Origin of the sequence: Kitasatospora sp. NPDC051164 (genome assembly GCF_044455625.1) — a bacterium.
In the GTDB taxonomy this organism is placed as follows: domain Bacteria; phylum Actinomycetota; class Actinomycetes; order Streptomycetales; family Streptomycetaceae; genus Kitasatospora.
In genome coordinates this window covers 177,515-234,651 of the sequence record NZ_JBITFB010000003.1, presented here as the reverse complement: position 1 = coordinate 234,651, position 57,137 = coordinate 177,515, and the positions used below count along the sequence as shown (strand labels likewise).

At 71.3% G+C, this 57,137-nt stretch carries 48 protein-coding genes and 1 riboswitch (1 of these 49 cut by a window edge); of the genes, 19 read left to right on the top strand and 29 right to left on the bottom strand.

Annotation, left to right across the window (positions count from 1 at the left end; genetic code table 11):
* Positions 1–108 precede the first annotated feature (108 nt).
* From mctP to ACIBEC_RS06010, 3 genes are all read right to left on the bottom strand, one after another.
* A complete protein-coding gene (gene mctP, locus ACIBEC_RS06020; RefSeq protein ID WP_360505705.1) occupies positions 109–1,719 on the bottom strand; it encodes a monocarboxylate uptake permease MctP in 1,611 nt (536 codons plus the stop codon).
* Entirely contained in the window at positions 1,716–1,979 is a 264-nt protein-coding gene (locus ACIBEC_RS06015; RefSeq protein ID WP_360505707.1) for a DUF3311 domain-containing protein, read from the bottom strand. The genes mctP and ACIBEC_RS06015 overlap by 4 nt, the downstream gene beginning before the upstream one ends.
* A 389-nt stretch (positions 1,980–2,368) precedes the next feature.
* Positions 2,369–3,160: a GntR family transcriptional regulator gene (locus ACIBEC_RS06010; protein WP_360505710.1), complete on the bottom strand. Its 792-nt coding sequence runs from the start codon at positions 3,158–3,160 to the stop codon at positions 2,369–2,371.
* 337 nt (positions 3,161–3,497) lie between these two features.
* On the opposite strand from ACIBEC_RS06010, the gene ACIBEC_RS06005 reads away from it, so the two are divergent.
* The 7 genes from ACIBEC_RS06005 to ACIBEC_RS05975 all read left to right on the top strand — a co-directional run bounded on the left by ACIBEC_RS06005 (position 3,498) and on the right by ACIBEC_RS05975 (position 13,398).
* A complete protein-coding gene (locus ACIBEC_RS06005) occupies positions 3,498–4,781 on the top strand; it encodes an extracellular solute-binding protein (RefSeq protein WP_360505712.1) in 1,284 nt (427 codons plus the stop codon).
* A 90-nt stretch (positions 4,782–4,871) separates the two neighbouring features.
* On the top strand, positions 4,872–5,900 hold the full coding sequence (locus ACIBEC_RS06000; protein ID WP_396287749.1) for a carbohydrate ABC transporter permease: 1,029 nt from the start codon (positions 4,872–4,874) through the stop codon (positions 5,898–5,900).
* A complete protein-coding gene (locus ACIBEC_RS05995) occupies positions 5,897–6,724 on the top strand; it encodes a carbohydrate ABC transporter permease (protein WP_360505718.1) in 828 nt (275 codons plus the stop codon). Before ACIBEC_RS06000 ends, ACIBEC_RS05995 begins: the two co-directional genes overlap by 4 nt.
* 6 nt (positions 6,725–6,730) lie before the next feature.
* The gene (locus tag ACIBEC_RS05990) at positions 6,731–8,284 is read left to right on the top strand and encodes a glycoside hydrolase family 3 protein (protein WP_360505721.1); all 1,554 of its coding nucleotides are present in this window, start codon (positions 6,731–6,733) and stop codon (positions 8,282–8,284) included.
* Between the two features lie 460 nt (positions 8,285–8,744).
* On the top strand, positions 8,745–10,022 hold the full coding sequence (locus ACIBEC_RS05985) for an extracellular solute-binding protein (RefSeq protein WP_396287771.1): 1,278 nt from the start codon (positions 8,745–8,747) through the stop codon (positions 10,020–10,022).
* A gap of 162 nt (positions 10,023–10,184) precedes the next feature.
* On the top strand, positions 10,185–11,270 hold the full coding sequence (locus ACIBEC_RS05980) for an SIS domain-containing protein (RefSeq protein ID WP_360505727.1): 1,086 nt from the start codon (positions 10,185–10,187) through the stop codon (positions 11,268–11,270).
* Positions 11,271–11,877: 607 nt separating this feature from the next.
* Positions 11,878–13,398 carry a PAS domain-containing sensor histidine kinase gene (locus tag ACIBEC_RS05975; protein WP_360505730.1) on the top strand — a complete coding sequence of 507 codons (1,521 nt, stop codon included), beginning with the start codon at positions 11,878–11,880 and terminating at the stop codon, positions 13,396–13,398.
* 515 nt (positions 13,399–13,913) lie between these two features.
* Here ACIBEC_RS05975 and ACIBEC_RS05970 read toward each other — a convergent pair.
* Together ACIBEC_RS05970 and ACIBEC_RS05965 are read right to left on the bottom strand one after the other, a co-directional pair.
* Positions 13,914–14,165 carry a WhiB family transcriptional regulator gene (locus tag ACIBEC_RS05970; RefSeq protein WP_014138019.1) on the bottom strand — a complete coding sequence of 84 codons (252 nt, stop codon included), beginning with the start codon at positions 14,163–14,165 and terminating at the stop codon, positions 13,914–13,916.
* A 365-nt stretch (positions 14,166–14,530) separates the two neighbouring features.
* Entirely contained in the window at positions 14,531–15,502 is a 972-nt protein-coding gene (locus ACIBEC_RS05965) for a diacylglycerol kinase family protein (protein ID WP_360505733.1), read from the bottom strand.
* 50 nt (positions 15,503–15,552) lie between these two features.
* On the opposite strand from ACIBEC_RS05965, the gene ACIBEC_RS05960 reads away from it, so the two are divergent.
* Complete coding sequence (locus ACIBEC_RS05960; RefSeq protein ID WP_360505736.1) at positions 15,553–15,981, top strand: hypothetical protein; 429 nt, start codon at positions 15,553–15,555, stop codon at positions 15,979–15,981.
* Positions 15,982–16,041: 60 nt separating this feature from the next.
* On the opposite strand, the gene ACIBEC_RS05955 is transcribed toward ACIBEC_RS05960, so the two are convergent.
* The 8 genes from ACIBEC_RS05955 to sodN form a co-directional block, all read right to left on the bottom strand.
* Positions 16,042–17,052 carry a SigB/SigF/SigG family RNA polymerase sigma factor gene (locus ACIBEC_RS05955; RefSeq protein WP_396287748.1) on the bottom strand — a complete coding sequence of 337 codons (1,011 nt, stop codon included), beginning with the start codon at positions 17,050–17,052 and terminating at the stop codon, positions 16,042–16,044.
* Between the two features lie 184 nt (positions 17,053–17,236).
* Complete coding sequence (locus tag ACIBEC_RS05950) at positions 17,237–17,647, bottom strand: anti-sigma regulatory factor (protein ID WP_360505742.1); 411 nt, start codon at positions 17,645–17,647, stop codon at positions 17,237–17,239.
* Between the two features lie 214 nt (positions 17,648–17,861).
* Positions 17,862–18,338, bottom strand: coding sequence for a GNAT family N-acetyltransferase (locus ACIBEC_RS05945; protein ID WP_360505745.1), 477 nt, complete (start codon positions 18,336–18,338; stop codon positions 17,862–17,864).
* A gap of 10 nt (positions 18,339–18,348) precedes the next feature.
* Positions 18,349–18,732: a nuclear transport factor 2 family protein gene (locus tag ACIBEC_RS05940; RefSeq protein WP_360505748.1), complete on the bottom strand. Its 384-nt coding sequence runs from the start codon at positions 18,730–18,732 to the stop codon at positions 18,349–18,351.
* Positions 18,733–18,843: 111 nt separating this feature from the next.
* Positions 18,844–19,836, bottom strand: coding sequence for an ABC transporter substrate-binding protein (locus tag ACIBEC_RS05935; RefSeq protein ID WP_360505751.1), 993 nt, complete (start codon positions 19,834–19,836; stop codon positions 18,844–18,846).
* A 70-nt stretch (positions 19,837–19,906) separates the two neighbouring features.
* Positions 19,907–20,701, bottom strand: coding sequence for an ABC transporter ATP-binding protein (locus tag ACIBEC_RS05930; protein WP_360505774.1), 795 nt, complete (start codon positions 20,699–20,701; stop codon positions 19,907–19,909).
* Between the two features lie 41 nt (positions 20,702–20,742).
* Positions 20,743–21,810: an iron ABC transporter permease gene (locus ACIBEC_RS05925; protein WP_360505754.1), complete on the bottom strand. Its 1,068-nt coding sequence runs from the start codon at positions 21,808–21,810 to the stop codon at positions 20,743–20,745.
* A gap of 108 nt (positions 21,811–21,918) precedes the next feature.
* Positions 21,919–22,054, bottom strand: a riboswitch (cobalamin riboswitch).
* 100 nt (positions 22,055–22,154) lie between these two features.
* Positions 22,155–22,550 (bottom strand): superoxide dismutase, Ni, encoded by a 396-nt coding sequence (gene sodN / locus ACIBEC_RS05920; RefSeq protein ID WP_218203467.1) that lies wholly within the window; start codon positions 22,548–22,550, stop codon positions 22,155–22,157.
* A gap of 257 nt (positions 22,551–22,807) precedes the next feature.
* Between sodN and sodX the strand changes: the two genes are divergently transcribed.
* Positions 22,808–23,170, top strand: a complete 363-nt coding sequence (gene sodX, locus ACIBEC_RS05915; RefSeq protein WP_396287770.1) for a nickel-type superoxide dismutase maturation protease — start codon at positions 22,808–22,810, stop codon at positions 23,168–23,170.
* A 42-nt stretch (positions 23,171–23,212) separates the two neighbouring features.
* Here the strand turns inward: sodX and ACIBEC_RS05910 are convergent, their stop codons facing one another.
* The 5 genes from ACIBEC_RS05910 to ACIBEC_RS05890 form a co-directional block, all read right to left on the bottom strand.
* Positions 23,213–23,800 carry a CGNR zinc finger domain-containing protein gene (locus ACIBEC_RS05910; protein WP_360505761.1) on the bottom strand — a complete coding sequence of 196 codons (588 nt, stop codon included), beginning with the start codon at positions 23,798–23,800 and terminating at the stop codon, positions 23,213–23,215.
* 112 nt (positions 23,801–23,912) lie between these two features.
* A complete protein-coding gene (locus ACIBEC_RS05905; protein ID WP_360510034.1) occupies positions 23,913–24,716 on the bottom strand; it encodes an amino acid ABC transporter ATP-binding protein in 804 nt (267 codons plus the stop codon).
* Positions 24,713–25,687 (bottom strand): amino acid ABC transporter permease, encoded by a 975-nt coding sequence (locus tag ACIBEC_RS05900; RefSeq protein ID WP_360510033.1) that lies wholly within the window; start codon positions 25,685–25,687, stop codon positions 24,713–24,715. The genes ACIBEC_RS05905 and ACIBEC_RS05900 overlap by 4 nt, the downstream gene beginning before the upstream one ends.
* 37 nt (positions 25,688–25,724) lie before the next feature.
* Complete coding sequence (locus tag ACIBEC_RS05895) at positions 25,725–26,651, bottom strand: ABC transporter substrate-binding protein (RefSeq protein WP_360510032.1); 927 nt, start codon at positions 26,649–26,651, stop codon at positions 25,725–25,727.
* 409 nt (positions 26,652–27,060) lie between these two features.
* Positions 27,061–27,987, bottom strand: coding sequence for an ABC transporter substrate-binding protein (locus ACIBEC_RS05890; protein WP_360510031.1), 927 nt, complete (start codon positions 27,985–27,987; stop codon positions 27,061–27,063).
* Between the two features lie 587 nt (positions 27,988–28,574).
* Here ACIBEC_RS05890 and ACIBEC_RS05885 point away from each other — a divergent pair.
* Both ACIBEC_RS05885 and ACIBEC_RS05880 read left to right on the top strand, forming a co-directional pair.
* Positions 28,575–29,768 (top strand): NADP-dependent malic enzyme, encoded by a 1,194-nt coding sequence (locus ACIBEC_RS05885; protein ID WP_360510030.1) that lies wholly within the window; start codon positions 28,575–28,577, stop codon positions 29,766–29,768.
* Between the two features lie 194 nt (positions 29,769–29,962).
* Positions 29,963–30,925: a zinc-binding dehydrogenase gene (locus ACIBEC_RS05880; RefSeq protein WP_360510029.1), complete on the top strand. Its 963-nt coding sequence runs from the start codon at positions 29,963–29,965 to the stop codon at positions 30,923–30,925.
* A gap of 69 nt (positions 30,926–30,994) precedes the next feature.
* On the opposite strand, the gene ACIBEC_RS05875 is transcribed toward ACIBEC_RS05880, so the two are convergent.
* The 7 genes from ACIBEC_RS05875 to ACIBEC_RS05845 form a co-directional block, all read right to left on the bottom strand.
* Positions 30,995–32,044 carry a PadR family transcriptional regulator gene (locus tag ACIBEC_RS05875; protein ID WP_360510028.1) on the bottom strand — a complete coding sequence of 350 codons (1,050 nt, stop codon included), beginning with the start codon at positions 32,042–32,044 and terminating at the stop codon, positions 30,995–30,997.
* 1 nt (position 32,045) lies between these two features.
* Positions 32,046–32,948 carry a DUF4097 family beta strand repeat-containing protein gene (locus ACIBEC_RS05870; protein ID WP_360510027.1) on the bottom strand — a complete coding sequence of 301 codons (903 nt, stop codon included), beginning with the start codon at positions 32,946–32,948 and terminating at the stop codon, positions 32,046–32,048.
* A 224-nt stretch (positions 32,949–33,172) separates the two neighbouring features.
* The gene (locus ACIBEC_RS05865) at positions 33,173–33,352 is read right to left on the bottom strand and encodes a DUF6104 family protein (RefSeq protein WP_360253909.1); all 180 of its coding nucleotides are present in this window, start codon (positions 33,350–33,352) and stop codon (positions 33,173–33,175) included.
* Positions 33,353–33,398: 46 nt separating this feature from the next.
* A complete protein-coding gene (locus ACIBEC_RS05860; protein ID WP_360510026.1) occupies positions 33,399–35,399 on the bottom strand; it encodes a protein kinase in 2,001 nt (666 codons plus the stop codon).
* A 268-nt stretch (positions 35,400–35,667) separates the two neighbouring features.
* Positions 35,668–39,405, bottom strand: coding sequence for a multifunctional oxoglutarate decarboxylase/oxoglutarate dehydrogenase thiamine pyrophosphate-binding subunit/dihydrolipoyllysine-residue succinyltransferase subunit (locus ACIBEC_RS05855; RefSeq protein WP_360498554.1), 3,738 nt, complete (start codon positions 39,403–39,405; stop codon positions 35,668–35,670).
* Between the two features lie 233 nt (positions 39,406–39,638).
* Positions 39,639–40,826, bottom strand: coding sequence for an ATP-binding protein (locus ACIBEC_RS05850; protein ID WP_360498556.1), 1,188 nt, complete (start codon positions 40,824–40,826; stop codon positions 39,639–39,641).
* Positions 40,827–40,920: 94 nt separating this feature from the next.
* Positions 40,921–41,655, bottom strand: a complete 735-nt coding sequence (locus ACIBEC_RS05845; RefSeq protein WP_360498557.1) for a response regulator transcription factor — start codon at positions 41,653–41,655, stop codon at positions 40,921–40,923.
* A 563-nt stretch (positions 41,656–42,218) separates the two neighbouring features.
* Here ACIBEC_RS05845 and ACIBEC_RS05840 point away from each other — a divergent pair.
* The 4 genes from ACIBEC_RS05840 to ACIBEC_RS05825 all read left to right on the top strand — a co-directional run bounded on the left by ACIBEC_RS05840 (position 42,219) and on the right by ACIBEC_RS05825 (position 47,603).
* Entirely contained in the window at positions 42,219–43,004 is a 786-nt protein-coding gene (locus tag ACIBEC_RS05840; protein WP_360498559.1) for a rhomboid-like protein, read from the top strand.
* A gap of 323 nt (positions 43,005–43,327) precedes the next feature.
* A complete protein-coding gene (gene lon / locus ACIBEC_RS05835) occupies positions 43,328–45,736 on the top strand; it encodes an endopeptidase La (protein WP_360498561.1) in 2,409 nt (802 codons plus the stop codon).
* A gap of 56 nt (positions 45,737–45,792) precedes the next feature.
* Positions 45,793–46,371 carry a GtrA family protein gene (locus ACIBEC_RS05830; protein WP_360498562.1) on the top strand — a complete coding sequence of 193 codons (579 nt, stop codon included), beginning with the start codon at positions 45,793–45,795 and terminating at the stop codon, positions 46,369–46,371.
* Between the two features lie 17 nt (positions 46,372–46,388).
* Complete coding sequence (locus tag ACIBEC_RS05825) at positions 46,389–47,603, top strand: ROK family transcriptional regulator (protein WP_360498564.1); 1,215 nt, start codon at positions 46,389–46,391, stop codon at positions 47,601–47,603.
* A 141-nt stretch (positions 47,604–47,744) separates the two neighbouring features.
* On the opposite strand, the gene ACIBEC_RS05820 is transcribed toward ACIBEC_RS05825, so the two are convergent.
* Positions 47,745–48,785, bottom strand: a complete 1,041-nt coding sequence (locus ACIBEC_RS05820; RefSeq protein WP_360498566.1) for an ABC transporter permease — start codon at positions 48,783–48,785, stop codon at positions 47,745–47,747.
* A gap of 125 nt (positions 48,786–48,910) precedes the next feature.
* Between ACIBEC_RS05820 and ACIBEC_RS05815 the strand changes: the two genes are divergently transcribed.
* Positions 48,911–49,360 carry a MarR family transcriptional regulator gene (locus ACIBEC_RS05815; RefSeq protein WP_360498568.1) on the top strand — a complete coding sequence of 150 codons (450 nt, stop codon included), beginning with the start codon at positions 48,911–48,913 and terminating at the stop codon, positions 49,358–49,360.
* A 188-nt stretch (positions 49,361–49,548) separates the two neighbouring features.
* A complete protein-coding gene (locus ACIBEC_RS05810) occupies positions 49,549–51,102 on the top strand; it encodes an MDR family MFS transporter (protein WP_360498570.1) in 1,554 nt (517 codons plus the stop codon).
* A gap of 110 nt (positions 51,103–51,212) precedes the next feature.
* Here ACIBEC_RS05810 and ACIBEC_RS05805 read toward each other — a convergent pair whose 3' ends face one another.
* Both ACIBEC_RS05805 and ACIBEC_RS05800 read right to left on the bottom strand, forming a co-directional pair.
* Positions 51,213–51,461 (bottom strand): hypothetical protein, encoded by a 249-nt coding sequence (locus ACIBEC_RS05805; protein ID WP_360498572.1) that lies wholly within the window; start codon positions 51,459–51,461, stop codon positions 51,213–51,215.
* Positions 51,462–51,487: 26 nt separating this feature from the next.
* Positions 51,488–52,660, bottom strand: coding sequence for an inorganic phosphate transporter (locus tag ACIBEC_RS05800; RefSeq protein WP_360498574.1), 1,173 nt, complete (start codon positions 52,658–52,660; stop codon positions 51,488–51,490).
* Positions 52,661–52,994: 334 nt separating this feature from the next.
* On the opposite strand from ACIBEC_RS05800, the gene ACIBEC_RS05795 reads away from it, so the two are divergent.
* Positions 52,995–54,551 carry an NlpC/P60 family protein gene (locus ACIBEC_RS05795; protein WP_360498576.1) on the top strand — a complete coding sequence of 519 codons (1,557 nt, stop codon included), beginning with the start codon at positions 52,995–52,997 and terminating at the stop codon, positions 54,549–54,551.
* Positions 54,552–54,630: 79 nt separating this feature from the next.
* Here ACIBEC_RS05795 and ACIBEC_RS05790 read toward each other — a convergent pair whose 3' ends face one another.
* Positions 54,631–56,910: an FdhF/YdeP family oxidoreductase gene (locus ACIBEC_RS05790; protein WP_360498578.1), complete on the bottom strand. Its 2,280-nt coding sequence runs from the start codon at positions 56,908–56,910 to the stop codon at positions 54,631–54,633.
* A gap of 160 nt (positions 56,911–57,070) precedes the next feature.
* Between ACIBEC_RS05790 and ACIBEC_RS05785 the strand changes: the two genes are divergently transcribed.
* A protein-coding gene (locus ACIBEC_RS05785) for a serine/threonine-protein kinase (RefSeq protein WP_360498580.1) crosses the window boundary here: on the top strand, positions 57,071–57,137 show its 5' end (the start). 1,856 nt of this gene lie beyond the right edge of the window; 67 of the gene's 1,923 nt are visible here — the first part of the coding sequence; the start codon lies at positions 57,071–57,073; the stop codon falls past the right edge of the window.

The following is a 57,137-nucleotide window of genomic DNA, read 5'->3' as shown; positions in this document are numbered from 1 at the left end:
CCGGTCTGGTGGTGCCCGGCGTGCACGCCTGTTCATACATATGATCGCGCCGCCTTCTCCAGTGTTGACGGAGAAGGCGGCGCGATCACAGGGCGCGTACCGCGCGAATCAGTGCGCCGCTACGGGCTCCGGCGCGCTCTTCAGCTCGTCGTCGCCGGCTTCGGCGCTGTAGTCGGACGGCCTGGTCTCGTCCGGGCCCTCGGGTGCCTTGACGGCCCGCAGCACCAGGGTGAGCGCCACCGCGACGACCAGGTTCAGCGCGAAGGCGGTCAGACCGATGTAGCCGATCTCGCCGATGCCGGGGATCTCCGCCGAGTTGCCGCCGAAGTGCTTGGTCGCCGGGCTGGCGATCCCGTACGCCTTCCAGGTGCCGTAGACCATGCCGGCCGCCCAGCCGGCGAACAGCGCCCAGTGGTGGAACCAGCGGGTGAACAGGCCGCCGACGATGGCGACGAAGGTCTGCAGGATCCACAGGCCGCCCAGCAGCTGGAGGTTGATCGCGGCCTGCTTGTCCATGCCAAGCACGAAGACCAGCGCGCCGACCTTCACCAGCAGCGAGACCAGCTTGGCGACCCGGGTCTCGTCGGAGGGGGTGGCGGAGGGCTTCAACCAGTCCTTGTAGACGTTGCGGGTGAACAGGTTGGCCGCCGCGATGGACATGATGGCGGCCGGCACCAGCGCGCCGATGCCGATCGCGGCGAAGGCCACGCCGGTGAACCAGTCCGGGAACATGTTCGCGAACAGCTGCGGCACCGAGAGCTGGGCGTTGTAGCCCTTGACGCCCTTGCCCACGCCCGCCGCGATCGCCATGAAGCCGAGCAGCGCGAGCAGGCCCAGCATCAGCGAGTACGCGGGCATGATCGCCATGTTGCGGCGCACGGTGTTGCGGGACTTGGAGGCGAGCACCCCGGTCACCGAGTGCGGGTACATGAACAGCGCCATCGCCGAGCCGAGGCCCAGCGTGGCGTACGTCCACTGCTTGTTGTCCGGGACGGTCATCGACCCGGCCTTGGCCTCCTTGAAGTGCTGCGCGGCCGCGTCGAAGATGTGCCCGTAGCCGCCCAGCCGGATCGGGATGTAGATCACCGCGACGATGATCACGATGTAGACCAGGGCGTCCTTGACGAAGGCGATCAGCGCCGGGGCGCGCAGGCCGGAGGAGTAGGTGTAGGCGGCCAGCACGCCGAAGGCGATGAACAGCGGCAGGTCCTTGACGAACCAGTTGGCGTTCTCCCCGCCGCCGACCCCCAGCACGTCCAGCACCGCCTGGATGCCGACGAGCTGCAGGGCGATGTACGGCATGGTGGCCAGGATCCCGGTCAGCGCGACCACCAGCGACAGCGGCCGCGAGCCGTAGCGGCCGCGCACGAAGTCGGCCGGGGTCACGTAGCCGTGCACCCGGGAGACCGACCAGAGCCGGGGCAGGAAGAGGAAGACCAGCGGGTAGGCGATGATCGTGTACGGCACCGCGAAGAAGCCGGCCGAGCCGCTCGCGTACACCGCGGCCGGGACGGCGACGAAGGTGTACGCGGTGTAGAGGTCGCCGCCGAGCAGGAACCAGGTCACCCAGGTCCCGAAGCTGCGCCCGCCCAGGCCCCACTCGTCCAGGTGCGCCGCGTCGCCCGCGCGGCGCCAGCGCGAGGCGAGGAAGCCCATCACGGTGACCAGGGCGAAGAACAGCACGAAGACCACGAGGGCCGGCACGTTGACGTCCTTCATCGCGCACCGCCCTTCCGGGCCGCCTTGCGGGCCTTCTCGTCCCGGTTGATCAGCAGGTAGGCGGCCACGGTGAAGACGGCCGACGCCGGCACCCAGAGCAGCTGGTACCAGTAGAAGAACGGCACCCCGGCCACCGCGGGGTCGGGCTTGTTGTAGGAGGACACCCACAGCATCGCCACGATCGGCACGAGCAGGGCGAGACCGGCCAGCACCCGCTCGGGGGTCACCGCCGGGACGGGTGCCCCGGCTGGCTCGGGCATGACATCTTCGAAGGTATCGGGATCAGACGGCAACTTCGGCTCCGCTCCGGAGGGTTGTCCCCGTCGGCGCCGCAGCCCGGGTGGCGTCCCTGCCCCCGCGAGCCCGCCGAGCAGCACCATCGGTGATCGGCAGTCAGTATTGGCTGCGCAATCTAGAGCATGGGGTGATCCATGTCACCGGGATTGGCGCAACTTCCCGCCATCCGGACCCATGCGGCCGTCGGGCCCCCGGAAAAGCACCCGTACGGAACGCGAAAAGCACTGTCACGGAATGCAGAAGGCACCGGCGCGCGGGTCGCGCGCGCCGGTGCCCGTGGTGCGAGAGGGGAGTGCGCCTGCTCTGCACGCCTGCTCCGAAACGCCTACTTCGGATGCCGGCTCCGAAACGCCTACTCCGGACGCTTCAGACGGGTGATGAACTTGTAGCGGTCGCCCCGGTAGATGGAGCGGACCCACTCGACCGGGTTGCCCTCGGCGTCGAAGGAGTGCCGGGACAGCTGCAGCATCGGCAGGCCGAGGTCGGAGCCGAGCAGCCCGGCCTCGCGCGGGTCGGCCAGGGTGGTCTCGATGGTCTCCTCGGCCTCGGCCACGGTGACCCCGTAGACCTCGCGCAGCGCCGCGTACAGCGAGTTGTGCTTGGCGAGGTTGCGCCGCAGGGCGGGGAAGCGCTTGGCGGACAGGTGGGCGACCTCGATGGCCATCGGGTCGCCATTGGCCAGGCGCAGCCGCTCGATCCGCAGGACGCGGCCGCCGGGCTTGATGTCGAGCAGCGGGGCGAGCCGGTCGTCGGCGGTGATGTAGCCGATCTCGATCAGCCGGGAGGTGGGTTCCAGCCCCTGGGCCCGCATGTCCTCGGTGTAGGAGGTGAGCTGCAGAGCCTGGGCGACCTTGGGCTTGGCGACGAAGGTGCCCTTGCCCTGGATGCGCTCCAGCCGGCCTTCGACGACCAGTTCCTGCAGGGCCTGGCGGACGGTGGTGCGCGAGGTGTCGAACTGGGCGGCCAGCGCGCGCTCGGGCGGGACCGGGGTGCCGGCCGGCTGGGTCTCGGTGAGCTGGAGGAGGTGGCGCTTGAGTCCGTAGTACTTGGGGACGCGCGCGGTCGGGTCGGTGCCGGTCTGCGTCGGGAGGTTCTTCACCTCGGGGTCGTCGGCCTGGGCGGTGGTTCCCCCGTCGCTGCTCATCGGACCTGTTCTCCCGCTTCTCGCAGGGCCTTCACAGACCCCGCCACATCGTTAACGGGTCACATCGTTGCATGTATGGCTACGGAACGAATACCTCATCACGCGATGAACGATGTGCGGTGTCGGCTTGATAACGGGTGGTCGGGATCGGTCGAACAGCCGTTGACACGCCCATTGGTCTAGGCCAAGCTCCAGGCATCTGGTCTACACCACTAGGCCGGTCACTACGAATCCCCCCACCCGTTCGACGGGGCCCGCGGCGCCATTTCCCCTGCTTTGTGTGGGTCTGCCGCTGCCACCCGACGGGGGTAACCCAGGCATCCCTCAGGAGGATGGCGTGAAGCGTCAGCTCATCGCGGCGGTCGGCGTCGCAGCAATGGTCGTCGGTCTCGCGGCTTGTGGCTCGGACGGCAAGAAGAACGACAGCAGCTCGTCGTCGTCCTCGGCCGCCGACAAGTACAAGGGCAAGACGCTCAAGGTGTGGACGATGACCGGCTCGGCCCCCAAGGGCTGGACCGACGCGGTCAAGACCGAGTTCGAGACCACCTACCCGGGCTCGAAGGTCGACTTCCAGACCCAGGAGTGGACCGACATCGGCCCGAAGGTCACCGCGGCGCTGTCCGAGGGCTCGGTCGACGTCCTGGAGATCGGCAACACCCAGACCGCCGGCTACGCCTCCACCGGGGGCCTGCTCGACATCACCAAGGACAAGGCCGGGCTGGGCGGCGACGGCTGGGCCGCCAACCAGAACGAGGCCGCGATCCTGGACGGCAAGCAGTACGCCGCCCCGTGGTGGGTCTCCAACCGCGTGGTCGCCTACAACAAGGACCTGTGGACCAAGGCCGGCCTGACCGCCGCCCCGACGACCCTGGACGAGTTCTACGCCGACCTGGACAAGCTGAAGGCCACCGACGGCGTCGTCGACCCGATCTACCTGCCGGGCCAGGAGTGGTACACCTACTTCGGCCTGCTCACCGGTGAGGGCGGCAAGATCGCCAAGAAGGACGGCGACAAGTGGGTCGGCGGCCTGTCGTCCCCCGAGGCCCAGAAGGCCTTCGAGACGTACAAGAAGCTGCAGGGCTACTCGGCCACCGGTCCGAAGGACAAGGACGAGGCCACCCCGCAGCAGAAGGACGTCTTCGCCAAGGGCAACGTCGGCACCATGATCGCCCTCGGCTGGGAGCTGCCGGCCGAGAAGGACCTGCCGAAGGACAAGATCGGCTTCTTCCCGCTCCCCGGCAAGACCGCCGACAAGCCCTCCGGCGTCTTCCTCGGCGGTTCGAACCTCGCGATCGCCGCGCAGAGCAAGAACACCGACATGGCGAAGGACTTCCTGAAGATCGCCCTCAACGACAAGAACGAGGGCCTGGTCGCCGCGTCCGGCAACATCCCGAACAAGGCCGCGCTGAACAGCCAGCTCACCGGCGACTTCGCGAAGGCCGCCCAGACGGCCGCCGCGGTCGGCGGGATCACCCCGAACACCCCGAACTGGGCCAGCGTCGAGAACAAGCCGAACCCGATCAAGGACTTCCTGACCGCGGCCCTGCAGGGCGGCGACTACGCGGCCACCGCCAAGAAGTACGACGACGAGATCGCCAAGCGGCTCAACGAGAAGAACTAAGCACTTGAGCGGCGTCGCTCACCGGTCCCCGGCGGGGGGCCGGTGGGCGACGCCTGTCCGTCGTGGCCGGGTTGTGAGGAAGTGAGAACGATGGCTGTGCATTCGGAGCGGGTGCAGACACAGTCCCCGGAGTCAGGGAAGGCTGTTGTGGCCGAGATTGACACCAGTGCCGCCGGCGGCGGGGCCAAGGGCGCCGCGCCGAAGCGCACCAGATCCGCGGGCGGCCCCGGCCTGGGCGCCCGCTTCGCCCCGTACCTGCTGCTGCTGCCGGCCATCGTGGCGACCATCGTCCTACTGGGCTGGCCGCTGCTGAAGACCGTCCTGCTGTCGTTCCAGAACCTCAACCGGCGTCAGCTGGTGATGCACCTGACCGAGTGGACGGGGTTCGACAACTACAAGGAGCAGCTGACCGACCCGGAGTTCTGGTCGGTCACCGGGCGCACCGTCGCCTTCACCCTGGTCAACGTGGTGCTCATCATGCTCGGCGGCACCCTGATCGGCCTGCTGCTCAACAGCCTCGGCAAGAAGATGCGCCTGGCGCTGTCGATCGCGCTGCTGATGGCCTGGGCCATGCCGGTGGTCGCCGCGACCACCGTCTACACCTGGCTGTTCGACGACCAGTGGGGTGTCGTCAACTGGTTCCTGGACCAGCTGGGTTGGCACTCGATGGCCGACTACAACTGGATGAGCGACGAGTACTCGACCTTCTTCGTCGTCATCCTGCTGATCGTCTGGCAGTCGATCCCCTTCGTGGCGTTCAACATGTACGCCGGTCTGACCACCATCCCGAAGGAGCTCTACGAGGCGGCCCGGATGGACGGCGCCGGCTCCGGCAAGATCTTCAGCTCGGTGATCTTCCCCAACCTGAAGCCGTTCTTCCTGGCCACGACCTTCCTGGAGGTCATCTGGGTGTTCAAGTCCTTCACCCAGATCTACGCGATCAACGGCGGCGGCCCCGAGAAGCTCACCCGGACCCTTCCCGTGCACGCCTTCCTGGAGGGCCAGGGCAGCCAGCACTACGGCGTCGGCGCCGCGATCGCGGTGCTCACCATCCTGATGCTGGGCGTCCTGATGGCCTACTACTTCCGCATCATGATCAAGCAGGAGGACGAGCTGTGAGGCGCTCTCTCTTCGGACGTACCTGGCCGAACGTGATCGCGGTCGTCCTCATCGTCTTCTTCATCTTCCCCGTCTACTGGATGATCGCGACCGCGTTCAAGCAGGACCGCGACGTCATCAGCAAGACGCCGGTCTTCATCCCCTTCGACGGGACGTTCGACCACTTCACCACCGCGGTGAACGCGCCGGACTTCTGGACGTACGTCACCAACAGCGTCACCGTCACCGTCGGCGCGGTGCTGATCTCGCTGGTGATCGCGACCCTGGCGTCCTTCGCCATCGCCCGGATGAAGTTCCGCGGCCGCAAGACCTTCGTGCTGGTCATCATGCTCGCGCAGATGGCCCCCTGGGAGGTCATGACCATCGGCGCCTACATCATCTCCCGCGACAACGACATGCTGAACAGCCTGCTGCCGCTGACGCTCTTCTACATGATGATGATCCTGCCCTTCACCATCTGGACGCTGCGCGGATTCATCGCCGCGGTGCCGAAGGAGCTGGAGGAGTCGGCGATGGTGGACGGCTGCACCCGCACCCAGGCCTTCACGAAGGTGATCTTCCCGCTGCTGGCCCCGGGCCTGATGTCCACCTCGCTGTTCGGCTTCATCACGGCGTGGAACGAGTTCCCGCTCGTCCTGTGGCTGAACAAGGAGCAGGGCAAGACCCTCCCGCTGTGGCTGTCGTCCTTCAAGACCGCCTTCGGCAACGACTGGGGCGCCACCATGGCGGCCTCCACGATGTTCGCCGTCCCCGTGCTGATCCTGTTCGTCTTCCTGCAGCGCAAGGCGGTCGGCGGTCTGACCGACGGCGCCGTGAAGGGCTGAGCCACCGTGAGCATCCTCGTACCCACCGCCCCGGACAGCGACCAGCTGCACCGCGACGCCCTGACCGTCCTGCAGCCCGGCTTCGTCGGCGCCGAGCCGCCGCGGTGGCTGCTGCGCCACCTCGCCGCCGGGCTGGGCTCGGTCGCGCTGTTCGACCGCAACGTGGTCGACCTCGACCAGCTGTCCGTGCTCACCCGGACGCTGCGCGCCGAGAACCCCGACCTGCTGATCGCCATCGACGAGGAGAGCGGCGACGTCACCCGGCTGGAGGCGGGCTCCGGCTCGTCCTGGCCCGGCAACCTCGCGCTCGGCGCGATCGACGACCCGGCGCTGACCCGGGACGTCGCCCGCGAGCTCGGCCGGGCGCTGGCCGCGGCCGGCGTCAACTACAACTGGGCGCCCACCGCGGACGTCAACTCCAACCCGCGCAACCCGGTCATCGGCGTCCGCTCCTTCGGCGCCGACCCCGAGCTGTGCGCCCGGCACACCGCCGCCTGGGTCGAGGGCCTGCAGTCGGCCGGCGTGGCCGCCTGCTCCAAGCACTTCCCCGGCCACGGCGACACCGCGGTGGACTCGCACCACGGCCTGCCGGTCATCGACGTCGACCTGGACGTGCTGCGGGCCCGTGACCTGATCCCGTTCCAGGCGGCGATCGCGGCCGGCACCAAGGCCGTGATGACCGCCCACATCATGATCCCGGCGCTGGACCCGAAGCTGCCGGCCACCCTGAGCCCGACCGTGCTGCGCGACCTGCTGCGCGCCGCCCCGGCCGAGGGCGGCCTCGGCTACCAGGGCCTGATCGTCAGCGACGCGATCGAGATGGGCGCGATCGCCGACACCTTCGGGATGGGCGAGGGCACCGTGCTGGCCCTGGCGGCCGGCGCGGACGCGATCTGCGTCGGCGGCGGGCTGGCCGACGAGGAGACCGTGCTGATGCTGCGCGACGCCATCGTGGCGGGCGTGCGGGCCGGCAGGCTCGGCGAAGAGCGGCTGGCGGACGCCGCCGCGCGGGTCCGGGCGCTGGGCAGCTGGGGCCGGATCTCGGCCCAGGGTGAGCGGCCGGAGCCGGACCTGGCGGTCGGCTTGCGGGCCGCGCGCCGGGCGCTGAAGGTGGTCCGGGCGCCGGGCCTGCTGACGCCTCCGGTGAGCGAGCGCCCGTACGTGGCCTCGTTCTCGGACGAGCCGAACATCGCCGTCGGCGACGTCACCCCGTGGGGCGTGGCCGGCATGCTCGCCGACCGCTTCCCCGGCACCCGCACCCGCGCGGTGTCGGCCGCCGAGGCGACCCCGGAGCTGCTGGACGCCCTGGTCGACGAGCTGGTGGCCGGCGCCGAGGGGCGGCGCCTGGTGCTGGTGGTCCGGGACGCGCACCGCTACCCGTGGATGTCCGCCGTGCTGAGCCGTCTGGTGGCGGTCCGCCCGGACGCCGCCGTGGTCGAGATGGGGCTGCCGCAGTCCGAGCCGGTCGGCGCGCTCTACATCGCCACCCACGGCGCCGCCCGGGTCTGCGGGCTGGCGGCGGTGGAGGTCCTCACCGGGCAGCCGGGAGCGGTCGGCTGAACCGACCGGCAGGACGCCACCGGCCGGGTCCGGGAAGGCGTCGGCCGACGGGCCCGTCATGCGCATGTCGCATGGCGGGCCCGTTCCGTTTTCCCGGCGTCGACCTGCGGATTCGCGGGGTGACCGTGTTCCCTCAAGTGGGCCTTGAATCCACCTTGAGTCCTACCTGGGGTGATGGTGCTGCGACTGGGTGCCACAAGCTACAACGGCTCTGCAACGGCCGTGGTGACAAAGGCTTTTGGCCGTTGACACCACCAGTGGTCTAGGCCAGAGTCCAAGCATCCGGTTCGAGTGTCAACCTCGCCGGATGTGGTATCGGCCCACCCCCAAGCACGTCGCCGCCCCCTGCCCGGACTCTCCGCTGCGGGCGCCCATCACGCTGCCGGCGGGCATCACTTGCTCTAGAACACCCTCGGAGGACGGCGTGAAGAAGCGTCATCTCGTCTCGGCGCTCGGGACCATGGCACTGGCGGCGGGCCTGACGGCCTGTTCCTCGTCGGGCTCACCGTCGGGCGACGGCAGGAGCGCCGCCGCCGACCCGAAGGCGGCCACCGGCACCGTCACCGTCTGGCTGATGGACGACGCCCAGAAGAACTGGCCCGACCTCGTCCAGCGGGTCAACGACGAGTTCGCCGCGAAGTACCCGAAGGTCACCCTCAAGCTCGCGTACCAGGGCTGGGCGGACAAGGTCACCAAGCTGGACAAGGCCATCGCCGAGGGCAGCGCCCCCGACGTCGTCGAGCTGGGCAACACCGAGACCATGAAGTACGTGCTGTCCGGCGCACTGGCCCCGGTGGACCGGACCACCTTCGAGAACGCCGGCAGCTGGATCAAGGCGCTCGCCAACACCTGCACCTACCAGGACAAGCTCTGGTGCGTGCCCTACTACGCCGGCTCCCGGGTCGCCATCTACAACTCCACGGCCTTCCAACAGGCCACCGGCAACCCCGAGTTCCCGAAGACCGAGCCCGAACTGCTGGCCGCCCTGGACAAGATCGCGGACAAGAACAAGGCGGACAGGACCTTCTCCCCGCTCTACCTGCCCGGCCCGTACTGGTACGCGGCGATGAGCTACGTGGCCGCGTCCGGCGGCAGCATCGCCAAGTTCGACAGCGCCGGCAACTGGCACGGCACCCTGCACGACCCCAAGTCCCAGGAGGGCATCGGCCACTTCGCCGACCTGGTGCGCAGGTACAACAAGGGCGACCTGACGGTGAACGAGCAGAACCAGTACGAGGCGATGGCCCGCGGACACGCCGCGTCCTTCTACGGCAACGGCTACGAGGCGGCCGGCGTCACCGCGCCGGTCACCGGCGACGCGAGCCTCAAGGACGTCGTCAAGGTGGCTACCATGCCCGGCCCGGACGGCAAGCCGCTGCCGACCTTCATCGGCGGCTCCGACCTCGCCGTCACCGCCAAGTCCCCGTCGGTGGCGCTGGCGACCGACTGGGTCCGGATGTTCACCAGCACCAAGTCCGAGCAGGCGCTGGCCGACAAGGACATCCTGCCGAACAACCTCACCCAGCTGAACCAGCTGAAGAACAAGCCGTCCACCGCCGCCGCGGCCAACGCCGTCCCGGACGCCTGGTTCACCCCGCTGGCCCCCGGCTGGGGCGCGGTCGAGAAGCAGAAGATCATCCCCGACATGCTGACCGCGATCCTCAAGGGCAAGTCGGTGGACCAGGCCACCAAGGAGGCCGACGCCGCGATCGACCAGCTGATCAACAAGGCGTCCTGACCCGCGTGCGCCGGGGCACCGGGAGGTGCCCCGGGACAGGCGCGCCCGTAGGATTGCGGGGCACGAAGAACCGCAGCGAGTGTGCGGACTCGCCGCCGTAGAGGTCCCCCGTCGGGCAGCCGCCCGGGCGGGGTCGAACCATCTCATCGGAGGCAGACCCAGATGTCCGACCCGCAGACTGTTTCCGTCCCCGGCCGGATCATGGCGGCGGAGATGGCCGAGCAGCCGGCCGTCCTCCAGCGCATCCTCGACGAGGGCGCCCCGAAGATCCGCGAGATCGCGGCCGAGATCGCCACCCGCAACCCGCGCTTCGTCCTGCTCACCGCGCGCGGCACGTCCGACAACGCCGCGCTGTACGCCAAGTACCTGGTCGAGATCCTGCTCGGCAAGCCGGCCGGCCTGACCTCGATGTCCACCACGACCGCGTACGGCGCCAAGCCCGACCTCACCGACGTCCTGGTGATCACCGTCAGCCAGTCCGGTGGTTCGCCGGACCTGGTGGCCTCCACCAAGGCCGCCCGCGAGGCCGGCGCCATCACCCTCGCGGTCACCAACAACGCCTCCTCGCCGCTGGCCGAGGTCTCCGAGTTCCACATCGACGTGCTGGCCGGCCCGGAGAAGGCACTGCCCGCCACCAAGACCTACACCGCCGAACTGCTGTCGCTCTACCTGCTGGTCGAGGGCCTCGCGGAGGCCTGGGGACACCCCCGGCCGAACGCCGGGGGAGACTCGGCCGCCAAGGAACTGCCGGGCCTGGCCGCCGGGGTGCTGGCCCGGCGGGCCGAGGTGAAGGCGCTGGCCGAGCGCTACCGCTTCGCCCAGCGCCTGGTCATCACCTCGCGCGGCTACGGCTACCCGACCGCCCGCGAGGCCGCGCTGAAGCTGATGGAGACCACCTACATCCCGGCCAGCCCGTTCTCCGGCGCGGACCTGCTGCACGGCCCGCTGGCCATGGTGGACAACGTCTCGCCCGTCATCGCGATCGTCCCGGACGGCAAGGGCGGGGAGGCCCTCCAGCCCGTGCTGGACCGCCTGCGCGGCCGCGGCGCGGACCTGGTGGTGGTCGGCCAGCAGGCGCAGGTCGACGCCGCCTCGGCAGGCTTCGCGCTGCCGGCCGGCGTGCCCGAGGAGGTGCAGCCGATCCTGGAGATCCTGCCGCTGCAGCTGCTGGCCTACGAGGTCACCATCGCCCGCGGCCAGGACCCGGACGCCCCACGCGCCCTGGCCAAGGTCACCGAGACGCGGTAGCAGGGGGTTTCTCGCCCGCTCGCCTCCGGGGCGCTCTGACCCGGTGCCGACGGTCGGTGCTCCGATGCCCTCGTTCCTCGGGCCTCCTCGCTTCGCCCTTTCGGCACCGGCGCGCCCCTTCGGCTCGGGGCGGGGGCTCGCCTGCGGGCCGAGGGGCTCGGGGCGGGCCCGAGCGCGACCGGCCCCCGTCCACAGGCTGTGGACGGGGGCCGGTCCGCTGAGCGGCGGAACATGGTTCGGGGGACGGCCGGCGGCCGGAAAGCACTACGGGCCACGGCGCCGACACGGGACCCTCAACCCATGCGGCACCGCAGCCCGGAGCTGTCGTCGGGCACCGGGGACGATCGAGGACTGTGCGGGGTCCTCGCTCGGCGGCGTCCGACCGAGGAAAGGCCGCGCGCGGTCAGGGCAGTTGCGCGGGGGCCTCTCCTTGGTGCAATTCCATTGTGGACTAGACCAATCTCGGTTGTCCAGGCCGCTCAGTGAATTGGTCTAAACAACTCAGGCCGACCCGGCACGCCCCCCGACCGGGCTCCGGCGAGCCCCCGCCGGTCCGCCCTGCCGGTCCGCCGCGCCCCGCCCGGACCGGCGGCGCTACCCTCGCCATGTGCCCTCGCTGAACGAACTCGTCCGCCGCCACACCACCCTCACCGGGGCCGACGTGGAATGGCTCCACATGCTGGTCTCGGAGTGGCAGCTGCTCTCCGACCTCTCCTTCGCCGACCTGGTGCTGTGGATCCCCACCTGGGACGGCATCCGCTACGTCTCGGTGGCGCAGATGCGGCCCAACACCGGGCCGACCTCCTACCAGGACGACATGGTCGGCCACCTCGTCCCGCGCGGCCGGCGCCCGCTGCTGGACGCGGCCTTCGACGAGGGCCGGATCGTGCGCGAGGGCGACCCGGAATGGCGCGAGGAGGTCCCGGTCCGGGTCGAGTCGATCCCGGTCCGGCGCGAGGGCAAGGTGCTCGGGGTGATCGCCCGCAACACCAACCTGCTGACCGTCCGCACCCCCAGCCGGCTGGAGCTCACCTACCTGCAGAGCGCCTCGGACCTGGCCCAGATGATCGCGGCCGGCAGCTTCCCCTTCCCGGGCATCGAGCAGGTCGACATGGACGCCGCCCCCCGCGTCGGCGACGGCCTGATCCGCCTGGACGCGGACGGCATCGTCACCTACGCCAGCCCCAACGCGCTCTCCGCCTACCACCGCCTCGGCCTCACCACCGACCTGGTCGGCAGCCACCTCGGCCGTACCACCGCCGAACTCGCCCCGCCGTCCCGGGGTGCCGTCCACGAGGCGCTGGTGAAGGTGGCCAGCGGCTGGGCGCCCCGGCAGACCGAGGTGGAGGCGCAGGGGGGAGTGGTGACGGTGCGGGCGATCCCGCTCAAGCCCAAGGGCATCCTGACCGGTTCGCTGGTGCTCTGCCGCGACGTCACCGAGCTGCGCCGCCGTGACCGCGAGCTGATGACCAAGGACGCCACCATCCGGGAGATCCACCACCGGGTGAAGAACAACCTGCAGACCGTCGCGGCCCTGTTGCGGCTGCAGTCCCGCCGGATGGAGTCGGAGTCCGGGCGGGCCGCGCTGGACGAGGCGGTGCGCCGGGTCGGTTCGATCGCGATCGTGCACGAGACGCTCTCCCAGGCGCTGGACGAGCAGGTGGCCTTCGACGAGATCGCCGACCGGGTGCTGGCGATGGCGATGGAGCTGTCCCAGGACGGCCGGGTGGCGACCCGCCGCACCGGCAGCTTCGGCATCCTGTCCGCCGAGGTGGCCACCCCGCTGTCGATGGTGCTGACCGAGTTGCTGCAGAACGCCCTGGAACACGCGTTCGGTCCGACGGCCTCCGGGAACCTGGAGATCAGCGCGCTGCGCGGCCGGGCCCCGGCGACCGGGATGGGCTGGTCGGACAGCTGGAACGGCGGCGCCCGCCCGGAGGAGTACCTGCTGATCACCGTGCAGGACGACGGTCGCGGCGTGCCGGAGGGGTTCGACCCGCAGACCGCGGGGAACCTCGGACTCCAGATCGTCCGGACGCTGGCCACCGGCGAGCTGGGCGGCACCTTCGACATGGTGGCCGGCCCGAACGGCGGTACGAAGGTGATCCTGGAGATCCCGGTCCGCTGAGGCCCCGGTCTGCCGAGGCTCTGGTCCGCTGAGATTCTGCTGAGAATCCCGTTGCGAAGGTGCGTGGCGGGGGCGCACGTCCGGCGGACACGCCGGGTGTGTGCTCCGCGCGCCGGGGTGCAGCAACAGAGTGCCGGCGTGTAGCAACAGGGCGCCGGAGCGCAGAAGGAGTGCGGAAACAGAAAACGAGGCCCTGTCGACCGGGGGGGGGGGTGGGTCGACAGGGCCTCTCAACCCGTTCCGGCCGTCGGGGGGAGTCGGCCGGAACGGGGGCTCTGGGTAGTGCGACACCTCGCCGGTGCGTTGCACACGGTGAGCGCCATAGCTCCACAATATTGCTCTAAGTGAACAGTATCAAGTGCCTGGACAGGTCTGGTGTCGCCGGACCGAGTCGAGCAAGGTCCTTTGTGTGGAAGGCTTCACCAGGAGGTGCAGGGAAGCCTTTGATCATGTGTTGATCGGTACTGCGATCACTGCTGTGTCACTGCTGGTGCTACGCGGTGTGATCAGCGCGATCAGGCGGTGCGGGCGCGGTTGCGGGCGGCGCGGCGCTTCATCGCGCGACGCTCGTCCTCGCTCATGCCGCCCCAGACGCCGGCGTCCTGGCCGGTCTCGAGGGCCCACTGGAGACACTGCTCCATGACCGGACAGCGGCGGCACACGGCCTTGGCTTCCTCGATCTGCAGCAGAGCAGGACCGGTGTTCCCGATCGGGAAGAACAGCTCCGGGTCCTCTTCGCGGCAGACAGCGCGGTGGCGCCAGTCCATGGTCGTCCAACTCCTCCTGCCGACGGGGGTCACCCGACGACATAATCGATGGCTTGTGAATGTGAACGCTTTCACGAATCCCGCAACAGCAAAAGAGACCAAAGGCCTACCGGGCCCGGGTGGTCTGTGCTGGGGGGATTCGGCGATTCGAGGGACACCCCGCGGTCGGCGCTCCGTGGTTCCGGAGTTGCCGTCGCTGCGATGTGTCCCGATCGCCATGTAGAGGTTCGCAAACCTCGGGCTCGGATACAACCCCCTTCGGGGAGGAATTTTTGATTCTTCGGTGTCGCCTAGCTCACAGCCAGTACTTCTATGGAGTGAAGGGGGCTTGTGCGTTCGAGAAGAAGGGCGAACCCCACTTCCGGTCACACAATCACACGCAGTGCCCGCCGTACGCCTGTGAAACTGACGCGACTCCTGTCCCCAAGATGGTCGCCGTCGACCTGGAACGGGGTCGGTTCCTCTGAAACCAAGGTGAAGTGTCGGACGTCGTGGTAGGAGACGACGTGCTTCCCGGACGGGCCGGCCGGCGGTGCGCCATCGCTCGAAGGGGCGTGCGACCGCAGGATCTGACGGATCGTTCGAGCTGTACCGAACGCCGTCATTCGGGTGATCCCGAAGACGTCGAGATCCGTGTCGAAGGAGGCGAGCGGTGAGGGATAGACCGGACGGTTGCCGAGGAACGTCCACGGCGAGGTGTTGCTGACTATCGATAGCACGAGCCCCGGAACGGCCTCGTGGCCCGGCAGCTCAAGGGAAACCGGGCCGGATCGGCGGTGCTCACGCTGGGTGAAGTAGTGCCGGATCGCCTGCTTGACGTAGAGGGCGTGGGTGGACCTGTGCCCGGCCCGGCGCTGCTCCTCGACCCGGCCGACCACACCGGCGTCGAAGCCGAGCCCGGCGGTGAAGGTGAACCAGCGGTCCGGCAGCCCGTCGCTCATCGCCTTGCCCAGCCCGATCGGGCGCTCCCGCTTGCCCTCCAGCGCGTGCAGCAGGGCGCCGGTGGCCTCCACCGGGTCGTTGGGCAGGCCCAGCGCGCGGGCGAACACATTGGTCGAACCGCCCGGCACCACGGCCAGTCGCGGGACCTTCTCGCCCGGGCCGTGCGCCAGCAGCCCGTTCACCACTTCGTTGACGGTGCCGTCGCCGCCCAGTGCCACCACCAGGTCGACCGTGCCGTCCTCCGCCGCCTCGCGGGCCAGGTCGCGCGCGTGCCCCCGGTACTGCGTCTCGGCCACCTCCAGCTTGAGGTCGCTGCGCAGCGCGTGGATCAGGACGTCCCTGGTCCGGCCACTGGTGGTGGTGGCCTTGTGGTTCACGACCAGGAGAGCGCGCATGGGGAAAGCCTACGGGTCGGTACGGACCAACCGGCGGCTACCCTGCTGGAGTGACCGCAGAAACCTCCGCACCCGTACCCGCGGCCGACTCCGGCCGTCCGGCGTCCCTGACCCTGGGCGCCGCCATCACCGCCCTGGAGGGCGCCGCGCTGGCCGTCGTCGGCGTCTGGGACATGGTGGCCGCACTGTCCGGCCAGTCCAAGCAGCTGGCCCTGAACGAGTTCGGCGGCGTGGTCATCGTGCTGCTCGGCGTGCTGCCGGTGCTGGCCGCCCGCGCGCTGCTGAAGGAGCGCCGTTGGGGCCGCAGCCCGGCGGTGCTGACCAACTCGATCTGCCTGCCGGTCGCCTACTACATGATCCAGAGCGGCGGCGCGATGATCGGCGTCGGCGTGCTGGTCGGCCTGCTCGGGCTGGTGGGCATCGGCTCGCTGCTGAGCCCGAAGTCGACGGCGGCCCTGTACGCCCCGTCCGAGGACTGAGCACGCAGGACCGCCGAGGGACCGGACGGCCGCGCAGCCGGAGCTGAGCGGCCGTCAGTCCTACTCCTCCACCAGGAGCTTCTCCCGCAGCTGGGCCAGCGTCCGGGCGAGCAGCCGGGAGACGTGCATCTGGGAGATCCCCACCTCGGCGGCGATCTGCGACTGGGTCATGTTCCGGAAGAACCGCAGCACCAGGATCTTCTGCTCCCGGGGCGGCAGTTGGGCCAGCAGCGGCTTGAGCGACTCGCGGTACTCGACGCCCTCCAGCGCCTCGTCGGTGGCGCCCAGGGTGTCCGCGACGGCCGGCGACTCGTCGTCGCTGTCCGGCACGTCCAGGGACAGCGTGGAGTACGCGTTGGCGGACTCCAGGCCCTCCAGGACGTCCTCCTCGGAGATCCCCAGGTGCTCGGCCAGCTCGTGCACCGTGGGGGAGCGGCCGTGTCGCTGGGAGAGCTCGCTGGTCGCCGTGGTGAGCGACAGCCGCAGCTCCTGCAGGCGGCGAGGGACGCGCACCGCCCAGCCCTTGTCGCGGAAGTGCCGCTTGATCTCCCCGACGATGGTCGGCGTCGCGTAGGTGGAGAACTCGACCCCGCGCTCGTGGTCGAAGCGGTCCACCGACTTGATCAGGCCGATGGTGGCGACCTGGGTGAGGTCGTCCAGCGGCTCGCCCCGGTTGCGGAAGCGCCGGGCCAGGTGCTCGACCAGCGGGATGTGCATCCGCACCAGCTGGTTGCGCAGCTCGACCCGCTCCGGCGAGCCTTCGGGCAGCCCGGACAGGCGGACGAACAGCGCGCGGGCGGCCTCCCGGTCCGGGGCGCCGCTGCGGTGCGCGCCCTGGGCGGGCACCGCAGCGGCGTGCGGCTCCGCCTCGGCCGTCTCCTCCGCCCGGTCCGCCGGATCCGGCGGGGGTACGGAGTCGGGCGTCGGCTCAGACGTCGGCTCGGTCGGGTGGCTCATCCGGTGGGCGTCCTTCGGGTGCGCTTCGTCGTTGGCGGCGAGGCCGGGAACGCTCGCCTGGGTCGGTACGGCAGGTCCCGCCGTCGCGAGGCCGGTACGGTCCAGATCACTCACGGCCATTCCCCCGTTCCGTTCCGGGAGCACCGGGGCCGAGGGCCCCGGAATCGTCTCGTTGGTCGTACCGCCCGGAGGCGGTACCGGGAGCCGCCCGCCGGGCCCCGGAGGGAGTGCGGTGGACGGCCCTTGCGCGGGTGCTGCTCGGTGCTGCTCGGTCTGCGCGGTGCGGTTCGGCGCCCGGTCAGTGGGCGGTGGACCCGCCGCGCTTCTTGTGCAGGCTGATGGACACGGTCTTGTCCTCGCCGACCGAGGAGTCGACCTCGCCGGCCAGCGCGGAGAGCACGGTCCAGGCGAAGGTGTCCCGCTCGGGGGCCTTGCCGTCGGTGGTCGGGGCGGCGACGGTCACCTTCAGCGAGTCGCCGACCAGTCGGAATTCGCAGGACAGTACGGAGCCGGGCACCGCCTGCTGGAGCAGGATGGCGCAGGCCTCGTCGACCGCGATCCGCAGATCCTCGATCTCGTCGAGGGTGAAGTCCAGCCGGGCCGCCAACCCGGCCGTCGCTGTTCGCAGCACGGAGAGGTAGGCCCCCGCCGCGGGGAGCCGGACCTCCACGAAATCCTGAACACCGAGATCGCTGTCGATCTTGGACACCCTTGCCTCCTGGGTGACGCACTGTGCTTGCTTGGTACCCGCTTGTTACCCCTGCCGGCCACCCCCTAAAGGGGCACCTTGCCACCCCTTGTCAGGGGGCACCGGTTCGCGGGTCCGCCATCGCTCTGTCCTACCGCACCCGGTTCGGGAGTTACTGATGGTAAGGCATTGCGACGCAGGGTGGCAGACCCTTTCCCGGACTGTTCCGGTCCGTTCAGCGGCGGCCGGCGGAGGCGAGCGCCTCGTCGGTGAGCCGGTACACGGTCCACTCGTCCATCGGTACGGCGCCGAGCGACTTGTAGAAGTCGATCGACGGCTGGTTCCAGTCCAGCACCGACCACTCCACCCGGGAGTAGCCGCGCTCCACGGCGATCCGGGCGAGCTCCAGCAGCAGGGCCTTGCCGTGGCCGCCGCCACGCGCCTCCGGGCGGACGTACAGGTCCTCCAGGTAGATCCCGTGGGTGCCGCGCCAGGTCGAGAAGTTGCGGAACCAGAGCGCGAAGCCCACCGGCTCGCCGGTGCCCTCGTCCTCCGCGACCAGGCCGAACACCGCCGGGTCGGCACCGAACAGCGCCTCGCGCAGCTGCTCCTCGGTGGCCACCGCCTCGTGCGCGGCCTTCTCGTACTCCGCGAGCTCACGGATCATGGCGTGGATGACGGGGACGTCAGTGGCGACAGCGGTGCGGATCATGCCTGCGAGCCTACTGCTCGGGCCCCGTCTCATCCCAGGCCTGGATCGAGGTCTGGTCGACGATCCGCCCGTCCCGCAGGTCGGCCATCGAGGACATCAGCACCCGGACGCCGTCCGGATAGCGGCAGGACTCCAGGAAGGCGACGTGGTCGTCCTGGACGACCACCTGCTCCAGCTTGTGGGTCATCTCGCGGCCGTAGATGTCGCCCAGCATGGCGCCGATCTCCTCCCGGCCGTGCATCACCAGGGGGTGGCTGGGCTGGGTCTTGCGGTCGACCATGCGCAGTTCGGCGTCCTCCGCGTAGAGCGCCAGGAGGGCCTCGGCGTCGCAGCGCTCGATGCCCTCGCGCAGGGCGCGGGTGTCGAAGGCGGCGGGGGCCGCCATGGTGGTCATGATCTCGCTCCTCCGGTCGGGGTCCGTCGGCTCGTATCTCGAGCGTACGCCCGGCGCCGCGGACCGGAGCGGGCCGGATCCGGGCCGGTCGGCGAACCGGTCGGCGGTCGGTCAGCGGGCCGGTACGGTGCGCAGGTAGTCGGCCAGGGTGGCGATCGCGGCCGGGTTGCGCGGGCTCTCCACCAGGTCGACGTAGTCCAGTACGAAGATCCGGCCGTTCCTGATCGCGGAGACGTCGGCCAGCGGCGGGAAGGACATGAGGAACTTCCGCTTCTCCTCGGCGCCCGGGGTCGCGTAGTCGTTGATCACGATCACCTCCGGGTCGCGCCGCACCACGTTCTCCCAGCCGGCGGTGACCCAGGTGTCGGCGAGGTCGCCCATGATGTTGGTCCCGCCGGCCTTGGCGATGATCTCGTCGGCGGCGGCGAACCTCCCGGCGGTGTACGGCTTGTCCTGCCCGCTGTCGTACAGGAAGACGGACGGGCGGTGCCCGGGCTGCGGGACGGCGGCGATCCGGGCCCTGGAGTCGGCGATCAGCCGGTCGGCGCGGTCCTTGACGTCGAAGATCTCGCCGAGGTTGGCCAGGTCGGTGTAGAGCGCCTCCAGCGGGTCCATCACGCCGCGCTCGGCGCCCTTGCCGCTGCGGCAGGACTCGCTGAGCACGTACGAGTCGATGCCGAGGGCCTTGAACGCCTGCGGGGTGACGCCGGTGCCCTCGTCGAAGCCGTAGTGCCAGCCGGCGAAGACGAGGTCGGCCCTGGCGTCCAGCGCGATCTCCTTGGTGAGCCGCTGCTTGGAGAGCCACGTGGTCTGCTGGTAGCCGTCCTTCCAGGGCACCTGGTCGATCTTGCCCTTGTCGTCGGGCATGACGTAGCCGGCCATCCGGTCGGCGAGGCCCAGGGAGAGCATCAGCTCGGTGATGTTGACGTCGTTGGTGACCACCCGGGCGGGCTTCTGCGGGAAGGTCAGCCGGTCGCCGCAGTTCTCCACGGTCACCGGGTAGTGGGCGGAGCCGGCGGCGGCCTCCCTCGGGGCGATCTCCGCGCCGCAGGCGGTGAGCCCGAGGACGAGCAGGGCGGCGGTGGCAACGGCCTTGGTGCGCACGGTGGTTCCTTCGGTGGGTCAGGCTTCGGCGGTGAGGGCTCCGGGCTTCGGGGGTCCGGGCTTCGGTCGTTCAGGCGTCGGGGGAGCGGTCGAGGCGGTCGATCAGCAGCTGGAGGGCGCCGGTCTCCGGGTGCCGGACGGGGGTGGCCCGAACGCCGAACACCTCGGCCAGCAGGGCGGGCCGGAGCACCGCGCCGGGCGGTCCGGAGGCGACGATCCGGCCGGCCCGCAGGACGTACAGCAGGTCGCAGTGGCTCGCTGCCAGGTTGAGGTCGTGCAGCGCGGTGAGCACCGTCGGGCCGGCCTCCCGGGCCAGCGCCAGGACCTCCAACTGGTGGGCGATGTCGAGGTGGTTGGTGGGTTCGTCGAGCACCAGCAGCCGCGGCTCCTGGACCAGCGTGCGGGCGAACAGCACCCGCTGCTTCTCGCCCCCGGACAGGCTCAGGAAGCCCCGTTCGGCGAGGTGTCCGGCCCGGACCTTGCGCAGTGCCCCGGCGCAGCGCTCCCGGTCCCCGTCGGTCGGGCCGCCGAGGCCGCGCCGGTGCGGCAGCCGGCCCATGGCGACCACCTCGGCCACCGTGAAGTCGAACTCGGCAGAGTGCTCCTGGGTCAGCGCGGACACCCGCCGGGCCGTCTCGCGGGCGGAGAGCGCGTGCAGGTCGTCGCCGGCCAGCCGGACGGCCCCGCCGGCCGGCTTCAGCACCCGGTAGACGCAGCGCAGCAGGGTCGACTTGCCGCTGCCGTTGGGACCGACCAGTCCGACCACCTGCCCGGCGGCGGCCGCCAGGTTCACCTCGTGGACCAGCCGGGTGCCGGCCAGCTCCACCGAGACGGTGTCGACGTCGAGGTCCTGGGCCGTCGTCAGGTCGGCCGCGTCGGCCCGGTCGGTCGTGCGGGTCGCGTCGGTCACCGTCGGCCTCCGAAGGCCTGGCCGCGGCGGCGCATCATCAGCAGGAAGGCGGGCACGCCGAGCACGGCGGTGAACACCCCGACGGGCAGTTCGGCGGGCGCCAGCAGGGTGCGGGAGGCGATGTCCACCCAGACCAGCAGCAGGGCCCCGGCGAGCGGCGCGACCAGCAGCACCCGGTGGTGCCCGGCGCCGACCAGCATCCGCGCGAGGTGCGGCACCAGCAGTCCGACGAAGCCGATCGCCCCGCTGACCGCGACCACCGTGCCGGTGACGGCGGCGGTCACCACGAACAGCTCGCGGCGCAGCCGGTCCGGGTCCACACCGAGCGAGGCGGAGGTCTCGTCGCCCATGGCGAGCGCGTCCAGCCGGCCGGCGGTGCGGGCGAGGTAGGCCAGGCCGGCCAGCACGGTGCAGGCGGCGATCGGCACCGAGCCCCAGGTGGCGCCGCCGAGGCTGCCGAGCAGCCACATCATGGCGGCCCGGGCGGCTTCGCCGCGGTCGGCGGCGAAGATTATCAGGGTGGTGGCGGCGGAGAAGCCGTAGGACAGGGCGGTGCCGGTGAGCACCAGTCGCAGCGGGGTGAGCCCGTACGCGGTGCGGGCGGCGAGGTAGACCAGCGTCATCGCGGCCAGCGCGGAGCCGAAGGCGGAGGCGGAGACCGCCCACACCCCGAGCGAGGCGAAGGCGCCGAACAGCAGGACGGCGTTGGCGCCGACGGCCGCGCCGGAGGAGATGCCGAGGACGAAGGGGTCGGCGAGCGCGTTGCGCACCAGGGCCTGGACGGCGACGCCGGTGGCGGCCAGCCCGGCGCCGACCACGGCGGCCAGGACGGTGCGCGGCAGCCGGATCTCCCAGACGATGGCGTACGCCGCCGCCTCGTCCGCGTCCAGCCGACCGCCCGTCAGGCCGGCGCCCAGCAGCCGCAGCACGTGGGGGAGTCCGATCCCGGAGGAGCCGAACGCGACTCCGCAGACCACGGAGAGCAGCAGGGCGGCGGCGAGGCCGACGGCGAGCGGGAGCGCGGGTATGCGGCGGACGGGCGGGCCGCCGGTTGCGAGGTTCACGGGTGGGCGGTTCACGGGTGCGCCTTGCCTCGGGCCGCGGGTGCGCCAGGGCGGGCGCCGGCCGGAGGCGTGCCCGGGCGCCGTTCCCCTCGCAGTCCGCGGCGAGTTGTCGGGAGGTCAGCGGCCGGGGGCGATCGGGCTGGCGCGGCCGTACCGCTGGTACGGGCCGCGCTCACCGTTGCGGGTCAGCGCCGGATTCACACCGGACTTCCCCCTCGGACGCCCCGGCAGCATAACAGGCACTTAGGGTCAGCAACCCTTACCGGGGTCGGGTCGGACGTGAACGCACGACCGCCCCCGTCCGGCGGTGCGGACGGGGGCGGTCAGGTGGCGACGCGTCAGGCTCAGGCCTGCTTGGTCTCCCAGAAGATCTTGTCGACCTCGGCGATCAGGTCCAGCAGGGCCTGGCCGGTGGCCGGGTCGGTGGACGCCTTGGTGGCCGAGGCGGCCTTCAGGGTGTCGTTGATCAGCTTGTGCAGCTGCGGGTACTTCTCGAAGTGCGGGGCCTTGAAGTAGTCGCTCCACAGCACCGAGATGTGGTGCTTGACGGCCTCGGCGCGCTGCTCCTTGATGATGATGGCGCGGGCGCGGAAGTGCGGGTCCTCGTTGGCCTGGTACTTCTCCTGGGTGGCCTTCACCGACTCGGCCTCGAGCCGGGCCTGCGCCGGGTCGTACACGCCGCAGGGCAGGTCACAGTGGGCGTGAGCGGTGGCACGCGGTGCAAACAGACGAGAGAACATGGGAGTCCTTCCTTAGATCGTCTTCCCGCGCCCGAGATTACCCTTCCGCCCTCGCGGTTTCGCGATCGGGCGGTGGGCCTAGGGCAAAAGGCGGACCCGGAACCGGGGTAATCCGGACATCGAACAGGTGACGGTCCGTACGGCAGACTGGGGACGGTCGGCGCGGAGGAGGAGTCGTGGCACGGAGCACGGAACCGGAGGGCCGGGCCCGGGGCGGCGCGCTGCCGTTCGGACTGGTCGACGTGGTGGGCCGGTCGATGGTCCCGACCCTGCGCGAGGGCGACCGGCTGCTGGTCCGCTACGGCGCGCCGATCCGGCCGGGGGCGGTGGTGCTCTTCCGGCACCCCTTCCAGCAGGACCTGCTGGTGGTGAAGCGGGCCGCCGAGCGCCGGTCCGGGGGCTGGTGGCTGCTCTCCGACAACCGCCCGGTGGACAGCGACAGCCGCAGCTACGGCGCGGTCCCGGACGACCTGGTGCTCGGCCGGGTGCTGCTGCGGTTGCGCCCGCGCCCGGTCTGGCTGGCGCCGGGCCGCCGGCTGGAGCGGCTGCTGCTCGCCCCGCGGCTGGCCCGGGTGCCGGGCCTGGCCCGCCGCCTCGGCGTCTGGGTGGAGGAGGTCTAGCCGCGCGCCCCACCGCTGCGCCCCACCGTTGGGCCCCGGCTGTTACGCCCCGGTGCCCAGTGCGGCCTCCGCCTCCTGGCGCTTGCGGGCCCGGTAGGCGGCGACGTTGGCCCGGGTCGCGCAGCGGTCCGAGCAGTAGCGGCGGGAGCGGTTGGTCGAGGTGTCCAGGTAGGCGTTGCGGCAGGGCGCGGCCTGGCAGATGCCCAGCCGGTCGGCGCCCAGTTCGGTCAGGTGGACGGCCAGGCCCATGCAGGCGACCGCGCTGAAGTGCGCGGTGGCGGTCGGCGAGTTGTCGGCCAGGTGCAGGTGCCAGCGCGGCCGTCCGGCGTCGTCCAGGTAGTCGTGCCCGGAGATCAGCGGGCTGACGGGGTACTCCATCAGCAGGCTGTTCAGCAGGTCGACGCCCCGGATCTCGTCCCCTTCGGCGGCGGCTTCGAAGACCCCGCGCAGCCGGGTCCGGACCGCCCGCAGCCGGGGCAGGTCGGATTCGTCGGCGAGCGCGGCGGCCCGGGAGGAGTCGGAGAACAGGGCGCGCACCGCCTCCACGGAGGTCAGCGTGTCGGTGCCGCGCTCCGGCTCCTCGGTGTTCACCAGCCGAACGGCGAGGTCGGCGTACGAGGCGAGCTCCACGGCGGTCCTTCCAGAAGATCGGTAACGGGCTGGCTGCTTCCAGCCTATTACCCGAAGGGGGAAAACGTCGGCGCCCGGCAGGAGCTGCCTGCCGGGCGCCGACGGGAGGGGTTCAGAGCACCTTGGAGAGGAAGGCCCTGGTGCGCTCGTGCTGCGGGTTCGTGAGGACCTCACGGGGGTTGCCGGACTCGACCACCACACCGCCGTCCATGAACACCAGCGCGTCGCCGACCTCGCGGGCGAAGCCCATCTCGTGGGTGACGACCACCATGGTCATGCCCTCCTCGGCGAGGCCGCGCATGACGTCGAGGACATCGCCGACCAGCTCCGGGTCGAGCGCCGAGGTGGGCTCGTCGAAGAGCATCAGCTTGGGCTTCATGGCCAGCGCGCGGGCGATCGCGACGCGCTGCTGCTGGCCGCCGGAGAGCTGGGAGGGGTAGTTCTTCGCCTTGTCGGCGAGGCCGACCCGCTCCAGCAGGGCCATCCCGCGCTCGCGGGCGTCCGCCTTGCTCTCGCCCTTGACCTGGACCGGCGCCTCGACGACGTTCTCCATGGCGGTCATGTGCGGGAACAGGTTGAAGCGCTGGAAGACCATGCCGATGTCGCGCCGCTTGAGGGCGACCTCGCGGTCCTTGAGCTCGTGGAGCTTGTCGCCCCGCTGCTGGTAGCCGACCAGCTCGCCGTCCACCCAGAGGCGGCCGCCGTTGATCTTCTCCAGGTGGTTGATGCACCGCAGGAAGGTCGACTTGCCGGAGCCGGACGGGCCGATCAGGCAGAACACCTCGCCCTGCTTGACCTCCAGGTCGATGCCTTTGAGCACCTCGACCAGGCCGTAGGACTTGTGCACGTTCTCGGCGCGGACCATGGGCTCGGCCGACCCGGCGCCGTCGGCGGGGGTCTTGGTCAGATCGGTCATACGTGACCACCTCCCTCGAGCCCCGGGACGACGTCGGCGTCCGTCTTCGGGGCGGGCTTCCCGGCGAACAGGCCCCGCAGTCGCTGCAGCGGGGTGGGCGGGAGGGTGCGGTTGGAGCCTCGGGCGTAGTGGCGCTCGATGTAGTACTGGCCGATGGTCAGCACCGAGGTGAAGAACAGGTACCAGAGGCTGACCACGATCAGCAGCGGGATGTTCTGGTAGTTCCGAGAGTAGATGACCTGGCCGGCCCGGAAGATCTCCTCCAGGGAGATCACCGAGACCAGCGAGGTGGTCTTCAGCATCGAGATGGTCTCGTTGCCGGTCGGCGGGATGATCACCCGCATGGCCTGCGGCAGGACGATCCGCCGCATGGTCTGGAACCGGCTCATGCCGAGCGCGTGCGCGGCCTCGCTCTGGCCCTCGTCCACCGACTGGATGCCGCCGCGGACGATCTCCGCCATGTAGGCGGCCTCGTTGAGGCCGAGGCCCAGCAGGGCGGCGACGAAGGTCGGGATCAGGACGTTGGTCTGCCCGGACCAGAACTCCGGTCCCCACGGGATGCCGATCGACAGCTTGGCCCAGATCAGGCCGAGGAAGTTCCAGAACACCAGCTGCACCAGCACCGGGGTGCCGCGGAAGATCCAGATGTAGACCCAGGCGGTGCCGGCGAGCAGCGGGTTCGGGGACAGGCGCATCACCGCGAGGATGACGCCGCCGACCACACCCATGAGCATGGAGAGCGCGGTCAGTTCCAGCGTCACGACCATGCCGTGCAGGATGCTGTCGTGGAACAGGTACTGACCGACGATGTCCCACTTGAAAGCGGGGTTGGTGAAGAGAGCGCTCAGCAGCATCGCCGCGAGCAGGGCGATGACGACGGCGCCCGCCCAGCGTCCGGGGTGACGGACCGGGACGGCCTTGATGGTCTCAGGCCGTCCCCGTCCCGCCGTCCCCTTGTCCAAAGAGTTCACGGTGTGGCCTCGGGGGAGAGATGAAGCGTACGAGGGGTCAGCTGACGGCGCCGTTGACGGTCGACTTGTCGATCGCACCGGCCTCGACGCCCCACTTGGTGAGGATCTGCTTGTAGGTGCCGTCGTCGATCAGCGACTGGACGGCACCCTGGATGGCCGGGCTGAGCTTGGAGCCCTTGGCCAGGGCGACACCGTAGGGGGCCACGCCGTAGGTGTCGCCGACCTTCTCCAGCTGCCCGCCGGACTGCTTGATCGCGTAGTCGACGACCTGGGAGTCGGCCATCATCGCCTGGTCACGGCCGGAGACCACGGCGTTGGTGACGTCCGTCTGGAGGTCGAACTTGTCGCCGTCGTTCTGGACGCCCGGCTTGCCGGCCTTGGCGCAGTCCGGGTTGCGGGTGTCCTTGATCTCGTCGGCCTGGGTGGTGCCGGTCTGGACGGCGACCTTCTTGCCGCAGAGGTCCTTCGGGTCGATCTTCTCCGGGTTGCCCTTCTTCACCGCGACAGCGCTGCCGGAGTTGAAGTAGGTGACCATGTCGACGATCTGCTCGCGCTCCTTGTTGTCCGTGAAGGACGACATACCGAGCTGGAACTTGTTCGACTGGATGCCGGGGATGATCGCGGTGAAGCCGGAGTCCTGGACCTCGGCCTTCAGACCGAGCTTGGTGGCGATGGCGGTGGCCAGGTCGACGTCCATGCCGATGATCTTGCCGCTGTCGTCCTTGAACTCGTCAGGCGCGTACGAGGCGTCCGCGCCCACCACGAGCTTGCCGGCCGCCTTGATGTCGTCCGGGACGAGCGCGGCGAGGTTGGGGTCGGCCTTGACCTCGTTGACGGTCGCGGAGGCGTTGGGGGCACCGCTGCCCTCGCTCTTGCTGCTGCTGCAACCGGTCAGCGCGAGGGAGACGGAGACGGCAGCCACACCGGCCGCGAAGAGCCGGTTGCGCTTGGTACGGGCGGTCATGAGGGGGATCTCCTCCTGGGAGAGAAGGTCGGGCGGACGCGCCGCGGGAGCGGCGCACCGGGGTTGCGAGCCGTACGGCGCTGTACGGGTGTGCGTCGTAGTCGTCGTACGTGCGGGCCGGGTTCTGCAGTGCCTGGACGCTGGGACCGCCCAGGGTTCTACGAGTACTGCTGCCGCCACCCTCCGCCGAGGTGGACGTGACCGAACCGCCTCGACCAGTGGTCGGCTCGATCCGAGATGGGGGGAATCCTGCCATCTGATGACGGTCAGGTGGCCCTCATCCAGATCAAAATCGGATAACGAGGGGTCGCACTGTCCGCTATTCGGACTTATTCCGAGCCCCTGTCACCCTGCGCATAAGTATGCAGATCCCTCTGTGCTCAGCCCCGGAGGCCCGCCGCCCTCCCGCTCAGATGCCCCCGTTGACCACGGCGTTCTGCGCCGCGCCGGCGCTGACGCCCCACTTGGTGAGGATCTTGTCGTACTCGCCGCCGCGGATCAGCTGGTCGACCGCCTTGGCCACCGCGTCGCGCAGGTCGGTGTCGCTCTTGCGCACCGCGATCCCGTACGGGTTGGAGGTGGACTGCCCGCCGGTCACCTCGAAGCGGCTGCCGCCGTCGGTGGTCTTCGCCGCGTAGGCGGCCACCGGGAAGTCGTTCAGCCCGGCCGCGGCGGCACCGGAGGCGACCTCGGCCAGCGCCTTGGCGTCGCTTTCCAGCCTGTGCGTGGTCAGCACGCGGCCGGTGCGGGCGCAGACCGCCACCTGGCGGGTGACGATCTCGTCCTGCGTGGTGCCCTGCTGGAAGGCGATGGTCTTGCCGCACAGGTCGTCCAGGGTCTTGATCCCCTTGGGGTTGCCCTTCGGCACGACGATCGAGCTGCCGGCGATGAAGTAGTCCACGAAGTCCACGCCCGGGTTGACCTGCTTGCCGGTCTCGTCCAGGCCGTCGCGACGCTGGCGGATGTCGCTGAGCGCCGACATCGCCACGTCGTACTGCTTGCCCTGCAGGTTCGGTATCAGCTTGTCGAACGTGGTGTCCACGAACTCGATCCGCACGTCGAGGATCTTGCCCAGGGCGGTGGCGAGGTCCGGGTCGAGGCCGGTCGGCTTGCCGTCCTGGCCGCGGAACTCCACCGGCGCGTAGTTGACGTCCATGCCGATGCGCAGCACCCCGGCCGAGCGCTGCGCCTTCGGCAGCTTGTCGCGGACGTCCTTGACCGGGTCGTCCGCGGCGGCCTGCCCGCCGCCTCCGCAACCGGTCAGCAGCAGGGCACCGGCGGTGGCCAGGACGGCGCCGGCCAGGACCGGACGACGGACGGGAAGGGGGTGAGGCATGAGGGCTGCTCCTGTGGGAGGGACGTGCGGTCGCCACGGTGTCGCGGTGGTGTACGCGAAATGGCGGACAAGCGATCCTGCCATCCCGGCCTGCCGGGCCCGGCGGCGGGTATGTCAGAATGCGGTACCGGGTGACCCCCGGACGCTCGAACCAGACCGCCGGGCCCTGACAGGCCCGGGGTGCTCGGGACCGGAAGTCCTCACGTGACTCCGTATCCGGAGTGCCGACTCCCCCTTGCGTCTGCGTTCACTCCTGCGGGTGCGCGTGTGCTCATGCCGTTGCCGCCGCCGGAGCCCGGCGCTTCCGAAACCGGGCCCCTGGGACGCGACAGCGCGGCGATGAACCGCACGTGACGAGGACGAAAAGGCATAGGTGCGATGCCTTCGTCCGACCTAGGCTCGGCCCGGTAGTACTGACGCCGACAAACACAAGACCCCATAAAAACCCTCATCCGAGGGCGCCGCCCGACGGCAGCGCCCCGACCCCGCCCCGGGTCCGCCTTCGCGCACCCGGTTTCCGGTTTTCGGCCGGGTCGCCCTGCCCGTCGGTCACGCGTCCTCGCCAGAACAATGACGAAGAGGTCATCGTGGCAGCGGAGATCATCAGCAGCACCCAGGACACCGACGATCCGGTCGACGCGGTTTTCGCGCTCCACCGCGGCGGCAAGATGGAGATCCGGGCGACCGTCCCGGTGCGCGACGCGGACGACCTGTCCCTCGCCTACACCCCCGGTGTCGCCCGCGTCTGCACGGCCATCGCCGAGCAGCCGGAGCTGGTCAACGACTACACCTGGAAGGCCAACACCGTCGCGGTGGTCACCGACGGCACCGCGGTGCTGGGCCTCGGCGACATCGGCCCGCAGGCCTCGCTGCCCGTGATGGAGGGCAAGGCCATCCTGTTCAAGCAGTTCGGCGGCGTGGACGCGGTGCCGATCGCGCTCGCCTGCACCGGGGTCGACGAGATCGTCGAGACCGTGGTCCGGCTGGCGCCCTCCTTCGGCGGCGTCAACCTGGAGGACATCTCCGCCCCCCGCTGCTTCGAGATCGAGCGCCGGCTCCAGGAGGCCCTGGACATCCCGGTCTTCCACGACGACCAGCACGGCACCGCGATCGTCACCACCGCCGCCCTGTGGAACGCGGCCAAGGTGACCGGCCGCGAGATCGGCTCGCTGCGGGCCGTCATCTCCGGCGCCGGCGCGGCCGGCATCGCCATCGCCAAGATGCTGGCGGCGGCCGGCATCGGCGACGTGGCGGTCTGCGACCGCAAGGGCGTGGTGTACGAGGGCCGCGGCGACCTCACCGACGTCAAGGCCGAGATCGCCGCGCGGACCAACCGCACCGGCCTCAAGGGCTCGCTGGCCGACGCGCTGGCCGGCGCCGACGTGTTCATCGGCGTCTCCGGCGGCACCGTGCCGGAGGAGGTCGTCGCCACCATGGCCGAGGGCGCATTCGTCTTCGCGATGGCCAACCCCAACCCGGAGATCCACCCCGAGGTCGCGCACAAGTACGCGGCGGTCGTAGCCACCGGCCGCAGCGACTTCCCGAACCAGATCAACAACGTGCTGGCCTTCCCCGGCATCTTCGCCGGCGCCCTCCAGGTCCGGGCCAGCCGGATCACCGAAGGCATGAAGCTGGCCGCCGCCAAGGCGCTGGCCGGCGTGGTCGCCGACGAGCTGACGCCGCAGAAGGTCATCCCCTCGCCGTTCGACGAGCGGGTCGCGCCGGCGGTCACCAAGGCCGTCGCCGAGGCCGCCCGGGCGGAGGGCGTCGCCCGGATCTGAACCGGTGCCCGGGGGAGCGTGCCCGCCACGACGGCCGCTCCCCCGCGCCCCCGGGCCGGCCCCCCCCCGAGCCGAAGGGCGCGCATCGGTAGTGGATCCGAGCGCCCGGAGGCGAGCGGGGGAGTGACAGCAGGGACACGCGTCACACCTACGCGTGGTTCCCGGCCCCGGCCGTCGCCGCTATCGTCCGGATCATGTTTGCTGCCTACGCCGCACGTATCGATGCCGACGACCCGCTCAGCGGACTGGAGTTGGGCGAGCTCCCCGAGCCGCAGGCCCGCCCCGGGTGGAGCGTGGTCACGGTCAAGGCCGCGAGCCTCAACCACCACGACCTGTGGTCGCTGCGCGGGGTCGGCCTGCCCGCCGAGAAGCTGCCGATGATCCTCGGGTGCGACGCGGCCGGCGTCGACGAGAACGGCGACGAGGTGGTCATCCACTCGGTCATCGGCCAGACCGGCCACGGGGTGGGCCCCGCCGAGCCGCGCTCCATCCTGACCGAGCGCTACCAGGGCACCTTCGCCCAGCAGGTGGCCGTCCCCACCTGGAACCTGCTGCCCAAGCCCGCCGAGCTGAGCTTCGAGGAGGCCGCCTGCCTGCCCACCGCCTGGCTGACGGCCTACCGGATGCTGTTCACCAACGCCGGGGTCAAGCCCGGTGACACCGTCCTGGTGCAGGGGGCGGGCGGCGGCGTCGCGACCGCGCTGATCGTCCTCGGCAAGGCGGCCGGCCTGCGGGTCTGGGTCACCGGCCGGGACGAGGCCAAGCGCCGCCGGGCGGTCGAACTCGGCGCCGACGCGGCCTTCGAGAGCGGCGCCCGGCTGCCCGCGCGGGTCGACGCGGTGATGGAGACCGTCGGCGCCGCGACCTGGTCGCACTCGGTGAAGTCGCTGCGCCCGGGTGGCACCATCGTCATCTCGGGTGCCACCTCGGGCCCCAACCCGAGCGCCACCGAGCTGAACCGGATCTTCTTCCTGGAGCTCAAGGTGGTCGGCTCGACCATGGGCACCAAGGAGGAGCTGGCCGGGCTACTCGCGCTCTGCGCCACCACCGGCGTCCGCCCGGTGATCGACTCGGTGCTGCCGCTGAGCGAGGCCAGGGACGGCTTCGCCCGGCTTTCCAAGGGCGAGGTCTTCGGCAAGATCGTCCTCAACCCCTGACGCGAGGGGCCCGATGCTCCTCGCGGGAGCACCGGGCCCGGATCCTTCGCACGCCGGCCGTTGCGGCCGTCAGCCGAGCAGCCGCTTCAGCCGCTCGCCTGCGGAGCCCAGCACCGAGCGGGCCTCGGCGAGCTTGTCCGTGCTCACCCCGCCGTCCCGGGCCGCGTCGCGGACCTGGTCGCGGAAGCGGTCGAGCAGCCGCTCCAGCTCGCGGGCCGGGTCCTCGGCCGGGTCGGTGCGCGCCCACGAGGGCAGGTCGGCCGGGGCGGTGCGCTCGTCCGTGTCCGGGGCGTCCTTGTCCAGGTCGATCCGGGTCACGGAGATCCGCTCGTCCGACGGGGCGGGCCCGTCCGACGGGTGGCCCCAGCGGGCCGCGTCGGCCAGGCCGGACAGGCCCTTGGTCAGCTCGGCCAGGCCCTCGGCCAGCCCGGTCGGCCAGTCGCCCTTCGCGGCGTGCTCGCGCACCTGCTGCTCGACCCGGCGCTTGATCCGCAGCGCCTCCTGCTGCGCGGCGGTGCGCGAGGCCTTGGCCTGCTCGCGCAGCCGGCGGGCCTCCTCCTCGGCGGCCTTCGCCTTGGCCTTGGCGGCCTTCTCCTGCTCCCGGGCGCGCTTGGCCTGCTCCTTGGCGTGCCGCTTGAACTGGGCGAACTCCTCCTTGGCGCGCTGCCAGGACTCGTTGTCGCCCCAGGGGCCGGCCCACGGGTCGCCCGGGCTCTCGGCGCGGTCCGGCCGGGGCGCCTGCTTGGCGGCCTTCCACAGCTCCTCGCGCAGGTCCTTGGCGCTGTCCCGGACGTCCTCGCGGATCGCCCCGGCGAGCTGCGCCACGGAGTCCCGGATCTCCAGCTCCAGCTCTTCCAACTCGGTCTGCCGGGTTTCGAGTTCGGCGCGACCGGCGTCGGTGAGCCGGTAGACCTTGCGGCCGCCCTCGGTGCTGTGGCTGACCAGGCCCTCCTGTTCCAGCTTGGCCAGCCGCGGGTAGACCGTCCCGGCCGAGGGGGCGTACAGGCCCTGGAACCGCTCCTCCAGCAGGCGGATCACCTCGTAGCCGTGCCGCGGGGCTTCGTCCAGCAGCTTCAGCAGGTAGAGCCGGAGCCGGCCGTGGCCGAACACGGGGGTCATCTCATGCCTCCTTGGTGAGGTCGGGCTTGCCGGGGGCGGCCGGAAGCTCCTTCGCCGGGCCCTCGTCCTCGGGCTCGGGGCGGCTCAGCACGGTGACCGCGCCGGAGACGGTGGTGACGTTGACGCTGCCGCGGCCCTCGCCGAGCTGGCCGGACAGCTTCTTGGCGCCCCAGCTGCCGCTCAGCTTGAGTTGCTCGAAGCTGCTGGAGATGTCGCCGCTGGTGGAGCCGGCCTCGACCCTGGCGTCGGTGCGGGAGGGGATCCGGAGCACGACCGGGCCGCTGACGGTGGTGACCTTGACGTCGGCCTCGCCGTCGACGTCGAGGTCCAGGGTGACGGCGCCGGTGACGGCGTTGGCGTGGATCCGGTCGGCGGTGCCGGCGACCACGGTGAGCTGCCCGGAGACGCTGTTGACCCGGAGCCGGCCGCCGACCGCCTGGGCGTCGATGTCGCCGGTGACGGTGTTGGCGTCGGTGCGGCCGGTCAGCCCGACCAGCGTGGTGTCGCCGTTGGCGCTCTGCACCGAGACGTGCCCGGCGACGCCGGAGACGGTGGCGTCGGCGGAGACGGTGCCGACCTTGACGTCGGCGTCCGCCGGGACGGTCAGGGTGATGCCGGCGACCCGCTTGCGCTTGAGGGTGCCGAAGAAGCTCTTGACCGAGCCGACCGACTTGAGCCAGTCGCCGAACTCGCCCCAGCTGTTGATGTCCTTGTAGGTGACCGTCAGGACGCCGTCCACCACGGTCACGTGCAGCGGGTCACCCTCCAGCTCGGTGACCTCCAGACGGGCGGGGCCCTCGGCGGCCACCACGTTCACCGTGCCCTCGATGATCCGTACGTGCAGCGCGCGGACCTCCTCGTCGAAGGTGGTCCGGCCCGGCCCCTCGATCGTCCACTGGCTCATCTCTGCCGCCTCCCGTTGCCGATCGCGATGTATCGCGTTCCCTGCAAAAGACGATATATCGCGTGCTGGGAGAGTCAAGTGTGCCGGACCCCGATCCCGACCCCGATCCGACCCCGAGGCTTCCCCTACGGGACACCGGGGGAGGACACCCGCGAAGACCGCCCGGAGACACGCGAGGCCCGGGAGGCGGTTGCCTCCCGGGCCTCTCGACGGCCGTCACCGGGTCACTCGTCGTCCTCGTCGTCGAGCCGGGCCAGCCAGGTGGCCAGCCGCTCGACCGGGATCTCGAAGTCCGGGTTGAGGTCGACGAACTCGCGCAGGCGCTCGGCCAGCCACTCGAAGGTGACCTCCTCCTCGCCGCGCCGGTTCGCCAGCTCCTCGATGCCTCGGTCGGTGAAGTACACGGTTCGCTCCGGTCCGATGGGGATTGACCTGGTCAGGATAGACCGGTCAGCTGGCCCGCCAGGTGCTGACGGTGACCTTGGCGGCCCCGGTGGTCGGGTCGGCCTGTTCGATCGCCGCGATGGCGATGTTGTGGGTGACCCGGTCGCGGACGCAGAGCAGGCGGCCGGGTGCCACCCGGTTGTACGAGAGGTCGGTGTCCGGCCGGGAGTCGATCGCGGCCGCGCACTGCTCGGCGGTGACGGACAGCTCGGTGATCACCGCGAAGTCCGACTTGTTGTCGCCGTAGCTGGTGAAGGAGTTGGCCTTGCTGCCGCTGCCGCCGCCGGCGTTGACCACGCCCAGGCCCCACTTGATGTCGTTGGAGCGCGGCACCACGGTGCCCGCGTCCAGGTCGATCCGGTAGGAGTCGGAGGAGTAGTCGGCCCCGGGGATCGCCAGCGACTTCTTGTCCAGCATCAGGGAGTAGCCGTTCGGCCGGGCGGGGGCCGAGACGGTGCCCGGAGCGGACTTCGAGGGCGCGGCCGTCACCGGCGAGTTGGTGAACGTGCTGCTCGGGCTGGGGGAGGTGCCGTCGCTCTGGCTGGGCGCCGGCTTCGGGCCGGACTGGCTGGTCTGGCTGGACTGGCTGCTGCTGGTGTCCTTCTTCTTGCCGTCGTCCAGCTTCTTCATGAGCACCACGCCGCCCGCGGTGCCGCCGACCGCCATCACCAGGGCGACGGTGAGCAGCACCTTCCAGGACACCCCGCCCTTGCGCTTGGGCTCCGGCTCGGGCGCCGGGTCGGCGGTCACCACCGGGCCGGGCGGCGGGGTGTCGAAGGACGGCGGCTCCGGCTGCAGGTGGACGGTCGGCGGCGAGGTCAGCACCGGGGCGGTCGGCGACTCGGTGGGCGGCTGCGGGGCGCCGTACGAGCCGAGCGGCGGCGGCGCGAAGCCCGTCGGGGGCGTCGCGGGCTGCTGCGGCGGGTGCGCGGCGTTCGCCGGGTGGATCGGGACGGTGGCCGGGTGGGTCGGCGCGACGGGCGGCGGCGGGGGAGTGGCCGGGGCGGCGGGCATCGCGGGCACCGGCGTCGGCGGGGTGGCGGGCGCGGCCGGCAGCGGGGTCGGGGGAGTCTTGGGCAGGTCCGAGCGGCGGGTGATCTCGGTGTTGACCTGGCGCGGCAGCCAGTCGTCGCCGAACCGCAGCTGGCCGCCGACCTCCGGGTGGTTGCGGGCGACCTGGATGATCTCGGCGGGCTTCGGGCGGTCCTCCGGGCTCTTCGCCAGGCAGCGCTGGATCAGTTCGCGCAGGTCCGCGGGGACGGCCGACAGGTCGGCCTCCTCGTGCACCACCCGGTAGAGCACCGCGGTGTCCGGGCCGTCGCCGAACGGCGCGGTGCCGCCGGCCACGTACGCGGCCAGGGCGCCGAGCGCGAAGACGTCGGTGGCCGGGCTGACCGGGCGGCCCTGGGCCTGCTCGGGGGACATGAAGGCGGGGGAGCCGATCCGGTAGCCGGTGCCGGTCAGCGCGGTGGCGTCGGCGGCCCGGGCGATGCCGAAGTCGATGACCCGCGGGCCGTCGCCGGCGACCAGCACGTTGGCGGGCTTGAGGTCGCGGTGGACCACCTCGACGCTGTGGATCGCCTGCAGGGCCTCGGCGATGCCGCCCATCAGCAGCAGGACGGTGCGTACCGGCAGCGCGCCGTGCTCGCGCACCACCTGCTGCAGGGACGGGCCGGGGACGTACGCGGTGACCAGCCAGGGGGCGTCGGAGTCCAGGCCGCCGGAGTCGATCACCTGCGCGGTGTAGAGCCCGTGGATCCGCTGGGCGTTGCTGACCTCCTGGGCGAAGCGGCGGCGGAACTCGCCGTCCTCGGCGAACTCCGGGCGCACCACCTTGAGCGCGACCGGGCGCCCGCCCGGGGTGTACGACAGGTAGACCCGGCCCATGCCGCCGGCGCCGAGCCGGGCGAACAGCCGGTAGCCGCCGACCTCCTTGGGGTCGTCCGGGAGGAGCGGCTGGAAGACCGGCGGGAGCTTTTCGGCGTCCCGAGGCGTGTCGGCGGTCATGTGGTGATCCCCCTGGGAGAGCGGTGAGGCGGTACGGCCGAGTCGGCGGGGCGCGATGACGGGCGTCCGGAGTCCTACTGGCGAGGCATAACCTATCGATCCGTCAGGAGCCCGTGCACCGGGGCTCCGGTTTGGTTGCAGAGCTGGGACCTTGGCATGGCCCGGCGGTGAAACGGTTCTCCCCGAAACGAAGCGGCCCCCGCTCTCCCGGGTGGGAGAGCGGGGGCCGCTTCGTTTCGGTGCGTCAGGGCACCGGAGCCTCAGGGCGTCAGAGCGAGAAGACCTCTTCGATCAGCGCCTGCTGCTCGGCGATGTGCCGCTTGGCCGAGCCGACCGCCGGGGACGAGGCCGTCGTGCGGGCGACGCGGCGCAGGCGGGAGCCGCCGGCGCTGCGGCCGATGGCGACCTGCAGGTGGTCGACCAGGTTCATCGCGATGAACGGCCAGGCACCCTGGTTGTCCGGCTCCTCCTGCGCCCAGACGAACTGGACGTTGTCGCCGTAGCGGGCCAGCTCCTCCTGGAGCTCGGCCACCGGCAGCGGGTAGAGCCGCTCGACCCGGACGATCGCGGTGTCGGTGACGCCGCGCTCGGTGCGGGCCGCCTCCAGGTCGTAGTAGAACTTGCCGGCGGTGATGACCACCTTGCGGACCTGCGCCGGGTCGACGGTGGTGTCGCCGATGACCGGGCGGAACGAGCCGGACAGGAACTCCTCGGTCGCACTCGCCGCGGCCTTCAGACGCAGCATCGACTTCGGGGTGAAGACGACCAGCGGCTTGTGGTGCGGGTTGTGCGCCTGCCAGCGCAGCAGGTGGAAGTAGTTCGACGGCAGGGTCGGCATGGCGACCGTCATGTTGTCCTGCGCGCACATCTGCAGGAAGCGCTCCGGGCGGGCGGACGAGTGGTCCGGGCCCTGGCCCTCGTAGCCGTGCGGCAGCAGCAGGGTGACGCCGGAGTGCTGGCCCCACTTCTGCTCGGCGGAGGCGATGTACTCGTCCACCATGGTCTGCGCGCCGTTGACGAAGTCGCCGAACTGCGCCTCCCACATGACCAGCGCGTTCGGGCGGGTCAGCGAGTAGCCGTACTCGAAGCCCATGGCCGCGTACTCCGACAGCAGGCTGTCGTAGACGGTGTAGCGGGCCTGGTCCTCGGTGAGGTACTGCAGCGGGGTGTAGTCCTCGCCGGTCTTGCGGTCGATCAGGACGGCGTGCCGCTGGCCGAAGGTGCCACGGCGGCTGTCCTGGCCGGCCAGGCGGACCGGGTGGCCCTCCATGAGCAGCGAGCCGATGGCGAGGGTCTCGCCCATCGCCCAGTCGATGGTGTTGTCCTCGACCGAGCCGGCGCGGCGCTGCAGCTGCGGCAGCAGACGCGGGTGGACCGTCAGCCAGTCCGGGTGGTTGACCTGGGAGGCGGCGATCCGCTTGACCATCTCCTGGGAGATGCCGGTCTGGATGGAGACCGGGAAGTCGGCGACCGGCTTGCCGGCGGTGGCGTCGGCCGGCGCCTGGGCCGCGTCGCGGACCTCGGCGAAGACCTTCTCCAGCTGGCCCTGGAAGTCCTGGAGCGCCTGCTCCGCCTCTTCCATGGTGATGTCGCCGCGACCGATCAGGCCCTCGGTGTACAGCTTGCGCACCGAGCGCTTCTTGTCGATCAGGTCGTACATGAGCGGCTGGGTGAACGACGGGTTGTCGGCCTCGTTGTGACCGCGGCGGCGGTAGCAGATGAGGTCGATCACCACGTCCTTGTGGAACTCCTGGCGGAACTCGAAGGCGAGCCGCGCGACGCGGACCACGGCCTCCGGGTCGTCGCCGTTCACGTGGAAGATCGGGGCCTCGATCATGCGGGCCACGTCGGTGCAGTACATCGAGGAGCGCGAGGACGCCGGGGCGGCGGTGAAGCCGACCTGGTTGTTCACCACGACGTGCACGGTGCCGCCGGTGCGGTAGCCGCGCAGCTGCGACATGTTCAGGGTCTCCGCGACGACGCCCTGGCCGGCGAAGGCCGCGTCGCCGTGGATCTGGATCGGCAGCACCGGGAAGGTGGTGCCGCCCTGGTCCAGGATGTCCTGCTTGGCGCGGGCGATGCCCTCGACGACCGGGTCCACGGCCTCCAGGTGGGAGGGGTTCGCGGCGAGCGAGACCTTGATGGTCTCGCCGTCCAGGCCGGTGAAGGTGCCCTCGGCGCCCAGGTGGTACTTGACGTCGCCGGAGCCGTGCATCGACTTCGGGTCGAGGTTGCCCTCGAACTCGCCGAAGATCTTGCCGTACGGCTTGCCGACGATGTTGGCCAGCACGTTCAGGCGGCCGCGGTGGGCCATCCCGATGACGGCCTCGTCGATGCGGTGCTCGGCGGCGGCGTCGATGGTCGCGTCCAGCAGCGCGATCAGCGACTCACCGCCCTCCAGCGAGAAGCGCTTCTGCCCGACGTACTTGGTCTGCAGGAAGGTCTCGAACGCCTCGGCCGAGTTCAGCCGGCGCAGGATCCGCAGCTGCTCCTCGCGCTCGGGCTTCGAGTACGGCTTCTCCAGGCGGTCCTGCAGCCACTTGCGCTGCTTCGGGTCCTGGATGTGCATGTACTCGATGCCGACCGTGCGGCAGTACGTGTTGCGCAGCAGGCCGAGGATGTCGCGGAGCTTCATCATCTTCTGGCCGCCGAAGCCACCGACCGCGAACTCGCGCTCCAGGTCCCACAGGGTGAGGCCGTGCGTGGTGACGTCCAGGTCGGGGTGCTTGCGCTGCTTGTACTCCAGCGGGTCGGTGTCGGCCATCAGGTGACCGCGGACCCGGTAGGAGTGGATCAGCTCCATGACGCGCGCGGTCTTGTTGACCTCGTCGTCGTGGGTGGTGGCGACGTCGGTGGCCCAGCGGACCGGCTCGTACGGGATCCGCAGCGACTCGAAGATCTCGTCGTAGAAGCCGTTCTCGCCGAGCAGCAGACGGTGGATCTCGCGCAGGAACTCGCCGGACGCCGCGCCCTGGATGACGCGGTGGTCGTAGGTCGAGGTCAGCGTCATGATCTTGGAGACGCCCAGGCGGGACAGGGTCTCCGGGGCGGAGCCCTGGAACTCGGCCGGGTACTCCATGGCGCCGACGCCGACGATGGTGCCCTGGTTCTGCATCAGGCGCGGCACGGAGTGCACGGTGCCGATGCCGCCGGGGTTGGTCAGCGAGACCGTGACGCCGGTGAAGTCGTCCATGGTCAGCTTGTTGGCGCGGGCCCGGCGGACGATGTCCTCGTAGGCCTGCCAGAAGCCGAAGAAGTCGAGCGTCTCGGCCTTCTTGATGGCCGCGACGACGAGCTGGCGGTCGCCGTTCGGCTTGACCAGGTCGATGGCCAGGCCGAGGTTGACGTGCTCCGGCTTGACCAGGAAGGCCTTGCCGTCCTCCACCTTGTAGCTGTGGTTCATGCCCGGCGCGGCCTTGATGGCCTGGACCAGGGCGTAACCGATCAGGTGGGTGAAGGAGACCTTGCCACCGCGGGCGCGCTGCAGGTGGTTGTTGATGACGATGCGGTTGTCGATCAACAGCTTCGCCGGCACGGCGCGGACCGAGGTAGCGGTCGGCACCTCCAGCGAGGCGTCCATGTTGGTGGCGACGGCCTTCGCCGGGCCGCGCAGCTGGACCAGTTCGGGTCCGGCGGGCGCGGCCGCGGCCGGGGCGGCGGCCTTCGGAGCCGGGGGCGCGGCGGGCGCGGCGGCGAGCGGGGCGGCAGCCGGCGCCGGAGCGGCCTGGGCGGCCGGTGCGGCGGGGGCGGTCGCGGCCGGAGCAGCGGCGGCGGGCGCGGGGGCAGCGGCAGGGGTCGGCGTGGGGCCGGCCTGGGTCGCGGCCTGGGTCACTGGGGTCACCTCGGTACCGGGCTTGTAGTCGGCGAAAAAGTCCCACCAGGCTCGGTCGACCGAGTTCGGGTCCTGGAGGTACTGCTGGTAGATCTCGTCGACGAGCCACTCATTGGGGCCGAAGCCTGTGGAGCTAGCCGAGCTGTTGGGGGTTTCAGGGGACTGTGGCGACACGGCGGCAACCGCCCTCTTCCGCTTCCTTTTGGGATGTTTGGACAGCGGGGATTAAGGCTACGCCCCTGACCGGTGATCGCGCAGTCCCCGGGGGCCAGGCGTCGTCCAGATCACAGTCCTGACCTGCACTTTGGCTGAAAAAGTGCGTTAGAAAGCCGTATCTGCAGGGAAGCGATCGGCCCCAAACTGCGTCTATATCCGGATGAAACCGGACAAAGACCTGCGGAAATCCTCTAGCGATCTTCGTATGCGTCTGTGTCGGATCTGTGACAAATGTCCCGGCCGTCGTCCTGGCGCTGCCCGGGCAGGCGGACCTCGATCCGGCAGCCGCTCGGCGACTCGGCCACCGCGATCCGTCCGCCGTGCAGCTCCACCGCCCAGCGGGCGATGGCCAGGCCCAGGCCGGTGCCGCCGTCCGCGCCCGCTCCGGACGCGGTCGCGGTGCCGCTGCGGCTGAACCGCTCGAAGACCCGGGTGCGGTCGGCCAGGGGGATGCCCGGGCCCTCGTCCTGGACCTCCAGCAGCAGGGCGCCGTCCTCGCCGCCGGGGCGCGCGCGCACCGTCACGGTGCCGCCGGGCGGCGAGTGCTTGCAGGCGTTGTCGACCAGGTTGGCGACCACCTGGTGGAGCCGTTCCGGGTCCGCCACGCCGGTCAGGCCGGCCGGACTGACTTCCAGGGCCAGCCGGACGTCCCCGCGCCGGGAGAAGGCCCCGCCCGCCGTCGCGCCGTCCACGGTGACCCCGCGCAGCACGCCGTCCAGGAACTCGCGCACCTCGAAGGGGCGGGCGTCCAGGTCGACCACGCCGCCGTCGATCTTGGAGAGGTCGAGCAGGTGGGTGACCAGGCGGCCGAGCCGCTCGGTCTGCTCCAGCGCGGCCCCCAGGGTCGCCGGATTGGGCTGGACGACACCGTCGACCACGTTCTCCAGGACGGCGCGCAGCGCGGCGATCGGCGTGCGCAGCTCGTGCGAGACGTTGGCGACCAGCTCGCGGCGGTGCTGGTCGGCGGCCTCCAGGTCGGCGGCCATCCCGTTGAAGGCGGCCGCCAGTTCGCCGATCTCGTCGCGCGAGCTCACCTCGACCCGGCGGCTGTAGTCGCCGGAGGCCATCGCGCGGGCGGCGTCCGTCATCTCGCGCAGGGGGGCGGTCAGCCCGTGCGCGAGGAACTGCATGAAGAGCAGCGAGGCGATCATGGAGAAGACCATGATGATCCGGATCTGGGTCTCGGACCTGATCGCCACGACCACCATCCCGGTGGCCAGGAACACGGAGACGATCACGAGCAGGGCGAGTTTGCCCTTGATCGAGCGGACCGGGTCGAGCGGCCGGATGTCGGCCCAGACCCGGCGGGCGGCACGGACGGCCAGCGGCTGCGGCCGCGCGCCGTCGGATTCCCCGTTGCGTTGCTGTGGAAAGGTCATTGGTCCCTGTGGTCCCGCGTGTGTCCCCCCGCGTGGTGGCACGGCGTCGATCGGGACACGGGCCCCCCGGTGGCCCGTCGCCCGAGGCTCGCCGTCAGGAGAGCGGGGCCTCCAGTGCGTACCCGACACCGTGCACGGTGCGGATCCAGCTGGCGCCGATCTTCCGGCGCAGTGCCTTGACGTGGCTGTCCACGGTGCGGGTGCCGGACGCGTCGGTCCAGTCCCAGACCTCGGCCAGCAGCTGCTCGCGGGTGAGCACCGCGCGCGGCTGGGCGGCCAGGCAGGCGAGCAGATCGAACTCGGTCGGCGTCAGGTGGACGTCGCCCGAGGCCAGCCGGACCCGGCGTTGCACGTGGTCGATCTCCAGTTCACCGAAGCGCAGGCTGCCGAGCGCGGGTGTCCGGGCGGCCTGCTGGGCGCGCTCGACGCGGCGCAGCAGCACGTTGACCCGGGCGGCCAGTTCGCGCATCGAGAACGGCTTGGTCATGTAGTCGTCCGCACCGACGCCGAGGCCGACCAGCAGGTCCGTCTCGTCGTCGCGCGCGGTCAGCATCAGTACCGGGACCGGGCGTTGGGCCTGGATCCGGCGGCACACCTCCAGGCCGTCGAAGCCGGGCAGCATGATGTCGAGGACGACAAGGTCCGGCTGCCAGGTGTGGAAGCCGTCGACCGCGCCGGGACCGTCGTGGGCCACGGCGACCTTGAAGCCCTCCGCACCCAGTCGGGCCGCGATCGACTCGGCGATCGTCGGCTCGTCCTCCACCACCAGCACTCTGCGTTGGCTGCTCACCGTGCCGCCGGTGTGGTTGTCCTGCTGAATTTCTGTCACGGTCACGCCACCGCCCCCAGGGCTGCGGGCCGGCCACCTGTGGGGATGGCGGGGCTCCGCTCGTAGTCTTGTTCCGTCGTGGACTGTGCCGGGTCCGCCGTCCCGTTGCGTGATCGGGAGGCGAGGACGGACTTGTCGGCCGCCCACTTCTCCCGCGCACTTCGCAGCGTACGGACAGCGGATGCTTTCCGGCAGGTGGACCGGACGTTTCCGGCCCGTGGGCCGGCCGTTCCGGCCGCCCGCGGACCCACTGCACGAGTGGGCACGGGCCGATACCTTACCCGGCGATTTTTCACTGCGTAACGGTACGTATGCAGTCGAGTTGACATCAAGTCGCCGGTCAGAGGCCCTACTGACGCGTTAATCGGGAGAAGGTCTGGACCAATGCCTGGAATCCGGCACTCCGCTACGGCGACGGTCTTCACCGGCTTTTCCCAGGTGCCTCCCAGAACCTCGACGTACCGTGGGCACGACAACACCCGACCGGGCGGAATCCGCGGTGCGCGCCGGTACGTTGGGCACCGGGCGGGAGCCGGTGGCTGCGGGTGTGGAGCGGAGGCGGCATGGCGGGACTGCGGCAGGGTGCCGACGGGCGCGTGCCCGCGGGAGCGCCGTACGGAATGCTCCGGCTCGGCCTGCGCGCCGGCGCCGTCCAATGGCTGCTGGACCGCGTTCCCACGCCCCGGCGCAACCCCTTCACGCTCGGATACCTCGCGGTCGTGGGCGCCACCACGACCTTCGCGAAATTCGCCGATCCGGAACTCGTGCAGCGACTGCAGGAAGCCTCCAGCTCGGACGGCCACAACCTGCTGCAGCACCCTTTGCGTGCCCTGGTCCTGAGTGGTTTCTGGGTGGCCGGCGAGGTGTGGATGCCCTATCTCTGGGGATTCGCGTTCACCCTCGCGCCACTGGAGCGCAAGGTCGGGTCCGCCCGGGCGGCGGCGGTCTTCGCGATCGGCCACGTCGCGGCCACCCTGCTCTCCCAGGGCGTGGTGATCATCGCGGTGGAGACCGGGCGGATGGCGCCCGAGGTGATGGACCACCTGGACATCGGGGTCAGCTACGGCGTGCTCGCCTGCCTGGGTGCGGTGGCCGGGCTGCTCTCCTGGCGCGGGCGGCTGCTCGCGCTGGGCGGCGCCGGGCTGATGATCGCCGAGCAGATCGCCTCCGACAAGGACGTCGTCACCGCGGTGGGGCACCCGGCGGCGGTACTCACCGGGGTGGCGCTGTGGCGCTGGCTGCGCCGCACCGAGCGGCGCCCGCCCCGGCTCCGTCCGGCCGCGGCGACGGTCGGCGGCGCCGTGCCCGCGCCCGCGCGCGGCGGGGCCCCCGTGCGGGCCGTGCGCTGAGGTCCGTGCGCTGAGGTCCGTGCGCTGAGGTCCGCGCGCCGACGTCCGCGCGCCGACGTCCGCGCGCCGAGGTCCGCTCCGGGCTCCGCGGGCTCCGCGGGTTTCTCCGGGCTCTCCGTGCTTGACGCCCCCTTCGCGTGCCGAGGGTTTCCCAGGAATCACTCAGCGCTCTTTTCACGTTCTTTTGACGGCCGCCTGCGGCCCCGTCCGCGGGGCCTTCCCGGCCGGATCGTGTTCGCTCACGGCGAACGAAGTCCGGGGAACATCCGGCGCCCGCCAGGCCTTAGTCAGGTCGACTCAACTTCACTGACTGGGGAGAGATCATGGCATCGACGTCCACTCCGCTCACCCTGCCCGTGCTGCCGCTGGACGACGAGGTCGTCCTGCCGGGCATGGTCGTCCCGCTGGACCTGAAGGACACCGAGGTGCGCGCAGCGGTCGAGGCCGCCCGGGCTGCGGCCGCCGGCGGCACCAAGCCACAGGTCCTGCTGGTCCCGCGGGTGGACGGCTCGTACGCGGCGGTCGGCACGCTGGCCACCGTGGAACAGGTCGGCCGGCTGGCCGATGGCCCGGGCACGATCGGGCAGCCTGCCGCGCTGGTGCGTGCCGTGCGCCGGGTCCGGATCGGCGTCGGCACCACCGGCCCCGGCGCCGCCCTCTGGGTGGAGACCACGCCGTTCCGGGAGTCCTCGGTGGGCACCCCGGTGGCCGGCCGGGCCGCCGAGCTGGTCAAGGAGTACAAGGCGCTGTCCACCCAGTGGCTGCGCAAGCGCGGCGCCTGGCAGATCGTGGACCGGGTGGCGCAGATCGAAGGCGTCGGCGAACTCGCCGACAACATCGGCTACGCGTCCTTCGCCACCGCCGAGCAGAAGCTCAAGGTGCTGCTGGAGGCCGACCAGGTCGCCCGCCTGGAGTACGCGCTGACCCTGCTGCGCGACCACCTCGCCGAGGAGGAGGTCAACGACACCATCCGCAAGGACGTCGAGGAGGGCGTGGCCAAGCAGCAGAAGGAGTTCCTGCTCCGCCGCCAGCTGGACGCCGTCCGCAAGGAGCTGGCCGAGCTGAACGGCGAAGCGGCCGACGAGGAGGGCGACTACCGCGCCCGGGTCGAGACCGCCGACCTGCCCGAGAAGGTCCGCGAGGCCGCGCTCAAGGAGGTCGACAAGCTGGAGCGCGCGTCCGACCAGTCCCCCGAGGGCTCCTGGATCCGCACCTGGCTGGACACCGTCCTGGAACTGCCCTGGAACGAGCGGAGCGAGGACGCCTACGACATCGCCGGCGCCCGCGCGGTGCTGGACGCCGACCACGCCGGCCTGGCCGACGTGAAGGAGCGCATCGTCGAGTACCTCGCCGTCCGCAAGCGCCGGGCAGACCAGGGGCTCGGCCTGATCGGCGGCCGCCGAGGAGGCGCGGTGCTCGCGCTGGTCGGCCCGCCCGGCGTCGGCAAGACCTCGCTCGGCGAGTCGGTGGCCCGCGCCATGGGCCGCTCGTTCGTCCGGGTCGCGCTCGGCGGCGTCCGGGACGAGGCCGAGATCCGCGGCCACCGGCGCACCTACGTCGGCGCGCTGCCCGGCCGGGTGGTGCGGGCGATCAAGGAGGCCGGCTCGATGAACCCGGTCGTCCTGCTCGACGAGATCGACAAGGTCGGCTCCGACTACCGCGGCGACCCGGCCGCCGCCCTGCTGGAGGTGCTGGACCCGGCGCAGAACCACACCTTCCGGGACCACTACCTGGAGGTCGAGCTCGACCTCTCCGACGTCGTCTTCCTCGCCACCGCCAACGTGCTGGAAGCCATCCCCGAGCCGCTGCTCGACCGGATGGAGCTGGTCCGGCTGGACGGCTACACCGAGGACGAGAAGGTCGTCATCGCCCGCGACCACCTGCTCCCGCGCCAGCTGGAGAAGGCCGGCCTCGGCGGCGAGCAGGTCAGCGTGGACGAGACCGCGCTGCGCAAGCTCGCCGGGGAGTACACCCGCGAGGCCGGCGTCCGGACCCTGGAGCGTTCGATCGCCCGGGTGCTGCGCAAGATCGCCGCACAGGCCGAGCTCGGCGAGCGCGAGCTGCCCGCCACGGTCGGCGCCGCGGACCTGCGCGCCCTGATCGGCCGCCCGCACCACGTGCCGGAGTCCGCCCAGGAACCGGCCGAGCGCCGCACCGCCGTCCCTGGCGTGGCCACCGGCCTCGCGGTGACCGGCGCCGGCGGCGACGTCCTCTACATCGAGGCCTCGCTGGCCGACGCCGAGACCGGCGGCACCGGGCTGACCCTCACCGGGCAGCTGGGCGACGTGATGAAGGAGTCCGCGCACATCGCGCTCTCCTTCCTGCGCTCGCGCGGCGCCGAGCTGGAACTGCCGGTCACCTCGCTGCGCGACCGCGGCGTGCACCTGCACGTCCCGGCCGGAGCCGTCCCCAAGGACGGGCCGAGCGCCGGCATCACCATGACCACGGCGCTGGCCTCGCTGCTCTCCGGCCGCAAGGTGCGCACCGACGTGGCGATGACCGGCGAGGTGTCGCTGACCGGGCGGGTGCTGCCGATCGGCGGGGTGAAGCAGAAGCTGCTAGCCGCCGACCGAGCCGGGGTCACCACGGTGATCATCCCCAAGCGCAACGAGGCCGACCTGGACGACGTCCCGGCCGAGGTGCTGGAGCGGCTCACCGTCCACCCGGTGGCGGATGTCCGCGAGGTGCTGAAGCTGGCGCTGGAGCCGGCCGAGGTGCTGGTCGCCGTCTGATCGGCGAACCGCTGGCCCGAGGGGCCGACGGCATCTCCGCGTGCGAGACTGCGGAGATGCCGTCCCCCACGCAGCGCGCGCTGGCCCGGGTGCCGGACCGGCTGCGCCCCTTCCTGGTGCGGCACCGCCGACTGATGAAGTTCCTGCTGGTCGGGGGCTCCTGCTTCGTGCTCACCATGGCGATCAACCTCCAGCTCAAGTTCACCGTGCTGCAGCACAAGCCGGTGATCGCGCTGACCATCGCGACCGTGATCGCCACCGTCGTCTCGTACGTGCTGAACCGCAGCTGGGCCTTCCGGGCCGGCGGCCGGCAGCGTGAGGCCCTGCTGTTCTTCCTGGTCAGCGTGGTGGCGATCGGCGTCAACGACGTACCGCTGGCGATCTCCCGCTACGTCCTGGACCTGCGCGAGCCGTACATCAGCTCCTTCGCCCAGGAGGTCGCGGACTTCCTCAGCGGCATGGTCGTCGGCACCTTCGTCGCGATGCTGTTCCGCTTCTGGGCGATGCAGCGGTGGGTCTTCACCCGGCTCGCCGAGCACCCCGCCGAGCACCCCGGGGCCGAGGCCGCTCTGGTGAGGGCGGTGCCCCCGGAAGCCGGTTACGCTGCACCCGAGATGCCACGGGATGTGCCGTAAGGGGCGAGGTGAGCCTGATGCACGAACCGGACGGTATCCGGACCGGGCCCGCCAGCCAGCAGGGCATGCGCCGGGCCAACCTGGCCCTGGTGCTCGGAGTGATCGCGAGCGGCCCGCGCTCGCGCGCCGAAGTGGCCGCCGAGACCGGACTGACCAGGGCCGCGGTCTCCTCGCTCGCCGAACAGCTGATCGCCGGCGGCCTGGTGGTCGAGGAGGGCCCCGCCGCACCCAGCGGCAAGGTCGGCCGCCCCGGCACCGCGCTCGGACTCAACCCGCTCGGGCCCGGCGGCCTCGGCGCCGAGATCGGCGTCCGGCACCTGGGCGCCTGCGTGGTCGACCTGCGCGGGGAGGTCCGCGCCGTTCGGCGTCAGGAGATCTCCAACCACGGCCGGGCACCCGCCGCCGTCATGGCCGACCTCGCCCGGCTGCTGCGCTCGGCCGTCACCGAGGCGGGCCTGCGCCCGGCCGGACTCACCCTGGCCGTCCCCGGCCTGGTCGGCGAATCCGGCGCGGTGCTGCAGCGGGCCGCCAACCTGGGCTGGCAGGTCGTCCCGCTGGCCGCCGAACTGCGCGCCGCGCTGCGACCGGCCGCCGACGGCCTGGCCGAGCTGCCGGTCGAGGCCGACAACGAGGCCAACCTCGGCGGACTGGCCGAGCACTGGCTGGGCGACGGGGCGGAGGACTTCCTGTACGTCTCCGCCGAGGCCGGGGTCGGCGCGGCGATCATTGTCGGCGGGCGCCTGCTGCGCGGCGCGCGCGGCCACGCGGGCGAGTTCGGCCATGTGCCGGTCCACCCCGCGGGCCGCCGCTGCGCCTGCGGGGCGCACGGCTGCCTGGAGCAGTACGCGGGCGAGGCGGCGGTGCTGCGGGCGGCCGGCCTGACCGGCGCCCGGGGCGACTGGGTGACGCTGCTCGCCGACCGCGCCGAGGCCGGCGAGGAACCGGTCCGCGCGGCCCTGGCCGGCGCCGGGTCGGCGCTCGGTATCGCGGCCGCCGGCGCGGTCAACCTGCTGGACCCGGCCGAGGTCGTGCTGGGCGGCGGCTACGCCCGGCTGGCACCCTGGCTGCTTCCCGCCATGCGCGCCGAACTGGTTGCCCGGGTCACCGTTCGGCCGTGGGCCGAGGACCGGCTGACCGTCTCCCGGCTGGGCCGCCGCGGCCCGCTGCTGGGCGCGGCGGTGCGCGTCGTCCGCGCCATCGTCGCCGACCCGGGGCTGCTCGCGGGCGACTGACCCCCGGCTGGGACCACCTCGCCCGGAACGGGCCGCGCCCCGGTGCCCGGTGCCCGGAGCCCCGGTGCCGGAACGGGCCGAGCCCCCGGCCGGTGGGGCCGGGGGCTCGGTGCGGTGGGGGAGGACCGGGCCTCGGTGGCGTCAGGCCTCCGCGGCGGCAGGCTCGCGCTGCTCGGCGCGGGGGCCGCGCAGGACGGCCAGGAAGGCGATGCCGATGCCGACCAGCGCCCAGAGCACCAGGACCAGGATCGGCATCCCCAGGTTGGTCGAGTCGAAGTAGGCGATCGACTTGGTGGCGCCGGTGCCGGCGCCGTTCGGGATCACCGAGCCGATGGCCCGCCAGAACGGCGGCATCATCGGTGCCGGGTAGACGCCGCCCGCGCTCGGGTTGCCCAGGACGACGAAGACCAGCACCGCGAGGCCGATGCCGATGATCCCGAACAGGCACTGCAGCGCCATGGTGAAGGCGCCGACCGAGAAGACCACCAGGGCGCCGATGGCGGACAGGGCGAGGATCGAGCCGGGCAGCGCGTCCAGCACCGGTCCGGCGATGACCGTGCCGCCGATGCCGGCCGCGATCGAGTAGAGCGCCAGGACGCCCAGGCGGATCAGCAGGCGGTTCGCGTTGGCCGGCTTGGAGCCGGCGCTGATGCCGAGGATCGAGGCGACCAGGTAGCCGCCGACGCACCAGCCGATCACCAGGTAGAAAGAGGAGAGGCCGTTGGTGTCGCCCTTGGCGAGCGGCACGACGTCCTGGACCTTGACCGTACGGCCCTGGGTCTGGTCGATCGCGGTGGTGATGCTCTCGGCGGCCTTGGCCGCGGACGGACCGCGGGCGCCGCCGACCAGCAGGGTGTCCTCGGTGCCGTTCGGGTTCACGACCCACGCGGCGTAGATCTTCTGGTCCTTGATCTGCGCGGTCGCGGTCTCGGCGTCCGGCGCGGTGACGGCCTTGACGGCGTCGTTCGGGACCCCCTCCAGTGCCCCGATCAGCTTGGGGGCGACCTGCGGCGGGGCGACCACCGCGATGGAGAGGTTGTGCGGGGCGGGCTTGTGCAGCGCCCCGATGTAGGAGGTGATGAAGCCGAGCTGGAGCAGCAGCACTCCGATCACGAGCAGTGCCGCGCGCGGGGTGACCGCGCTCTTCAGTTCGGCGACGAAACCCTGCCCTGGGGCTGCCATCCACATCTCCTTGCGTATCGGGGAAAAACGGATCTTCCAGAACCAATACTTCATACCATGAAGTAGTTGGGTTGTCGTACCTCCCGTGCCGAATCCGGCCGGTGCCGCTGGGCGATACTGGCGCGGTGAGCGACGAGGAAGCCCTGGTGGCGGTGGAGCGCGAGGTCGCGCTGATGTTCCGGCGGGGCCGGGCCGGAGTGGCTGAACTCTCACGCCGGGTGCACCCCGGACTGGAGGGCATGGCGTACAGCATGCTCGGCTACATCGAGCAGGCCGGCCGGGTCCGGGTGACCGACGTCGGCGTGCACTTCGCGGTGGGCAAGGCGACGGTGAGCCGGCAGATCCGCGCGTTGGAGGAACTCGGCCTGGTGGCCCGGGAGGCGGACCCGCTGGACCGCCGGGCCGCGCTGGTGTCGCTGACCGAGGACGGGCGACGGCGCTTCCTGGCCGCCCGGGACGTCCGGATGCGACGGGTGCGCGAGGTGATGGGCGGCTGGTCGCCGGAGGACGTGGTCCGCTTCGGGGAACTGCTGCACCGCTTCAACGACGTCCTGGGGGAGCCGACGGCCGATTGAGCCGGGTGCCCGCTGAGCCGGGTGTCCGCTGAGCCGGGCGGCTGCGAGGGTGTGACCGGGGCCCGCGGTGCGGGCCTTTACTCGGCCTTGAAGAAAGTTGCCTAATTCAACCATTTAGGCCTATGGTTGCTTAAGGCAACGAAGTTTCATGATGCGCGTATCCCGCACGCCTGCGCCGAAGGACCCAGATGACCGTGACCACCGAGGCCGCGAGCGGCACCGCCGCCGCCGCCGACAACCAACAGATGACCCACCGGCAGGTGATGGAGGCGCTCTCCGGCCTGCTGCTCGGCCTCTTCGTGGCCGTGCTCTCCTCGACCGTCGTCTCCAACGCCCTGCCGCACATCCTGGCCGACCTGCACGGCGGCCAGTCCGCCTACACCTGGGTGATCACCGCGGCCCTGCTCACCCTCACCGCCTCCACACCGATCTGGGGCAAGCTCTCCGACCTCGCCAGCAAGAAGCTGCTGCTGCAGATCGCCCTGCTGATCTACATCGCGACCTCCGCGCTGGCCGGGCTCTCGCAGAACACCGGTGAACTGATCGCCTGCCGCGCGCTGCAGGGCGTCGGCGCCGGCGGTGTTGTTGCGCTGGGCCAGATCTGCCTGGCCGCGATGGTCCCGCCGCGCGAGCGCGGCCGGTACAGCGGCTACTTCGGCGCGGTCTTCGCGCTCGCCACCATCGGCGGCCCGCTGATCGGCGGCGTCATCGTGGACACCTCCTGGCTGGGCTGGCGCTGGTGCTTCTACGTCGGCATCCCGTTCGCGCTGGCCGCGATCCTGGTGGTCCAGCGCACCCTCAAGCTGCCGGTGGTCAAGCGCAAGGCGAAGATCGACTACCTCGGCGCGCTGGTCATCACCGCCGCGGTCAGCCTCCTGATGATCTGGATCACGCTGGCCGGCAAGAACTACGCCTGGCTGTCCTGGCAGACCGCGGCCATGGTCGGCGGCGGCCTGCTGCTGGGCGCGCTGGCCATCGTGGTCGAGCGCCGCGCCGCCGAGCCGATCATCCCGCCGGACCTCTTCAGGTACCGCACCGTCACCCTGGCCGCCATCGCCAGCGTGCTGGTCGGCGTCGGGATGTACGGCGCGACCACCTTCCTCAGCCAGTACTTCCAGCTGGCCCGCGCCAAGTCCCCGACCATGGCCGGCCTGATGACCCTGCCGATGATCCTCGGCCTGGCGGTCTCCTCCGCCGTGGCCGGCCGGCTCATCACCAAGTACGGCAAGTGGAAGGCCTACCTGGTCGCCGGCACCGCGCTGCTCGCGGTCGGCTTCGGCCTGCTCGGCACCGCCCGGGCCGACACCGACTACGTGCTGCTCTCCGTCTACATGGCGATCACCGGCGTCGGCCTCGGCCTGACCAGCCAGAACCTGGTGCTCGCGGTGCAGAACACGGTGCCCCGGCACGAACTCGGCGCGGCCAGCTCGGTGGTCACCTTCTTCCGCACCATGGGCGGCGCGATGGGCGTCTCCGCGCTGGGCGCGCTGATGACGAACAAGGTCGGCCACTACCTGGCGGAGAACCTGGCCGCCGCGCACATCCCTGCCGGACACGCGGCGGCCGGTGGCGGCATCCCGGACCTGCACAAGCTGCCGGCCCCGATCGTCCCGCTGGTCACGGACGCCTTCGGCCACGGCGTCGGAACCGTCTTCCTGTGGGCCGCCCCCTTCGCGGCACTGGCCTTCGTCACCGTGCTGTTCATCCGGGAGACCGTGCTGAAGACCACCCAGGAGAACTGACCGGCCAGGAGGACCTGCGGCGGGACAGCCGACCGGCAGCCGGGATACGCGAACGGGCCGGGGAGTGCGCAGGCACTCCCCGGCCCGTTGCGTCGGGCTTCGTACGGCCGCTAGTGGCCGGCGATCAGCATCAGTCCGTAGCCGACGGCCGCGGCGCAGACCGCGAAGCAGGCGTACGCGCCGGCCAGGGCCAGCTTGCCGCCGCCCGAGGCCGGGGCGCCGCCGTCACGGGCGGTGCTCAGCGCGGCCTCGCGGCGGGACAGCGCCAGGATGCCGAGCGCGAAGACGGCGACCACGGCGACGGTGATGCCGAAGCTGAAACCGGCGGTCTGGGCCAGGGCGTTCCACTTGATGTGCATGGTGAGTGCTCCTCAGCCGGCGGCGCTCAGGCCGCGACCGTGGTCGAGGCGGGGGTGGGGACGTTCGTGGTCGCCACGGTGGGGACCTCGACCGGCGTGACGTCGTTGACGTTGTCCGCGCCGACCGGCTGGCGGCGGGAGAGCAGCCACATCGCGCCCGAGCCGGCCACCAGCGCGGCGCCGACCACGGCGACGCCCCAGCTGCCCTGACGGGCCAGCAGGGCCGCGCCGCCGGAGACCAGGCCGGCGGCCGGCAGGGTCAGGCCCCAGGTGTAGACCATGCGGCGGACCATGCTCCAGCGCAGCTCGCCCTTCGGGCCGCCGAGGCCGGCGCCCATGATGCCGCCGGAGCAGACCTGGGTGGTGGAGAGGCCGAAGCCCATGTGCGAGGACGTCAGGATGACGGTCGCGGCGGCCGACTCGGAGGCGAAGCCCTGCGGCGGCCGGATGTCGGCCAGGCCCTTGCCCATCGAGCGGATGATCCGCCAGCCGCCCATGTAGGTGCCGAGCGCGATCGCGGCACCCGCGGAGACGATCACCCAGGTCGGGGGCAGCGCGCCGTGCGGCAGGGCGCCGACCGAGACCAGGGTCAGGGTGATGATGCCCATCGTCTTCTGGGCGTCATTGGTGCCGTGCGCCAGCGAGATCAGCGAGGACGAGAAGATCTGGCCAGTCTTGAAGCCCTTCTCGGTGGCCGCGGCGTTGCCCTTGCGGGTGATCGCGTAGGCCAGCTTGGTGGCGCCCCAGGAGGCCAGGCCGGCGACGAACGGGGAGGCGACCGCCGGGATGATGATCTTGGTGACCACGGTGTCGAAGTTGACGCCGTTCATGCCGACGCCGACGATCGTGGCGCCGATCAGGCCGCCGTACAACGCGTGCGAGGAACTGGACGGCAGGCCGCGCAGCCAGGTCAGCAGGTTCCACAGGATCGCTCCGGCCAGTGCGGCGAAGATGATCTCGGGGTGGACCCCGGCCTTCTCGTTGACGATGCCGCCGGAGATGGTGGTGGCGACCTTCACGGACAGGAACGCGCCCGCGAAGTTGAGCACGGCCGCGATGGTGACCGCGACCTTCGGACGAAGGGCCCCGGTCGCGATCGCGGTGGCGGCCGCGTTGGCGGTGTCGTGGAACCCGTTGGTGAAGTCGAAGGCGAGCGCCGTGATGATCACAACGGCTACCAGGAACGAGATGTGTTCCATACCCAAACAATCGTCGTAGTTGTCGCACGGACGTTGGTGACGTTCGCGACCGTAGGTCTACTTGGTAAACGGAAGGTTAACTGAGCCGGGACTCGTGGTTCCGATGGTTGACTGATGGTGATCAGAAGCTTTCTGCAGGGTGACTTCGGCCCCGCTGAACTGGGCATTGGCGAAGAACACCCCGGTTCGACCGGGTTTGCTGAGAGCTGTCTCACACATCAATCGAGAATTAACCTCCCAGTCCGCGTGCGCCCTGTTTCCGACGAGTAACCCGTGGGAGGATCTGCGGGATCCGGGAGGCCGGGACAGGGCGCGGGGCGGGGAGGACCAACCCATGGGCGGGGCTGTACAGCGAACGGAGACGGCAGGCGTACGCCCCTGGGTGCGGGCAGCCCTGCGCTGCGGAGCCGTCCTCGCGGCAGCCGCACTCGCCCTGCCCGCCGCCGCCGGCGCCGCCTGGGCGGCACCCGACCCGGGGAGCGGCACGGTCGTCGCCGGCTCCGACCCGCTCGCCGCCGCCAAGGCCACCCTCGGCCCGCTGCTCGACCAGCTGCACACGCTCTACCAGAGCGCCGAGGCCGCCACCGAGCAGTACAACGGCACGGTGGCCAAGATCGCCGAACAGCAGGCCGCGCTCACCGACCTGCAGGGCCGGTTGGACCGCCAGCAGACCCAGGTCGACGCCGGCACCGACCTCGCCTCCCAGCTCGCCGCCGCGCAGTACCGCAACGGCGCCAGCTCCGCGTACGCCGAACTGCTGCTCGCCAAGGACCCGTACGAGGCCGTCACCATCGCCGAGTTGCTCGCCACCGCCAGCCGCTCGCAGTCGGAGTTCCTGGACCGGCTCAAGAGCGACCGGGACGCGCTCGACGGGCTGAAGAAGCAGACCGAGGAAGCGCTCAAGACCTCCCAGACCCTGGTCGCCCAGCAGGACGCCGCCAAGGCCAAGGTGGCCGCCGACCTCGCCTCGGTCGAGCAGGTGGTCTCCTCGCTGACCGGCGCGCAGCGGACCGAGCTGGAGCAGCTGGAGAAGGCGAAGGCCGACGAAGCGCAGCTCGCCTTCCTCGCCTCCGGAGCCCTCGGCAAGGGAGAGCGCACCCCCTCGCAGCAGGGGCGCGCAGCGGTGGCCTTCGCGCTGGCGCAGGTCGGCAAGCCGTACCTGTGGGGCGGCATCGGACCGGACTCCTTCGACTGCTCCGGCCTCACCTCGCAGGCCTGGCTGCACGCCGGGAAGCCGATCCCGCGCACCAGCCAGGAGCAGTGGGCGCAGCTGCCGCACGTGCCGCTGAACCAGCTGCGGCCCGGTGACCTGGTGGTCTACTTCCAGGACGCCTCGCACGTCGGGATGTACATCGGCGGCGGGCTGATCGTGCAGGCGCCGCGGCCGGGGGCGTTCATCAAGGTGTCGCCGATCGGCTCGATGGCGATCCTCGGGGCCGTCCGGCCGGACCCGTCCGGTGCCGCGGACGACGCGGGCGGCGTCTGGAAGGTGCCCGACCTGCCGGCCGGCTGGGACTCCGTGACGCCGATCGCGCCGAGCCCGGCCAAGCCCGCGCCGACTCCGCCGCCGACCGGCGGCCCGACCCCGCCGCCGGTCACCCCGGGCGAGCCCACCGGCACGCCCACCACACCGACCACACCGACCACGCCGACCACCCCGGGCGGGACCGGCACCCCGACCGACCCGGGGACGCCGTCGGGCACCGGCACGCCGACTCCGACGCAGACCCCCACCGGCACCCCGACCGGGACGCCGACCGGCACCCCGGCCACGCCCGCCCCGACCGGAACGGGCACCCCGACCGGCACCCCGAGCAAGACGGGCTCGGCCACCGCCTCCGCCCCGGGCAGCGCCACCGCGACGCTGCCGCTCGGCACGCCGACGCACTGACCCGGCTGCCCGACAAGCCCGACAGGAAGGCCGCCCGACGTCCGATGACGTGGGGCGGCCTTCCTGTCGTTCGTCGGGGTTACTCGCCGGTGTCGGGGGCGAAGCGGATGACGACGGCCTTGGAGGTCGGGGTGTTGCTGATGTCGGCGGTGGAGTCCAGCGGGACCAGGACGTTGGTCTCCGGGTAGTAGGCCGCCGCTCCGCCACGGGCGACGGGGTAGTGGACGACGCGGAAGTGCGGGGCGCGGCGTTCGACGCCGTCCTTCCACTCGCCGACCAGGTCGACGTATTGGCCTTCGGTGAGGCCCAGTTCGGCGGCGTCGGCGGGGTTGACCAGGACCACGCGGCGACCGCCCTTGATGCCGCGGTAGCGGTCGTCGAGGCCGTAGATGGTGGTGTTGTACTGGTCGTGGGAGCGCAGGGTCTGCAGGAGGAGACGGCCCGGCGGGACCTCGGGGGCGGTCAGCGGGTTGACGGTGAAGTTGGCCTTGCCGGTCGCGGTGGGGAAGGTGCGCGAGTCGCGGGGGCCGTGCGGAAGGGTGAAGCCGCCGGGGCGGCGGACCTTCTCGTTGTAGTCCGTGAAGCCCGGGACGACGCGGGCGATCCGGGCGCGCAGGGTGTCGTAGTCGGTGGCGAAGTCCTCCCACGGCACGGTGTCCCGCGGGCCGAGGACGGTGCGGGCGAGGCGGCAGACGATCGCGGTCTCGGAGAGCAGGCCGGGCGCGGGCGGGCGCAGGCCGCCGCGGGAGGCGTGGACCTGGCCCATCGAGTCCTCGACGCTGACGAACTGGGCGCCGGCGCCGGTGACGTCCCGGTCGGTGCGGCCGAGGGTGGGCAGGATCAGGGCGCGGGCGCCGGTGACCACGTGCGAGCGGTTGAGCTTGGTGGAGACGTGGACGGTCAGCCGGCAGCGGCGCATCGCGGCCTCGGTGACCTCGGTGTCCGGGGTGGCCGCGACGAAGTTGCCGCCCATCGCAAAGAAGACCTTGACCTTGCCGTCGCGCATCGCGCGGATGGTGTCCACCGAGTCGAGGCCGTGCTCGCGCGGCGGCTCGAAGCCGAACTCGTTCTCCAGCGCGTCGAGGAAGGCCTTGCTCGGGCGCTCGAAGATGCCCATCGTCCGGTCGCCCTGGACGTTGCTGTGCCCGCGCACCGGGCAGACCCCGGCGCCGGGACGGCCGACGTTGCCGCGCAGCAGCAGGAAGTTGACCACCTCGCGGATGGTGGGGACGGCGTGCTTGTGCTGGGTGAGGCCCATCGCCCAGCAGACGATGATCTTCTTCGAGCTCAGCACCAGGCGGCCGAGCTCCTCGATCTGCTCCCAGGGCAGGCCGGTCGCGGCGAGCACCTCGTCCCGGTCGGTCTTCCGGGCCTGGGCCTCGAACTCCTCGAAGCCGTGGCAGTGTTCGGCGACGAAGGCATCGTCGACGCCGTCCTGCTCCACGACGATCCGGTTGAGCGCGCGGAACAGCGCGAGGTCGCCGCCGAGGCGGATCTGCAGGAAGAGGTCGGTCAGCTTGGTGCCGTGGCCGACCAGGCCCCGGGCGTTCTGCGGGTTCTTGAACCGCTCCAGGCCCGCCTCCGGCAGCGGGTTCACGCTGACGATGGTGGCGCCGGCCCGCTTGGCGCGCTCCAGGGCGGAGAGCATCCGGGGGTGGTTGGTGCCCGGGTTCTGGCCGGCCACGATGATCAGGTCGGCCTGGTAGAGGTCCTTGAGGCTGACGCTGCCCTTGCCGACGCCGAGCGTCTCGGTGAGCGCCGAGCCGGAGGACTCGTGGCACATGTTGGAGCAGTCCGGCAGGTTGTTGGTGCCGAGTCGGCGGGCGAACAGCTGGTACGCGAACGCGGCCTCGTTGCTGGTGCGGCCGGAGGTGTAGAAGGCGGCGCCGTCCGGGGTGTCCAGGGCGCGCAGCTCCTCGGCGATCAGCGCGAAGGCGTCGTCCCAGGAGACCGGCGTGTAGTGGGTGGCGCCCTCGTCGAGCAGCATCGGCTGGGTGAGCCGGCCCTGCTGGCCGAGCCAGTAGCCGGAGCGCTCGGCCAGGTCGGCGACCGGGTGGGCGGCGAAGAACTCGGCGCGGATCCGGCGCTCGGTGGCCTCCTCGGCGACGGCCTTGGCACCGTTCTCGCAGAACTCGGCGGTGTGCGTCTTGTCCGGCTCCGGCCAGGCGCAGCCCGGGCAGTCGAAGCCGTTCGGCTGGTTGACCTTGAGCAGGGTGGCGAGGGTGCGGCGGGCGCCCATCTGCTCGGCGGCCATCCGCAGGCTGTGGCCGACGGCGGGCAGCCCGGCGGCCGCGTGCTGGGGCGCGGACACCTCGGGGGCATCCTGCGCCGGGTCGCTCTGCGGGGCCTGCTTGGCCATGACCGGTCTCCTCGGCTCTGCTGGATCCGGCCGTACCGCCGGGGCCGCCGCTCCGTCGCGGGGCTCGGTGTCCATCCTTCCACCTGGCCGTGGGCGGGGGGAGGGGCGGTGGACGGCGTCGGTAGAGTCCTGTCCGTCATGGCGGATGGGGGAGGGGCGCGTGCGCGTGGGTGACGTCCTGGACGGCCGGTACGAGCTGGTGGAGAAGCTCGGTCAGGGCGGGTTCG

Excerpts from the sequence above, each read along its gene's own strand:
- ACIBEC_RS06015 (WP_360505707.1), bottom strand. The coding sequence starts at position 1,979 with ATGCCCGAGCCAGCCGGGGCACCCGTCCCGGCGGTGACCCCCGAGCGG.
- lon (WP_360498561.1), top strand. The coding sequence starts at position 43,328 with ATGGCATCGACGTCCACTCCGCTCACCCTGCCCGTGCTGCCGCTGGAC.
- ACIBEC_RS05810 (WP_360498570.1), top strand. The coding sequence starts at position 49,549 with ATGACCGTGACCACCGAGGCCGCGAGCGGCACCGCCGCCGCCGCCGAC.
- ACIBEC_RS05820 (WP_360498566.1), bottom strand. The coding sequence starts at position 48,785 with ATGGCAGCCCCAGGGCAGGGTTTCGTCGCCGAACTGAAGAGCGCGGTC.
- ACIBEC_RS05970 (WP_014138019.1), bottom strand. The coding sequence starts at position 14,165 with ATGGACTGGCGCCACCGCGCTGTCTGCCGCGAAGAGGACCCGGAGCTG.
- ACIBEC_RS06000 (WP_396287749.1), top strand. The coding sequence starts at position 4,872 with ATGGCTGTGCATTCGGAGCGGGTGCAGACACAGTCCCCGGAGTCAGGG.
- ACIBEC_RS05895 (WP_360510032.1), bottom strand. The coding sequence starts at position 26,651 with ATGACCGCCCGTACCAAGCGCAACCGGCTCTTCGCGGCCGGTGTGGCT.
- ACIBEC_RS05850 (WP_360498556.1), bottom strand. The coding sequence starts at position 40,826 with ATGACCTTTCCACAGCAACGCAACGGGGAATCCGACGGCGCGCGGCCG.
- ACIBEC_RS05860 (WP_360510026.1), bottom strand. The coding sequence starts at position 35,399 with ATGACCGCCGACACGCCTCGGGACGCCGAAAAGCTCCCGCCGGTCTTC.
- ACIBEC_RS05825 (WP_360498564.1), top strand. The coding sequence starts at position 46,389 with ATGCACGAACCGGACGGTATCCGGACCGGGCCCGCCAGCCAGCAGGGC.
- ACIBEC_RS05945 (WP_360505745.1), bottom strand. The coding sequence starts at position 18,338 with ATGATCCGCACCGCTGTCGCCACTGACGTCCCCGTCATCCACGCCATG.
- ACIBEC_RS06010 (WP_360505710.1), bottom strand. The coding sequence starts at position 3,160 with ATGAGCAGCGACGGGGGAACCACCGCCCAGGCCGACGACCCCGAGGTG.
- ACIBEC_RS05905 (WP_360510034.1), bottom strand. The coding sequence starts at position 24,716 with ATGACCGATCTGACCAAGACCCCCGCCGACGGCGCCGGGTCGGCCGAG.
- ACIBEC_RS05940 (WP_360505748.1), bottom strand. The coding sequence starts at position 18,732 with ATGACCACCATGGCGGCCCCCGCCGCCTTCGACACCCGCGCCCTGCGC.
- sodN (WP_218203467.1), bottom strand. The coding sequence starts at position 22,550 with ATGTTCTCTCGTCTGTTTGCACCGCGTGCCACCGCTCACGCCCACTGT.
- ACIBEC_RS05870 (WP_360510027.1), bottom strand. The coding sequence starts at position 32,948 with ATGAGCCAGTGGACGATCGAGGGGCCGGGCCGGACCACCTTCGACGAG.
- ACIBEC_RS05875 (WP_360510028.1), bottom strand. The coding sequence starts at position 32,044 with ATGACCCCCGTGTTCGGCCACGGCCGGCTCCGGCTCTACCTGCTGAAG.
- ACIBEC_RS05800 (WP_360498574.1), bottom strand. The coding sequence starts at position 52,660 with ATGGAACACATCTCGTTCCTGGTAGCCGTTGTGATCATCACGGCGCTC.
- ACIBEC_RS05805 (WP_360498572.1), bottom strand. The coding sequence starts at position 51,461 with ATGCACATCAAGTGGAACGCCCTGGCCCAGACCGCCGGTTTCAGCTTC.
- ACIBEC_RS05830 (WP_360498562.1), top strand. The coding sequence starts at position 45,793 with ATGCCGTCCCCCACGCAGCGCGCGCTGGCCCGGGTGCCGGACCGGCTG.
- ACIBEC_RS05890 (WP_360510031.1), bottom strand. The coding sequence starts at position 27,987 with ATGCCTCACCCCCTTCCCGTCCGTCGTCCGGTCCTGGCCGGCGCCGTC.
- ACIBEC_RS05985 (WP_396287771.1), top strand. The coding sequence starts at position 8,745 with ATGGCACTGGCGGCGGGCCTGACGGCCTGTTCCTCGTCGGGCTCACCG.
- sodX (WP_396287770.1), top strand. The coding sequence starts at position 22,808 with ATGGTCCCGACCCTGCGCGAGGGCGACCGGCTGCTGGTCCGCTACGGC.
- ACIBEC_RS05880 (WP_360510029.1), top strand. The coding sequence starts at position 29,963 with ATGTTTGCTGCCTACGCCGCACGTATCGATGCCGACGACCCGCTCAGC.
- mctP (WP_360505705.1), bottom strand. The coding sequence starts at position 1,719 with ATGAAGGACGTCAACGTGCCGGCCCTCGTGGTCTTCGTGCTGTTCTTC.
- ACIBEC_RS05980 (WP_360505727.1), top strand. The coding sequence starts at position 10,185 with ATGTCCGACCCGCAGACTGTTTCCGTCCCCGGCCGGATCATGGCGGCG.
- ACIBEC_RS05790 (WP_360498578.1), bottom strand. The coding sequence starts at position 56,910 with ATGGCCAAGCAGGCCCCGCAGAGCGACCCGGCGCAGGATGCCCCCGAG.
- ACIBEC_RS05840 (WP_360498559.1), top strand. The coding sequence starts at position 42,219 with ATGGCGGGACTGCGGCAGGGTGCCGACGGGCGCGTGCCCGCGGGAGCG.
- ACIBEC_RS05965 (WP_360505733.1), bottom strand. The coding sequence starts at position 15,502 with ATGCGCGCTCTCCTGGTCGTGAACCACAAGGCCACCACCACCAGTGGC.
- ACIBEC_RS05795 (WP_360498576.1), top strand. The coding sequence starts at position 52,995 with ATGGGCGGGGCTGTACAGCGAACGGAGACGGCAGGCGTACGCCCCTGG.